Annotated in this window: 59 protein-coding genes (2 of these 59 running past the window's edge); 21 read left to right on the top strand and 38 right to left on the bottom strand. The window is 68.3% G+C overall.

Going from position 1 to position 54,386, the window contains the following annotated elements; translation table 11 throughout:
* Positions 1 to 440, bottom strand: the beginning of a protein-coding gene (locus tag IAI54_RS26460; protein WP_187970015.1) for a site-specific DNA-methyltransferase. It extends 694 nt beyond the left edge of the window; only the first 440 of its 1,134 coding nucleotides appear in the window; its start codon is at positions 438 to 440; its stop codon lies off the left edge, out of view.
* A 144-nt stretch (positions 441 to 584) separates the two neighbouring features.
* Between IAI54_RS26460 and IAI54_RS26455 the strand changes: the two genes are divergently transcribed.
* Positions 585 to 1,271, top strand: a complete 687-nt coding sequence (locus tag IAI54_RS26455) for an HAD family hydrolase (protein WP_187970014.1) — start codon at positions 585 to 587, stop codon at positions 1,269 to 1,271.
* 42 nt (positions 1,272 to 1,313) lie between these two features.
* Here the strand turns inward: IAI54_RS26455 and IAI54_RS26450 are convergent, their stop codons facing one another.
* Positions 1,314 to 1,892, bottom strand: a complete 579-nt coding sequence (locus IAI54_RS26450; protein ID WP_235679180.1) for a hypothetical protein — start codon at positions 1,890 to 1,892, stop codon at positions 1,314 to 1,316.
* Between the two features lie 117 nt (positions 1,893 to 2,009).
* Between IAI54_RS26450 and thrC the strand changes: the two genes are divergently transcribed.
* The 4 genes from thrC to IAI54_RS26430 are packed head-to-tail and all read left to right on the top strand — an operon-like array spanning position 2,010 to position 8,244.
* Positions 2,010 to 3,407, top strand: a complete 1,398-nt coding sequence (gene thrC / locus IAI54_RS26445) for a threonine synthase (RefSeq protein ID WP_187970013.1) — start codon at positions 2,010 to 2,012, stop codon at positions 3,405 to 3,407.
* A 23-nt stretch (positions 3,408 to 3,430) separates the two neighbouring features.
* A complete protein-coding gene (locus IAI54_RS26440) occupies positions 3,431 to 4,723 on the top strand; it encodes a M16 family metallopeptidase (RefSeq protein WP_187970012.1) in 1,293 nt (430 codons plus the stop codon).
* A gap of 16 nt (positions 4,724 to 4,739) precedes the next feature.
* Positions 4,740 to 5,351 (top strand): GNAT family N-acetyltransferase, encoded by a 612-nt coding sequence (locus tag IAI54_RS26435; RefSeq protein WP_187970011.1) that lies wholly within the window; start codon positions 4,740 to 4,742, stop codon positions 5,349 to 5,351.
* Positions 5,352 to 5,388: 37 nt separating this feature from the next.
* Positions 5,389 to 8,244, top strand: a complete 2,856-nt coding sequence (locus tag IAI54_RS26430) for an EAL domain-containing protein (protein WP_420838325.1) — start codon at positions 5,389 to 5,391, stop codon at positions 8,242 to 8,244.
* Here IAI54_RS26430 and IAI54_RS26425 read toward each other — a convergent pair.
* The gene (locus tag IAI54_RS26425; protein WP_187970009.1) at positions 8,235 to 8,843 is read right to left on the bottom strand and encodes a YqgE/AlgH family protein; all 609 of its coding nucleotides are present in this window, start codon (positions 8,841 to 8,843) and stop codon (positions 8,235 to 8,237) included. The genes IAI54_RS26430 and IAI54_RS26425 overlap by 10 nt on opposite strands.
* A 241-nt stretch (positions 8,844 to 9,084) precedes the next feature.
* On the opposite strand from IAI54_RS26425, the gene IAI54_RS26420 reads away from it, so the two are divergent.
* On the top strand, positions 9,085 to 9,903 hold the full coding sequence (locus tag IAI54_RS26420) for a protein-disulfide reductase DsbD domain-containing protein (RefSeq protein ID WP_187970008.1): 819 nt from the start codon (positions 9,085 to 9,087) through the stop codon (positions 9,901 to 9,903).
* Positions 9,904 to 9,986: 83 nt separating this feature from the next.
* Positions 9,987 to 10,472 (top strand): peroxiredoxin, encoded by a 486-nt coding sequence (locus IAI54_RS26415; protein WP_187970007.1) that lies wholly within the window; start codon positions 9,987 to 9,989, stop codon positions 10,470 to 10,472.
* Between the two features lie 75 nt (positions 10,473 to 10,547).
* Here IAI54_RS26415 and rnhA read toward each other — a convergent pair whose 3' ends face one another.
* From rnhA to coxB, 11 genes are all read right to left on the bottom strand, one after another.
* Positions 10,548 to 10,991 (bottom strand): ribonuclease HI, encoded by a 444-nt coding sequence (rnhA, locus tag IAI54_RS26410; protein ID WP_187970006.1) that lies wholly within the window; start codon positions 10,989 to 10,991, stop codon positions 10,548 to 10,550.
* Positions 10,988 to 11,956, bottom strand: a complete 969-nt coding sequence (locus IAI54_RS26405; protein ID WP_187970005.1) for a homoserine kinase — start codon at positions 11,954 to 11,956, stop codon at positions 10,988 to 10,990. Before IAI54_RS26405 ends, rnhA begins: the two co-directional genes overlap by 4 nt.
* 25 nt (positions 11,957 to 11,981) lie before the next feature.
* Entirely contained in the window at positions 11,982 to 12,983 is a 1,002-nt protein-coding gene (gene ispH, locus IAI54_RS26400; RefSeq protein ID WP_187970004.1) for a 4-hydroxy-3-methylbut-2-enyl diphosphate reductase, read from the bottom strand.
* Between the two features lie 76 nt (positions 12,984 to 13,059).
* The gene (locus IAI54_RS26395) at positions 13,060 to 13,809 is read right to left on the bottom strand and encodes an SURF1 family protein (protein WP_187970003.1); all 750 of its coding nucleotides are present in this window, start codon (positions 13,807 to 13,809) and stop codon (positions 13,060 to 13,062) included.
* On the bottom strand, positions 13,806 to 14,192 hold the full coding sequence (locus tag IAI54_RS26390) for a DUF983 domain-containing protein (RefSeq protein ID WP_187970002.1): 387 nt from the start codon (positions 14,190 to 14,192) through the stop codon (positions 13,806 to 13,808). Before IAI54_RS26390 ends, IAI54_RS26395 begins: the two co-directional genes overlap by 4 nt.
* A gap of 160 nt (positions 14,193 to 14,352) precedes the next feature.
* Positions 14,353 to 15,243 carry a cytochrome c oxidase subunit 3 gene (locus tag IAI54_RS26385; RefSeq protein ID WP_187970001.1) on the bottom strand — a complete coding sequence of 297 codons (891 nt, stop codon included), beginning with the start codon at positions 15,241 to 15,243 and terminating at the stop codon, positions 14,353 to 14,355.
* 1 nt (position 15,244) lies between these two features.
* The gene (locus tag IAI54_RS26380; RefSeq protein ID WP_187970000.1) at positions 15,245 to 15,880 is read right to left on the bottom strand and encodes a cytochrome c oxidase assembly protein; all 636 of its coding nucleotides are present in this window, start codon (positions 15,878 to 15,880) and stop codon (positions 15,245 to 15,247) included.
* An 8-nt stretch (positions 15,881 to 15,888) separates the two neighbouring features.
* Positions 15,889 to 16,050, bottom strand: a complete 162-nt coding sequence (locus IAI54_RS26375; protein ID WP_187969999.1) for a hypothetical protein — start codon at positions 16,048 to 16,050, stop codon at positions 15,889 to 15,891.
* A 5-nt stretch (positions 16,051 to 16,055) separates the two neighbouring features.
* Complete coding sequence (locus IAI54_RS26370; protein ID WP_187969998.1) at positions 16,056 to 16,991, bottom strand: heme o synthase; 936 nt, start codon at positions 16,989 to 16,991, stop codon at positions 16,056 to 16,058.
* 79 nt (positions 16,992 to 17,070) lie between these two features.
* On the bottom strand, positions 17,071 to 18,720 hold the full coding sequence (ctaD, locus tag IAI54_RS26365; protein WP_187969997.1) for a cytochrome c oxidase subunit I: 1,650 nt from the start codon (positions 18,718 to 18,720) through the stop codon (positions 17,071 to 17,073).
* Positions 18,721 to 18,760: 40 nt separating this feature from the next.
* On the bottom strand, positions 18,761 to 19,630 hold the full coding sequence (gene coxB, locus IAI54_RS26360; protein WP_420838251.1) for a cytochrome c oxidase subunit II: 870 nt from the start codon (positions 19,628 to 19,630) through the stop codon (positions 18,761 to 18,763).
* A 352-nt stretch (positions 19,631 to 19,982) separates the two neighbouring features.
* Here coxB and IAI54_RS26355 point away from each other — a divergent pair, with 352 nt between their 5' ends.
* Entirely contained in the window at positions 19,983 to 20,498 is a 516-nt protein-coding gene (locus IAI54_RS26355; RefSeq protein WP_187969996.1) for an invasion associated locus B family protein, read from the top strand.
* 86 nt (positions 20,499 to 20,584) lie between these two features.
* On the opposite strand, the gene IAI54_RS26350 is transcribed toward IAI54_RS26355, so the two are convergent.
* Both IAI54_RS26350 and IAI54_RS26345 read right to left on the bottom strand, forming a co-directional pair.
* The gene (locus IAI54_RS26350) at positions 20,585 to 20,827 is read right to left on the bottom strand and encodes a hypothetical protein (RefSeq protein ID WP_187969995.1); all 243 of its coding nucleotides are present in this window, start codon (positions 20,825 to 20,827) and stop codon (positions 20,585 to 20,587) included.
* Between the two features lie 146 nt (positions 20,828 to 20,973).
* Positions 20,974 to 22,458: a S8 family peptidase gene (locus IAI54_RS26345; RefSeq protein ID WP_187969994.1), complete on the bottom strand. Its 1,485-nt coding sequence runs from the start codon at positions 22,456 to 22,458 to the stop codon at positions 20,974 to 20,976.
* A 163-nt stretch (positions 22,459 to 22,621) separates the two neighbouring features.
* Between IAI54_RS26345 and tldD the strand changes: the two genes are divergently transcribed.
* From tldD to IAI54_RS26330, 3 genes are all read left to right on the top strand, one after another.
* Entirely contained in the window at positions 22,622 to 24,031 is a 1,410-nt protein-coding gene (tldD, locus tag IAI54_RS26340; protein WP_187969993.1) for a metalloprotease TldD, read from the top strand.
* 450 nt (positions 24,032 to 24,481) lie between these two features.
* On the top strand, positions 24,482 to 25,627 hold the full coding sequence (locus IAI54_RS26335; RefSeq protein WP_187969992.1) for a Fic family protein: 1,146 nt from the start codon (positions 24,482 to 24,484) through the stop codon (positions 25,625 to 25,627).
* Positions 25,624 to 26,331 (top strand): NAD-dependent deacylase, encoded by a 708-nt coding sequence (locus tag IAI54_RS26330; RefSeq protein WP_187969991.1) that lies wholly within the window; start codon positions 25,624 to 25,626, stop codon positions 26,329 to 26,331. The genes IAI54_RS26335 and IAI54_RS26330 overlap by 4 nt, the downstream gene beginning before the upstream one ends.
* 15 nt (positions 26,332 to 26,346) lie before the next feature.
* Here IAI54_RS26330 and IAI54_RS26325 read toward each other — a convergent pair whose 3' ends face one another.
* From IAI54_RS26325 to IAI54_RS26315, 3 genes are read right to left on the bottom strand one after another with little or no spacing between them, the layout of a single operon-like run.
* Positions 26,347 to 27,597 carry a class I SAM-dependent RNA methyltransferase gene (locus IAI54_RS26325; RefSeq protein ID WP_187969990.1) on the bottom strand — a complete coding sequence of 417 codons (1,251 nt, stop codon included), beginning with the start codon at positions 27,595 to 27,597 and terminating at the stop codon, positions 26,347 to 26,349.
* Complete coding sequence (locus IAI54_RS26320) at positions 27,594 to 28,358, bottom strand: TlyA family RNA methyltransferase (RefSeq protein WP_235679179.1); 765 nt, start codon at positions 28,356 to 28,358, stop codon at positions 27,594 to 27,596. Before IAI54_RS26320 ends, IAI54_RS26325 begins: the two co-directional genes overlap by 4 nt.
* A 47-nt stretch (positions 28,359 to 28,405) precedes the next feature.
* The gene (locus tag IAI54_RS26315) at positions 28,406 to 28,789 is read right to left on the bottom strand and encodes a hypothetical protein (protein ID WP_187969989.1); all 384 of its coding nucleotides are present in this window, start codon (positions 28,787 to 28,789) and stop codon (positions 28,406 to 28,408) included.
* A 426-nt stretch (positions 28,790 to 29,215) separates the two neighbouring features.
* Here IAI54_RS26315 and IAI54_RS26310 point away from each other — a divergent pair, with 426 nt between their 5' ends.
* Positions 29,216 to 29,395: a small membrane protein YohP gene (locus IAI54_RS26310; RefSeq protein WP_187969988.1), complete on the top strand. Its 180-nt coding sequence runs from the start codon at positions 29,216 to 29,218 to the stop codon at positions 29,393 to 29,395.
* 53 nt (positions 29,396 to 29,448) lie between these two features.
* Here IAI54_RS26310 and IAI54_RS26305 read toward each other — a convergent pair whose 3' ends face one another.
* Entirely contained in the window at positions 29,449 to 30,435 is a 987-nt protein-coding gene (locus IAI54_RS26305) for an NAD(P)H-binding protein (protein ID WP_187969987.1), read from the bottom strand.
* Between the two features lie 97 nt (positions 30,436 to 30,532).
* Between IAI54_RS26305 and IAI54_RS26300 the strand changes: the two genes are divergently transcribed.
* A complete protein-coding gene (locus IAI54_RS26300; RefSeq protein ID WP_187969986.1) occupies positions 30,533 to 31,426 on the top strand; it encodes a LysR family transcriptional regulator in 894 nt (297 codons plus the stop codon).
* A 109-nt stretch (positions 31,427 to 31,535) separates the two neighbouring features.
* Here the strand turns inward: IAI54_RS26300 and dxs are convergent, their stop codons facing one another.
* From dxs to ribB, 7 genes are all read right to left on the bottom strand, one after another.
* Positions 31,536 to 33,455, bottom strand: coding sequence for a 1-deoxy-D-xylulose-5-phosphate synthase (gene dxs / locus IAI54_RS26295; RefSeq protein WP_187969985.1), 1,920 nt, complete (start codon positions 33,453 to 33,455; stop codon positions 31,536 to 31,538).
* Between the two features lie 133 nt (positions 33,456 to 33,588).
* Positions 33,589 to 34,506: a pirin family protein gene (locus IAI54_RS26290; RefSeq protein ID WP_187969984.1), complete on the bottom strand. Its 918-nt coding sequence runs from the start codon at positions 34,504 to 34,506 to the stop codon at positions 33,589 to 33,591.
* Positions 34,507 to 34,518: 12 nt separating this feature from the next.
* On the bottom strand, positions 34,519 to 34,911 hold the full coding sequence (locus tag IAI54_RS26285) for a type II toxin-antitoxin system VapC family toxin (RefSeq protein ID WP_187969983.1): 393 nt from the start codon (positions 34,909 to 34,911) through the stop codon (positions 34,519 to 34,521).
* Positions 34,908 to 35,228, bottom strand: a complete 321-nt coding sequence (locus tag IAI54_RS26280; RefSeq protein WP_235679178.1) for a type II toxin-antitoxin system Phd/YefM family antitoxin — start codon at positions 35,226 to 35,228, stop codon at positions 34,908 to 34,910. Before IAI54_RS26280 ends, IAI54_RS26285 begins: the two co-directional genes overlap by 4 nt.
* 289 nt (positions 35,229 to 35,517) lie before the next feature.
* The gene (locus IAI54_RS26275) at positions 35,518 to 35,769 is read right to left on the bottom strand and encodes an exodeoxyribonuclease VII small subunit (protein WP_187969982.1); all 252 of its coding nucleotides are present in this window, start codon (positions 35,767 to 35,769) and stop codon (positions 35,518 to 35,520) included.
* A 6-nt stretch (positions 35,770 to 35,775) separates the two neighbouring features.
* On the bottom strand, positions 35,776 to 36,708 hold the full coding sequence (locus IAI54_RS26270; RefSeq protein ID WP_187969981.1) for a histone deacetylase family protein: 933 nt from the start codon (positions 36,706 to 36,708) through the stop codon (positions 35,776 to 35,778).
* A gap of 118 nt (positions 36,709 to 36,826) precedes the next feature.
* The gene (ribB, locus tag IAI54_RS26265; protein WP_187969980.1) at positions 36,827 to 37,936 is read right to left on the bottom strand and encodes a 3,4-dihydroxy-2-butanone-4-phosphate synthase; all 1,110 of its coding nucleotides are present in this window, start codon (positions 37,934 to 37,936) and stop codon (positions 36,827 to 36,829) included.
* A 206-nt stretch (positions 37,937 to 38,142) separates the two neighbouring features.
* On the opposite strand from ribB, the gene IAI54_RS26260 reads away from it, so the two are divergent.
* Positions 38,143 to 38,439, top strand: coding sequence for a type II toxin-antitoxin system Phd/YefM family antitoxin (locus tag IAI54_RS26260; protein ID WP_187969979.1), 297 nt, complete (start codon positions 38,143 to 38,145; stop codon positions 38,437 to 38,439).
* 29 nt (positions 38,440 to 38,468) lie between these two features.
* Positions 38,469 to 38,888 (top strand): growth inhibitor PemK, encoded by a 420-nt coding sequence (locus IAI54_RS26255; RefSeq protein ID WP_187969978.1) that lies wholly within the window; start codon positions 38,469 to 38,471, stop codon positions 38,886 to 38,888.
* Between the two features lie 38 nt (positions 38,889 to 38,926).
* Here IAI54_RS26255 and aroC read toward each other — a convergent pair whose 3' ends face one another.
* Positions 38,927 to 40,030, bottom strand: coding sequence for a chorismate synthase (gene aroC, locus IAI54_RS26250; RefSeq protein WP_187969977.1), 1,104 nt, complete (start codon positions 40,028 to 40,030; stop codon positions 38,927 to 38,929).
* A gap of 347 nt (positions 40,031 to 40,377) precedes the next feature.
* Between aroC and IAI54_RS26245 the strand changes: the two genes are divergently transcribed.
* Positions 40,378 to 40,626, top strand: coding sequence for a DUF1344 domain-containing protein (locus IAI54_RS26245; protein WP_187969976.1), 249 nt, complete (start codon positions 40,378 to 40,380; stop codon positions 40,624 to 40,626).
* 448 nt (positions 40,627 to 41,074) lie between these two features.
* Here the strand turns inward: IAI54_RS26245 and IAI54_RS26240 are convergent, their stop codons facing one another.
* From IAI54_RS26240 to IAI54_RS26225, 4 genes are all read right to left on the bottom strand, one after another.
* Complete coding sequence (locus IAI54_RS26240; RefSeq protein ID WP_187969975.1) at positions 41,075 to 41,662, bottom strand: histidine phosphatase family protein; 588 nt, start codon at positions 41,660 to 41,662, stop codon at positions 41,075 to 41,077.
* Between the two features lie 40 nt (positions 41,663 to 41,702).
* Positions 41,703 to 42,521: an enoyl-ACP reductase FabI gene (gene fabI, locus IAI54_RS26235; protein ID WP_187969974.1), complete on the bottom strand. Its 819-nt coding sequence runs from the start codon at positions 42,519 to 42,521 to the stop codon at positions 41,703 to 41,705.
* A 109-nt stretch (positions 42,522 to 42,630) separates the two neighbouring features.
* Positions 42,631 to 43,554 carry a DnaJ C-terminal domain-containing protein gene (locus IAI54_RS26230; RefSeq protein WP_187969973.1) on the bottom strand — a complete coding sequence of 308 codons (924 nt, stop codon included), beginning with the start codon at positions 43,552 to 43,554 and terminating at the stop codon, positions 42,631 to 42,633.
* A gap of 209 nt (positions 43,555 to 43,763) precedes the next feature.
* Entirely contained in the window at positions 43,764 to 44,354 is a 591-nt protein-coding gene (locus IAI54_RS26225; protein WP_187969972.1) for an RT0821/Lpp0805 family surface protein, read from the bottom strand.
* A gap of 71 nt (positions 44,355 to 44,425) precedes the next feature.
* Here IAI54_RS26225 and IAI54_RS26220 point away from each other — a divergent pair, with 71 nt between their 5' ends.
* The gene (locus tag IAI54_RS26220) at positions 44,426 to 45,124 is read left to right on the top strand and encodes an outer membrane protein (RefSeq protein ID WP_187969971.1); all 699 of its coding nucleotides are present in this window, start codon (positions 44,426 to 44,428) and stop codon (positions 45,122 to 45,124) included.
* Between the two features lie 178 nt (positions 45,125 to 45,302).
* Positions 45,303 to 45,920 carry a pyridoxamine 5'-phosphate oxidase gene (pdxH, locus tag IAI54_RS26215; RefSeq protein WP_187969970.1) on the top strand — a complete coding sequence of 206 codons (618 nt, stop codon included), beginning with the start codon at positions 45,303 to 45,305 and terminating at the stop codon, positions 45,918 to 45,920.
* On the opposite strand, the gene IAI54_RS26210 is transcribed toward pdxH, so the two are convergent.
* Both IAI54_RS26210 and IAI54_RS26205 read right to left on the bottom strand, forming a co-directional pair.
* Positions 45,911 to 46,762: an adenylate/guanylate cyclase domain-containing protein gene (locus tag IAI54_RS26210; protein WP_187969969.1), complete on the bottom strand. Its 852-nt coding sequence runs from the start codon at positions 46,760 to 46,762 to the stop codon at positions 45,911 to 45,913. The genes pdxH and IAI54_RS26210 overlap by 10 nt on opposite strands.
* A gap of 189 nt (positions 46,763 to 46,951) precedes the next feature.
* Positions 46,952 to 47,998 carry a helix-turn-helix domain-containing protein gene (locus IAI54_RS26205; protein WP_187969968.1) on the bottom strand — a complete coding sequence of 349 codons (1,047 nt, stop codon included), beginning with the start codon at positions 47,996 to 47,998 and terminating at the stop codon, positions 46,952 to 46,954.
* Positions 47,999 to 48,153: 155 nt separating this feature from the next.
* Here IAI54_RS26205 and IAI54_RS26200 point away from each other — a divergent pair, with 155 nt between their 5' ends.
* The 3 genes from IAI54_RS26200 (at position 48,154) to IAI54_RS26190 (ending at position 52,345) form a co-directional block, all read left to right on the top strand.
* Positions 48,154 to 50,961, top strand: coding sequence for a hypothetical protein (locus IAI54_RS26200; protein WP_187969967.1), 2,808 nt, complete (start codon positions 48,154 to 48,156; stop codon positions 50,959 to 50,961).
* Positions 50,962 to 51,506: 545 nt separating this feature from the next.
* Positions 51,507 to 51,647 (top strand): hypothetical protein, encoded by a 141-nt coding sequence (locus IAI54_RS26195; RefSeq protein ID WP_210321186.1) that lies wholly within the window; start codon positions 51,507 to 51,509, stop codon positions 51,645 to 51,647.
* Positions 51,647 to 52,345 carry a hypothetical protein gene (locus IAI54_RS26190; RefSeq protein ID WP_187969965.1) on the top strand — a complete coding sequence of 233 codons (699 nt, stop codon included), beginning with the start codon at positions 51,647 to 51,649 and terminating at the stop codon, positions 52,343 to 52,345. The genes IAI54_RS26195 and IAI54_RS26190 overlap by 1 nt, the downstream gene beginning before the upstream one ends.
* A gap of 87 nt (positions 52,346 to 52,432) precedes the next feature.
* Here the strand turns inward: IAI54_RS26190 and IAI54_RS26185 are convergent, their stop codons facing one another.
* The 4 genes from IAI54_RS26185 to IAI54_RS26170 form a co-directional block, all read right to left on the bottom strand.
* Positions 52,433 to 53,059, bottom strand: coding sequence for a hypothetical protein (locus IAI54_RS26185; RefSeq protein ID WP_187969964.1), 627 nt, complete (start codon positions 53,057 to 53,059; stop codon positions 52,433 to 52,435).
* Between the two features lie 422 nt (positions 53,060 to 53,481).
* The gene (locus IAI54_RS26180; RefSeq protein WP_187969963.1) at positions 53,482 to 53,916 is read right to left on the bottom strand and encodes a type II toxin-antitoxin system VapC family toxin; all 435 of its coding nucleotides are present in this window, start codon (positions 53,914 to 53,916) and stop codon (positions 53,482 to 53,484) included.
* A 2-nt stretch (positions 53,917 to 53,918) separates the two neighbouring features.
* A complete protein-coding gene (locus IAI54_RS26175; protein ID WP_187969962.1) occupies positions 53,919 to 54,128 on the bottom strand; it encodes a hypothetical protein in 210 nt (69 codons plus the stop codon).
* Between the two features lie 175 nt (positions 54,129 to 54,303).
* Positions 54,304 to 54,386, bottom strand: the final stretch of a protein-coding gene (locus tag IAI54_RS26170; RefSeq protein ID WP_187969961.1) for a crotonase/enoyl-CoA hydratase family protein. The gene runs 670 nt beyond the window's last position; only the last 83 of its 753 coding nucleotides appear in the window; the start codon falls outside the window, past its right edge; it ends in the stop codon at positions 54,304 to 54,306.

The raw sequence follows: 54,386 nt of genomic DNA, 5'->3' as shown, positions 1-54,386 counted from the left end.
TTCTGGAAGCGGCGGCCGCGGAAATTGGGCATCGGGTTGGTCTTGCGCCAGACGACGTCGTTGAGGATCCAGAAGCCGAGATCCTGCATGATGGCGCCGACGCGGAAGATGTTGTGGTAGGAGCCGATCACCCAGATGGTGCCGTTGGGCTTGAGCACGCGGCGCACGGCGAGCAGCCAGGCGCGGGTGAAGGCGTCGTAGGCGGCGAAGCTGTCGAACCGGTCCCAGGCGTCGTCGACGGCGTCGACCTTCGACTGGTCGGGGCGGTGCAGATCGCCCTCGAGCTGCAGATTGTAGGGCGGGTCGGCGAAGACGACGTCGACGGATCGTTCCGGAAGCCGGTCGAGCGCGGCGACGCAGTCTCCCTTGATGATGGTGTCCAGCCACCCGTCCCTGCCGGAGGACGGAGTGAGGTCTTCGACGAGACGGATGGCGGACATCGGCTACACCTGGCACGCTGGACACTGTTTACACGCCGTTATGGTTACCCATCAGCGTAAACATTCGGTGAAGCCGCGCCGTTTGCCTCGCAGGCACGGCTGCGCTATCGGAGCGCCTTCATCGTCCCTCCCCCGGAGCCTGCCATGCGACCCGACCTCATCATCTTCGACTGCGACGGCGTGCTGGTCGATTCCGAGATCATCGCGGCGCGGGTGGAGGCCGAGATGATCAGCGAGGCCGGCTTCCCGATCTCGGCCGAGGAGATGATGGAGCGCTTCGCGGGCCTGACGACGCGCGACATCCTGCTCAGGCTCGAAACCGTGTCGGAGGTGCCGTTCCAGGCGAGCCTGATCGACCGGATCAAGGGGGAGCTGGACAAGCGGCTGTCGCGGGACGTCCGGCCGGTGGACGGGGCGGCGGCGGCCGTGCGGGCCACCACGATCCCGTACTGCATCTGCTCCAACTCGCCGCAGGAGCGGATCGAGGCGATGCTCGACCGCGCCGGCATGGCCGGCCTGTTCGACCGGAACCGGATCTATTCGGCGCGGGCGATCCCGTCGGGCCGCACCAAGCCGGCGCCCGACGTCTTCCTGCATGCGTCGGCGCAGCTGTCGGCCGATCCGGCGAAGTGCTTCGTGGTGGAGGATTCCGTGCACGGCATCGTCGGCGCGCGGGCGGCCGGGATGCGGGTGATCGGCTTCACCGGGGCAAGCCACAGCTGGCCCGGCCATGCCGACGCGCTGACCGAAGCCGGCGCCGAGACGGTGATCAGCCGCTGGTCGGATTTTTCGCCCGTGGTGGCGGCGCTGTCGGAGTGGTCGGACGCCTGACGGCGAGGCTGACCCGCGCCGCCTGGCCCGCAGGGCGTTTCGTCAGCGCTTCTTCTGCGGCGTCTCGTCGAAGCCGACATAGATCTCGATGTTGCGGGCGGTCGGGACCGGGATCGAGACGGCCGGGTCCTTGAAGACGAACTGGGTGGCCGGCGAGAGCGCGGCGATCGCCGTCTGGTGCTGGTGCAGCCTGGAATAGAGCACCTCCTCGCCGCGCACGACGGCGATGCGGATCGGCATGGTGATGGTGCCGTCCTTCGCCACGGGGCCGGGAACGACGCGGCCGGCGGCGGCGACCTCCATGTTGAGCATGCCGCCGTCGTAGCGGCAGCTGCGCGTCACGTCGGTGATGGAGGCCTGGTAGACGATCCGGTTCCTGTCGCCGTCGCCGCCGCGCTCGTAGGTGCTGTAGAAGGCGGTGCCGGAGCGCAAGGTGACGCGCGGGCAATAAGCGCGCAGCTCGTCGGCGGTGATGGACTCGGCCGGCGGCGCGGCGGGCTCGGCCTTCTTGGTGCCCCAGCCGCCGAGGCCGAGATCGAGCGCGCCGCCGGACTGGCACCCGGCGAGCGCCATGAGAGCGGCGAGCGCGGCAAACCGCATTTTCCCTGCAACAAACGCCATCGACCGGACTTCCCCTTCACAAAGCGGACGTTCTATACCAACGCCGCAACCGGAATGCGACCGATCGAATGCGGTTTTTCGACGGCGGCTCCGCCGGAAGCGGGCTACAGGGACATCATGCGCTACATCAGCACCAGGGGCACGGCCCCGATCCTCGGCTTCGGCGACGTCCTCCTGGCGGGGCTCGCCCGCGACGGCGGGCTCTATCTGCCGGAGGCATGGCCGCAGTTCTCGGCCGCCGACATCCGCGCCATGCGCGGCCTGTCCTATCCCGATCTCGCGGTGCGCATCCTGACGCCCTATGTCGGCGGCGAGATCGAGGAGGCGACCTTCGCGCGCATCGTGCACGAGGCCTATGCGACGTTCCGGCACCCGGCGACCTGCCCGATCGTGCAGAGCGGGCCCAACGAGTTCATCCTGGAGCTCTTCCACGGGCCCACGCTCGCCTTCAAGGACGTGGCCATGCAGCTCCTGGCGCGGCTGATGGACCATGTGCTGGCCGAACGCGGCGAGCGGGCGACCATCGTCGGCGCGACGTCGGGAGACACCGGCGGGGCGGCGATCGACGCCTTCGCCGGGCGCGACCGCACCGACATGTTCATCCTGTTCCCGGAGGGCAAGGTGTCGCCGGTGCAGCAGCGCCAGATGACGACCTCCACGGCGGCCAACGTGCACGCGCTGGCGCTGAAGGGCAATTTCGACGACTGCCAGTCGATCGTGAAGGCGCTGTTCAACGACCACGGCTTCCGCGACCGGGTGCGGCTGTCGGGCGTCAACTCGATCAACTGGGCCCGCATCATGGCCCAGATCGTCTATTACTTCTCCTCGGCGATCAGCCTGGGCGCGCCGGACCGCCCCGTCTCCTTCACCGTGCCGACCGGCAATTTCGGCGACATCTTCGCGGGCTACGCCGCCAAGCGGATGGGACTGCCGGTCGAGCGGCTGGTGATCGCCACCAACGACAACGACATCCTGGCGCGCACGCTGTCGAGCGGGCGCTACGAGACGCGCGGCGTCGTGGCGACGACCTCGCCGTCGATGGACATCCAGGTGTCGTCCAACTTCGAGCGGCTGCTGTTCGAGGCCTCCGGCCGCGACGCGGCGGCCACCCTGGCCTCGATGGAGAGCCTGAAACAGTCGGGCGCGTTCACGGTGGCGGGCGGCACGCTCGAGGCGATCCGCGCCGAGTTCGCCGCCGGCCGCTCGACGATGGAGGAGACGGCGGCGGCCATCGCCGCCACGCTCGCGGCCAGCGGCTATCTCGCCGATCCGCACACGGCGACCGGCCTGCAGGTCGCCCGGGCGCAGCCGGCGGGCGGCGCGCCGATGATCGTGCTGGCGACGGCGCATCCGGCCAAGTTCCCGGATTCGGTCGAGGCGGCGGTCGGAATCCGGCCGAACTTGCCTTCATGGCTGTCGGGGCTTATGGAACGTCGCGAGACGTACAGCGTGCTTCCATCCGACGTCAAAATGGTGGAAGATCACATCGGCCGGCATGCCAGGGTGACCGGCTAGCGAGTTCGAGGAGTTCGCCGTCCATGGGTGTCGAGGTGAGCCGTCTGTCGAACGGCCTGACGGTTGCGACCGAAACCCTTCCCCACATCGAGACCGTCGCCATCGGAGTCTGGGTCAAGTCCGGATCGCGCAACGAGCGCGAGGACGAGCACGGCATCGCCCATCTGCTCGAGCACATGGCGTTCAAGGGCACGGGCAGCCGCTCGGCCTGGGACATCGCCTCGCAGATCGAGGACGTGGGCGGCGAGATCAACGCGGCGACGAGCGTGGAGACGACGTCGTTCTATGCCCGCGTGCTGCGCGACGACATGCCTCTGGCGATCGACCTGCTCTCCGACATCCTGACGGATTCGAAGTTCGACGCGGAGGAGCTCGAGCGCGAGCAGCACGTGATCATGCAGGAGATCGGTGCCGCGCACGACACGCCCGACGACATCGTCTTCGACCGGTTCACCGAAACCGCCTTCCGCCACCAGACGATCGGACGCTCGATCCTGGGCACCGCCGAGACGGTGAAATCGTTCTCGGCGCAGCAGATCCACGACTTCATGGCGCGGCAGTACGGCGCCGACCGCATGGTGGTGGTGGCCGCGGGTGCCGTGGCGCATGACGAGTTCGTGCGCGAGGTCGAGAAGCGGCTCGGCTCGTTCCGCCCGAAAGCGCCCGGCCTGCCGCCGGCGAGCGCCAACTATGTCGGCGGCGACTTCCGCGAGGACCGCGACCTGATGGACGCGCAGATCGTGCTCGGCTTCGAGGGCCGGGCCTATCACGTGCGCGACTTCTACGCCTCGCAGCTCCTGTCGATGATCCTCGGCGGCGGCATGTCGTCTCGCCTGTTCCAGGAAGTGCGGGAGAAGCGCGGGCTGTGCTACTCGGTCTACGCCTTCCACTGGGGCTTCTCGGACACCGGCGTGTTCGGCGTGCATGCGGCGACCGGGCGCGAGGACATCGCCGAGCTGGTGCCGGTGCTCCTGTCGGAACTCCAGAAGACGGGCGAGCACATCAAGATCGAGGAGCTGAACCGGGCGCGGGCGCAGTATCGGGCCGGCCTGATGATGTCGAGCGAGAGCGCGGCGAGCCGCGCCTCGCAGATCGCCCGCCAGATCATGCTGTTCGGGCGGCCGATCTCGAAGGAGGAGCTGATGGACCGGCTCGCCGGGATCACCATCGAGCGGCTGACCGACCTGTCGACGCGCCTGTTCTCCACCCGCCCGACGATCGCCGCGGTCGGCCCGGTCGGAACCCTCGCCCCCTTCGAGGACATCCACGGCCTGCTGGCGACGCCGCAGCCGCACGTCCGCAAGATGGCGGGCTGACGCTCGCACCGGGGCCATGCTGGGCCTGTCCTATTTCGGCAGGGACCGCCTCCGGCTGGCGGGACAGCGGGTGACGCTCCGCATTCCGGCGACCGGGGACTACGAGGAATGGGCGAGCCTGCGCAGGCGCAGCCGCGACTTCCTGGAGAAGTGGGAGCCGCGCTGGGCGAGCGACGAACTGGAGCGGGCGTCCTGGCGGCTGCGGGTGCGCCGCTACAGGGACGAATATGCGCGCGGCACGGGCATACCGTTCCTGATCGTGCTCAACGAGAGCGGTTCGATCGCGGGCGGGATTTCGGTGGGCAACATCCGCCGGGGTGTCGCCCAGAGCGGGCAGATCGGGTACTGGATGGGAGAGCCCTACGCGGGACGGGGGCTGATGGGCGAAGCGGTCGGGCTGCTGGCGCAATATTGTTTCGGTCCGCTGCGCCTGCATCGCCTGGAGGCGGCCTGCATCCCGGGCAACCGGCGTTCGATCCGCGTGCTTGAAAAAGCCGGATTTACCCGCGAAGGACTGCTCCGGTCGTACCTCAGGATCAATGGGGACTGGCAGGACCACTACCTTTACGCTCTCCTGGCCGGGGAGTATCACGATCAGGGTTCGCGGGGCGCAGCGGTTGACAGCTGAATCGATCTTCAAACGCAGGATTCACGGCTTCGCATGCCTGATCGCTGCGCTTTTCGTGGCTCTTTCCGCGCTCGCCACGACGGCGCAGGCGATCGAACCGATCAAGATCTCCCGCGACGACGTGGCGCTCGACCTGTCGGGCGCCGTCGAGATCTACCGCAACCGCGGATCCAACTTCCAGGTGTCCACCGCGCCCGGCATCGACGGCATCGTGCGGCGCATCGAGGTGGAGGCCAAGGACCAGCAGTCGACCGGCGACTGGGCGGTGTTCGCGCTCGCCAACACGACCGACCAGCAGATCGACCGGCTGATCGTCGCGCCGCATTACCGGCTGGTCGGCTCGGGCCTGATCTGGCCCGACCTCGGCTCGCGCCGGATCGCCGCCATCACGCCGAGCGAAGGCTTCGCGCTCGACCGGCAGGAGGCCCCGGACGCCGACGTGTTCCTCCTGACGCTGAATCCCGGCGTGGTGGTGACCTTCGTGGCCGACCTCGCCTCGCCGCGCGTGCCGCAGGTCTATCTGTGGGAGCCGGAGGCCTACAAGGACACGGTCAACTCCTACACGCTCTACCGCGGCATCGTCATCGGCATCGCCGGCCTGCTGGCGCTGTTCCTGACGATCCTGTTCGTGGTCAAGGGGACGTCGATGTTCCCGGCGACCGCGGCGCTCGCCTGGGCGGTACTGGCCTATATCTGCGTCGATTTCGGCTTCCTGACGAAGGTGATCGAGATCGCGCCGGGCAACGAGCAGTTCTGGCGCGCGAGCACGGAGATCGCGCTCGCGGGCACCTTCGTGGTGTTCCTGTTCGCCTATCTGAACCTCAACCGGTGGCACGGCCATTTCAGCTACGGCGCCATCGCCTGGATCCTGGGGCTCGGGCTGATCGCGGGCGTGGCGCTGATCGACCCGCCGGTGGCGGCGGGCATCGCGCGCATGTCGTTCGCGGCGACCGCGCTGATCGGCGTCGGACTGGTGATCTACCTCGGCATGCAGGGCTACGACCGCGCCATCATGCTCGTGCCGAGCTGGATCATGGTGCTGGTCTGGCTGTTCGCGGCCTGGATGACGATCACCGGCACGCTCGACAACGACATCGTGCAGCCGGCGCTGGGCGGCGGCCTGATCCTGATCATCCTCCTGATCGGCTTCACGGTGATGCAGCACGCCTTCTCGGGCGGGGCCCTGCACCAGGGGCTGTTCAGCGACATGGAACGCCAGGCGCTGGCCATCACCGGCGCGGGCGACATCGTGGTGGACTGGGACGTGATGCGCGACCGGATCGTGACGCGTCCGGACGTGGCCGAGATGATCGGGCTGCCGGCCAACAGCCTGCAGGGTCCCGCCCGCAGCTGGCTACCGGTGCTGCATGCCGACGACCGCGACAATTTCCGCACGACGCTCGACATCGTGCTGGAGCACCGGCGCGGCCGCATCTCGATCGACTTCCGCATGCGCGGCGCCGACGGGCACTATCGCTGGTTCATGATGCGGGCGCGGCCCGTGATCGGCTCCGACGGCGAGATCATCCGCTGCGTGGGCACGATGATCGATGTGACCGAGCAGAAGAAGGCCGAGGAGCGGCTGCTGCACGACGCCGTGCACGACAACCTGACCGGCCTGCCCAACCGCGGGCTGTTCCTCAACCGCCTGGACACGGTGATCGCCGTCGCCCAGATCCAGGAGACGGTCAGGCCGACGGTCTTCGTCATCGACATCGACCGGTTCAAGCAGGTGAACGAGGCGCTCGGCATGTCGGCCGGCGACACGATCCTGCTGACGGTGGCGCGGCGGCTCGCGCGGCTGATGAAGACGGGCGATTCCCTGTCGCGGCTGTCGGGCGACCAGTTCGGGCTGATCCTGCTGTCGGAGCCGAACCCGGCCCGGATCGCCGCCTTCGCGGACGCCATGCGGCAGGCGATCCGCTCGCCCATCAACTACGCCAAGCGCGACATCGTGCTGACCGCATCGGTGGGGCTCATCTCCTGGACCGCGCCGCAGACGTCCGCCGAGGAACTGGTCAAGGACGCCGAACTCGCCATGCAGCAGGCGAAGCGGTTCGGCGGCGACCGCATCGAGCCGTTCCGGCCGGCCTTCCGGTCGTTCGGAAGCGACCGGCTGCAGCTGGAATCGGACCTGCGGCGGGCGATGGAGCGCAACGAGTTCCGCCTCGCCTACCAGCCGATCATCCGGCTGGAGGACAATTCGGTGGCCGGCTTCGAGGCGCTGCTGCGCTGGGAGCATCCGCGCCGCGGGGTGATCGCGCCGTCGGAATTCATCCCGATCGCCGAAAGCTGCGACCTGATCGTGCAGCTCGGCCTCTATGCCATGCAGACGGCCGCAGAGGACCTGTCGTCCTGGCACAAGCAGATCGGCGAGACGCCGCTGTCGGTGTCGGTCAACCTGTCGAGCCGTCAGCTGCTCAGGCAGGATCTCGTGGCCGACGTGCGCTCGGCGCTGGCGCGGGCCAATCTCAACCCGCTGTACTTCCGTCTGGAAATGACGGAATCGCTGATCATGGAAAACCCGGAGCGGTCGGTCTACGTGCTCGACAGGCTGCGCGAGACCGGTATCGGCCTGTCGCTCGACGATTTCGGCACCGGCTACTCGTCGCTGTCCTACCTGACCCGCTTCCCCTTCGACACGATCAAGATCGACAAGAGCTTCATCGACGACCAGAGCCCCAAGAAGCCCATGCTGCTGAAATCGATGGTGGGCATGGCGCACGATCTGGGGCTGTCGGTGGTGGCCGAGGGCGTGTCGACCGAGGAGGACGCGCTGCAGCTCCGGCAGATGGGCTGCGAATTCGTTCAGAGCTTCATGTTCGGCCATCCGATGACGTCGGAGGCGGTGACCAAGATGCTGAAGGAACAGTTCCCGCTCACTCAGGCGTGACCGGCGGACTGGCTGAGATGCGCCATCCGGATGCCGAGGGAGGCGAGCAGCCGCTCGTACTTGCGGTCGATGTCGCCGTCGAACAGCATCTCCTGCGAGGCCTTGCAGGTGAGCCAGCCATTGTCGACGATCTCGCGCTCCAGCTGGCCGGCGCCCCAGCCGGCATAGCCGAGCGCCATCAGCGCGTGGCGCGGCCCGTTGCCCTTCGAAATCGCCCGCAGGATGTCGATCGTCGCCGTCAGGCAGATGTCCTCGGAGACCGGCAGCGAGGAGTCGACGATGAAATCGTCCGAGTGAAGCACGAAGCCGCGGCTGCGGTCGACCGGGCCGCCATTCCTCACCAGCAGGTCGCGGGCGGGCTGCGGCAGGCGGATGGCCTGCTTCTCGTCGACCACGCCGAGCTGGACGAGGAGATCGGGAAAGCGCAGCGGCTGCACCCGGTTGATGACGATGCCCATGGCGCCTTCCTCGGAATGGGCGCAGACGTAGATGACGGCACGCGCGAAGTTCTCGTCCTGCATGCCGGGCATGGCGATGAGGAACTGGTCGTCCAGAAAGCCGCTCTGCGACACGTCTCGTTTCTGGCGAAGGATGTCCATGCGGCGAAAGCTAGCGCGTTTTCCGCGGCGGCGGAAGACGGTTCGGCGTGCGGCGCGCGCCGGCCGCACCGCCCGTCACGCAGAAATGAAGCCGCCGCGAGCGCGGCACGCTTGCGTGGCCCGCGCCGCGGCGCCTAAAGCGGTTCGCGATGCTTCAGCTTCGCTCCGCATGCGTCAGGTCCACGTCCTGGCGCAGTTCCTCCACCCGACACCGGTGGCCGTCTTCGGGAGACATGCGTCGATGACCGCGTTGCGCCGCTTTTTCCGTGCAGCAGCCGCCGCCTCCCTGGTGTCGACGGCGGCGAGTGCCCATGCCTCGTCGAGCGATCCCCTGGTGACCGAGGGCGCAACGCTGCGCCTCGTCACAGCGGGGCTGGCCGACGGCACGGGGAAACTGCGCGGCGCGCTCGAAATCCGGCTCGACGCGGGCTGGAAGACCTACTGGAAGGAGCCCGGCGCGTCCGGCGTGCCGCCGCAGATCGACGTGACGGACAGCATCAACGTGTCGGCGGCGCAGTTCCACTTCCCCGCGCCGGAATGGCATGAGGATGCCTATGGCGCATGGGCCGGCTACGACGAGACGGTGGTGCTGCCGGTCACCTTCACCGTCGACGACCCGGAGCGCTTTTCGGCGGTCGAGGCCGATCTCTTCCTCGGCATATGCGAGACGATCTGCATTCCCGTGCAGGCGCGGCTGTCGGTCGAACCGGGCATGGCGCCGGACGATCCCGCCGACGCGGTCCTGGTCGAAAGCGCCTTCGCTTCGCTGCCGCGGACGCCGGACGCGGCGCTCGGCGTGACGGCGGCGACGCGCGAGGGCGACATGCTCCTGGTGACGGTTGCGACTCCGAAGGGCCAAGCAGACCCCGCGACGCTGTTTCTCGCGCCGGGCGGCGGCTACGTGCTCGGCGTGCCGAAACCGCACGAGGCGCCGGACGGCGCCACGATCTTCGAGGTGCCGGTGCTCGCCGCACCCTCCGGCGCGGCGGAGGGGACGGAGATGACCTACACGCTGACCCACGGAGACGCGGCCGTGAGCGGAACCTTCATCCTGCGCTGAAACCGGCGCTGGACAAATACGGCGCGCCCGCTATTGAAGGTCGTCTCGCTTCACGCGCAATTCCAATCTCTGGAGATGTTCAGATGTCGATTTCCGTTGGCGACAGGCTGCCCGCCGCGACGTTCAAGACCATGACCGAAGAGGGCGCGAAGGACGTGAGCGTCGCCGATCTCTTCGGCGGCAAGAAGGTGGTGCTGTTCGGCGTGCCGGGCGCCTTCACGCCGACCTGCAGCAACAACCACCTGCCGGGCTATCTCGAGAACCACGACGCGATCCTGGCGAAGGGCGTCGACACGATCGCCGTCGTCGCCGTGAACGACCACCACGTGATGAGCGCGTGGGCGCGCTTCACCGGCGGCGAAGGCCGGATCGTCTATCTGGCCGACGGCAACGGCGCCTTCACCAAGGCCGCCGGGCTGGAGATGGACCTGTCGATGGGCGGCCTCGGCATGCGCAGCAAGCGCTATTCGATGATCGTCGAGGACGGGGTGGTGACGACGCTCAACATCGAGGATTCGCCCGGCAAGGCAATCGATTCCGGCGCGGCGAAGATTCTCGAGCAGCTCTGAAACCGAAGGCTGCCGCTGCCGCTCCGACCACGCGTCAGCCGCCTCCGGGCGGCTGATTTCGTTACGGGGAGACGATCAGGGGCGACGCTTGAAGGGCGCCATGCCCATGCGGGCGAGTTCGTCGGCGCGTTCGTTCTCCGGATGGCCGGCATGGCCCTTGACCCAGTGCCACTCGACCTTGTGGCGCAGGCGCGCCTGATCGAGCGCCTGCCAGAGCTCGACGTTCTTGACCGGCTGCTTCGAGGCCGTCTTCCAGCCGTTCCTCTTCCAGCCGTCGATCCAGCTCGAGATGCCGTCGCGGACGTAGTTGGAATCGGTGGTCAGGACGACGTGGCAGGATTCCTTCAGCGCATTCAGCGCCTCGATCGCCGCCATCAGTTCCATGCGGTTGTTGGTGGTGTCGGCCTCGCCGCCGGAGAGTTCCTTGACCTTGCCCTTGAAGCGCATGTAGGCGCCCCAGCCGCCGGGGCCGGGATTGCCCGAGCAGGCCCCGTCGGTGAACACTTCGACCGTCTTCATGCGTCTGCCAGACCGTATTCGGCCGCCGAACCGATATGCCGATGGAAGCGCAGGCGGCGGATGAATTCCATCGGGTCGCGTTTCTGGACCAGCGCGCCGTCCGGGATGGTCAGCCAGTCGTAGAGACGCGTGAGCAGGAAGCGCAGAGCCGAGCCGCGCGCCAGAAGCGGCAGGGCGAGGCGCTCGGCCTCCTGGAGCGGCCGCACGGTCTGGTAGCCCGAGAGCAGCGCCCGCGCCTTGGTCTGGTTGAAGGAATTGTCCTTCTCGAAGCACCAGGCATTGAGACAGGTCGCCAGATCGTAGGCCAGGAGATCGTTGCAGGCGAAGTAGAAGTCGATCAGGCCCGACAGGCGGCTGCCCAGGAAGAAGACGTTGTCGGGAAAGAGATCGGCGTGGATGATGCCCTTCGGCAGGTCGGACGGCCAGTTGCGCTCGAAGGCGGCGAACTCGGCGTCGATCTCGGCCACGAGGCCGCGCTCGTAGGACTCCGCCATCGGCCGGGCCTTCGCCCAGAGGTCGCGCCAGCCGTCGACCGAGAGCCGGTTCTGCCGGCGCATGGGGAAATCCGCGCCCGCCACGTGCATCTCGGCCAGCGCGCGTCCGACCTCGCGGCAGTGCGTGGCCGTGGGACGGCGCGTCCAGACCCCTTCGAGGAAGGTGATGATGGCCGCAGGCCGACCGGCCAGTTCGCCGATCAGCTCCCCGTCGCGGCGCATCACGGGCAGCGGGCAGCTGATGTCCTTGCGGGCGAGATGCTGCATCAGGCCCAGGAAGAAGGGCAGCTCGGCCCGATCCACACGCTTCTCGTAGAGCGTCAGGATGAAGGTGCCCTGGCTGGTGTGGAGCAGGAAGTTGGAGTTCTCGGAACCTTCCGCGATGCCCTTGTAGGACAGGGCTGCGCCGATGGCGTAGCCCTGCAGGAAGACTGCGAGTTCCTCCTCCGAGATGTCCGTGTAGACCGCCATCGTCCCCGCCCGTCAGTCCCGTCGATCAGCCATTGACGAAGGCCATGTCGGCCCGGGTGAGTTCCACGTCGCGCAGGTCGCGCATGACGGGAAACTCCTCGGTTTCGGTCGCCGTCACCGCAAGCTCCACGCGGACGTCGAAGCGCGTCCTGAAGGCCTCGATGATCTCCTCGACGATGATCTCGGGCGCCGACGCGCCGGCCGACAGGCCGAGCGTGCGGATGCCGCCGACCGTCTCCCAGGGAATTTCCGACGCCCGCTGGACGAGGAGCGCGCGGGCCGCACCCGCCCGCTCCGCGACCTCGACCAGACGGCGCGAATTGGAGGAGTTCGGCGCACCGACGATCAGATAGAGGTCGGCGCCGTCGGCGGTTTCCTTGACCGCGTCCTGGCGGTTGGTGGTGGCGTAGCAGATCGAATCGGCCGCCGGCGCCTGGAGGTTCGGAAAGCGCTGGCGCAGCCGCGCGATCACGCCCGCGGTGTCTTCGACCGAGAGCGTCGTCTGGGTGACGAAGCCGAGATTGTCGGGATCGGCGGGGACGTAGCGATCGGCGTCCTCGACGGTCTCGACCAGCGACACGGCGCCGTCCGGCAGCTGGCCCATGGTGCCGATGACCTCGGGATGGCCGGCATGGCCGATCAGGATGACGTGGCGGCCGAGGCGCTGGTGGCGCATCGCCTGCTTGTGGACCTTGGAGACCAGCGGGCAGGTGGCGTCGAGATAGAAGAGCTCGCGCGCCTTCGCGTCGGCCGGCACGGATTTCGGCACGCCATGGGCGGAAAAGACGACCGGCTGGCCGCGGTGCTCCGGCGGGATCTCGTCGAGCTCCTCCACGAAGACGGCGCCCTTGGCCTCGAGCCCTTCCACCACGTAGCGGTTGTGGACGATCTCGTGGCGGACATAGACGGGGGCGCCGTATTTCTTGAGCGCGAGCACGACGATCTGGATCGCGCGGTCCACCCCCGCGCAGAAGCCGCGCGGCTGGCAGAGGCGGATCGTCAGGAGCGGCTTGGGGGTCTCGTTCATGTCGGGGCTATCCTTGGCGGGGACATGATGTCGACCACCCTGCCCTGTCAAGGCCGGGCGGATCGACGCGATCCGCTTATCGCCGGAAATTGCGCCAGAACCATGCGCCGAGGACGGCGGCGAGCGCTGCGGCAAGGCCGTACCAGGTGACGACATACTGGAGATGGTTGTTGGGCAGATCGACGATGGTGACGCCGCCGACCGGCAGCCCGCCGTCGTTCGGCGTATCGTCGGCATCGACGAAGACGCCGAGGATGGAGGCATCGGCGGGCAGGCCCGCGGACGCGGCCATGGCGCGGATGTCCTTCCAGTAGAACAGGTTCCTGCCCGGATCGTTGTCGGGAAGGATCGCCGACGGCTTCTCGACCAGAGGGGCCCGCAGGAGGCCTTCGATCGCGACCGGCCCCTCGACGAGGCTCTGCGGTCGCCGGGCGGCATCCTTGAGGTCGTAGGGAACGAAGCCGCGGTTGACGAAGACGTAGTCGCCCTGCGGCCGCAGCAGCGGCGTGTAGACGAAGAAGCCCGAGGCGCCGTTCCAGGTGGCGAAGAAATGGCGCTCGGCGGCATGGACGAACGTCCCTTGCAGCGTGACCGGCGTGTATTCGAGGTCGGCGACGGCCGGTCCGGACGAAAGGACTGAGTCGAGCGGCTTCGGCTCGGCATGGATGCGGGCGTCGATGGTGGCGATGAGCCCTTCCTTCCAGTGCATGCGCTGCACCTGCCAAGTGCCGAGCCCGATCAGGATCGCGAACGCGACGAGGCCGGCGCCGAGGGCGAGCGCGAGAGAAAGCCGGCTGCTGCGCGGCTCGGCCTGGCCGGCGCTCATTGCGGGCCTTCCAGCCGGCCTTCGCGGGCCTTGTTGGCGTATTGCAGCGTGAGCAGCACGCCCTTGATGAGCCGCAGCGCCGTCAGCGACAGGACCAGCGTCAGCGGCGTCCACAAGAGGAACTGCAGCCACAGCGGCGGCCCGTAGGTGATCTCCATCCACAGCGCCAGCCCCACCACGACGAAGCCGATGATGAGAATGACGAAGACGGCCGGGCCGTCGCCGGCATCGGCGAAGCCGTAGTCGAGGCCGCAATTGGAGCAGCGGTCGCCGACCGCCAGGAAGCCCCTGAAGAGGCGTCCCTCGCCGCAGCGCGGGCAGCGGCCCTTCAGACCGGCCTGGACCGGATCGACGGGCGGGTAGAAGGCGCTGTCCTCGCTCATGTCGCCGGTCCTTTCCCGTGGCTGGTCACGGGTGGGGTATAGAGCAACGGCGGCGGCAGGTCGACACCGCCCGATGCCGCATGCCGATACAGGCGCTCCAACGGCAAACGGCCGCCTCGCGGCGGCCGTTCCGATGGCGATCGTCATGACGACGATGGCGTCAGTGGATCTCGGCGATGGTCGCGCCGGCCGACGCCCAGACGTAGATGGCGGCGAAGAGGAAGAGCCAGACCACGTCGACGAAATGCCAGTACCAGGCCGCCGCCTCGAAGCCGAAATGCTGCTTGGGCGTGAAGCCGCCGGCCATGGCGCGGAACAGGCAGACCAGCAGGAAGATGGTTCCGACGAAGACGTGGAAGCCGTGGAAGCCGGTCGCCATGAAGAAGGTGGCACCGTAGATCGAATCGCTGAAGGCGAAGGGCGCGTGCATGTACTCGTAGACCTGCACGAAGGAGAACAGGATGCCGAGGGCGACGGTCATCACGAGGCCCCAGACGAGGCCCTTGCGGTCGTCGTGCAGCAGCGCGTGGTGCGCCCAGGTGACCGTGGTGCCGGAGAGCAGCAGGATGATGGTGTTGTAGAGCGGCAGGTGGAAGGGATCGAGGACCTCGATGCCCGCGGGGGGCCACTGGCCGCCGGTGTAGTCGCTGCGCAGGACCTGCGATGCCTCGCCGGGGAAGAGCGCGGCGTCGAAGAAGGCCCAGAACCAGGCCACGAAGAACATCACCTCCGAGGCGATGAACATGATCATGCCGTAGCGCAGGTGCAGCGACACGACGCGGGTGTGGTGGCCCTCGTTGCCTTCCTTGATCGTGTCCGACCACCAAGCGTACATCGTGTAGAGCACGATCGCCAGGCCGATGACGAAAATCCAGTAGTTCGCGGCCGAAAAGTCGAGGCCGAAAAGGTGGAGCGAGCCGCTCTTCATGGCCTGCATCCAGGCGACGCCGCCCAGCGCCATGACGAGCGCGCCGACGGAGGCGAGGAACGGCCAGGGGCTCGGGTCGATGATGTGGTAGTCGTGTTGCGGTTTGGCGTGCGCGTCAGCCATGTCAGCCCCCAAAGTTGCTGGTCGAGGTCCCGGATTCGACGGGGACGCTTCCCTTGACGGAGGCGGACTCGGCCGGCTCCTCGTCGATGCCGAAGAAGGTATAGGACAAAGTGATCGTCGTCATGTGCCGCAGTTCGGGCACTTCGTCGATCGCCGGATCGACGAAGAAGACCACTGGCATCTCGAGCGTCTCGCCAGGCTTCAGCTCGGTGTCGGTGAAGCAGAAGCACTGGACCTTGTTGAAATAGGCGCCGGCCATCGCCGGCGAGACGTTGAAGCTCGCGCGGCCGCGGGTCGGACGGTCGAAGGGGTTGGTCGCGCGGTAGCTGACCTGGACGGTCTCGCCCATCTTCATCGTGACCGACCGCTGCTCGGGACCGAATTCCCACGGCAGGCCGGATGCGACGTTGGCGTCGAAGCGCACCGTCACCGGGCGGTCGATCACCGTATCGGAATACTGCTCGACGCGCTGGGTGGTGCCGCCATAGCCGGTGACCTGGCAGAACAGCTGGTAGAGCGGAACGGCCGCATAGGCCATGCCGATCATGCCGAGGAAGGTGGCCGCGCAGGCGCCCGCGACCAGAGTGTTGGACGGAGCCTTGGCCGGGGGGGCGGGGGTGTCGACGTCGTTGCTCATCGCGTGCCTCACAATGGCCGGTTCAGGATTGCCGGACCGAACTTGGCAATCGTCGCGACGTAGAAGATCACCACCAGCAGCGCCAGACCGATCGCGATCGCGACGTTGCGCGACCGGCGGGCCTTCTTCTGGGCAGGCGTGAGCCTGATGCCGTCTTCCTCCTCACCCATGGCCGTCATCCTGCCAACGCCCGCCCGACGACCGTGTCGACGAGATAGGCGGCGAAGATGGCGAAGAGGTAGAGGATCGAATAGGCGAACAGCGCCTTGGCCGGCTTCATGTCGCGGTCGTCGTCGCGCATGCGCAGCACCTTGAGCGCGTACCAGACGAAGCCGGCGCCGAGGGCGGCGGCGCAGGCGCCGTAGCCGAAGCTCGCATAGCCGAGCAGGGTCGGCAGCACGCCGACCGGCGCGATGACGACGGAATAGGCGAAGATCTGGCGGCGGGTGGAGGCGAGACCGGCGACGTTGGGCATCATCGGCACGCCCGCCCGGCCGTAATCGGCCGCCTTGAACAAGGCGAGCGCCCAGAAGTGCGGCGGCGTCCACAGGAAGATGATGGCGAAGAGGATGACGCTCTCGAGGCTGACGGTGCCGGTGGCCGCCGCCCAGCCGATGATCGGCGGGAAGGCGCCGGCGGCACCGCCGATGACGATGTTCTGCGGCGTCCAGCGCTTCAGCCACATGGTGTAGACCACGGCGTAGAAGAAGATCGTGAAGGCGAGCAGCGAGGCAGCCAGCCAGTTGACCAGCACGCCGAGCGTCATCACCGACAGGGCAGACAGGACGAGCCCGAAGGCGAGCGCCTCGCCCGGCAGCACGCGGCCGCTCGGGACGGGGCGCGTGGCGGTGCGCGACATCACGGCGTCGATGTCGGCATCGTACCACATGTTGAGCGCACCGGATGCGCCCGCGCCGACGGCGATCGACAGGATGGCGATCAGCGCGATGAAGGGGTTCAGCGCCACGGGTGCGGCGACGAGACCGACGACGGCGGTGAAGACGACGAGCGCCATCACACGCGGCTTGAGCAGCGTGAAGTAATCGCCTGGCGTCGCCTCGGAGAGGTGAACCCCGGCGTCGATCTCGCGGTCGGTGGTGGCCAAAGCCATGCCTTACGTTTCCAGGTTCTTGTTGTTCTTGGTGCGAGGCCGCCGACGGATCGGCGGCCTCGAAATCTGCGGTCAGCGCCTACTTGATCTTCGGCAGCTGCTCCCACTGGTGGAAGGGCGGCGGCGAAGGCAGCTGCCACTCGAGCGTGGTGGCACCCTCGCCCCAGGGATTGGCACCCGCCTCGCGCTTCTTCGAGAAGGCCTCGAAGACGCCGTAGAGGAAGATCAAGACGCCGATGGCCGACAGGTAGGAGCCGTAGGAGGAGACCATGTTCCAGCCGGCATAGGCATCCGGATAGTCGATGTAGCGGCGCGGCATGCCGGCCAGGCCGAGGAAGTGCTGCGGGAAGAACACCAGGTTCACGCCGATGAAGGTGACCCAGAAATGGGTGCGGGCGATCAGCGGCGAGTACATGTAGCCGGTCATCTTCGGGAACCAGTAGTACCAGGCCGCGAAGATGGCGAAGACGGCGCCGAGCGACAGAACGTAGTGGAAGTGGGCGACCACGTAGTAGGTGTCGTGCATGGCGCGGTCGAGACCGGCATTGGCGAGCTGCACGCCCGTCACGCCGCCGACGGTGAAGAGGAAGATGAAGCCGATCGCCCACAGCATGGGCGTGCGCATGGAGATGGAACCGCCCCACATGGTGGCGATCCAGGAGAAGATCTTCACGCCCGTCGGCACCGCGATGACCATCGTGGCGAAGACGAAGTAGCGCTGCGTCTCCAGCGACAGGCCGGTGGTGTACATGTGGTGCGCCCACACGACGAAGCCGACGACGCCGATCGCGACCATGGCATAGGCCATGCCGAGATAGCCGAAGACGGGCTTGCGCGAGAAGGTGGACACGATGTGGCTGACGATGCCGAAGCCCGGCAGGATCAGGATGTAGACTTCCGGGTGACCGAAGAACCAGAACAGGTGCTGGAACAGGATCGGGTCGCCGCCGCCCTCGGGCGCGAAGAAGGCCGTGCCGAAGTTGCGGTCGGTCAGCAGCATGGTGATGCCGCCGGCGAGCACCGGGAGCGACAGCAGGAGCAGGAAGGCGGTGATCAGCACCGACCAGGCGAACAGCGGCATCTTGTGCAGCGTCATGCCCGGCGCGCGCATGTTGAAGATGGTGGTGATGAAGTTGATGGCGCCGAGGATCGACGAGGCGCCCGCGATGTGCAGCGACAGGATTGCCAGATCCATCGCCGGCCCGGGCTGGCCGGAGGTCGAGAGCGGCGGGTAGATGGTCCAGCCGCCGCCGACGCCGTAGGCGCCCGGCCCCGCGGGCACGAAGGCCGAGAGGATGAGCAGGATGAAGGCCGGCGGAAGCAGCCAGAAGGAGATGTTGTTCATGCGCGGGAAGGCCATGTCCGGCGCGCCGATCATGATCGGCACCATCCAGTTGGCGAAGCCGCCGATCAGCGCCGGCATGACCATGAAGAAGATCATGACGAGGCCGTGCGCCGTGGTGAAGGCGTTGTACATGTGCTTGCCGGCATCGATGGCGGCATCGCCCTCGACCCCGTAGACCATGGACGCCAGCCCGTGGAAGATCTGGATGCCCGGCTCTGCGAGCTCCCAGCGCATCATGACGGACAGGAAGCCGCCCACGATGCCCGCCGTGATGGCGAAGATCAGGTACAGCGTGCCGATGTCCTTGTGGTTCGTCGAATAGACCCAGCGCGTCCAGCCATAGGGCTTGTGGTCGTGATGGTCGTGGGCTGCAGCGCCTGCCATGTTCACCGCTCCATTGTCATTCTTGTTCGGTTCGCCGGCCTTACTCGGCGGCGGACGCCATCTTCGACTTCGATTCGACCGCAGCCATCAGCGCGCGGTTCGCGCCCGGCAGGTCGGAACCCGCCGCCGCGACCCACTGCTGGTAGAGCTCGGGGCTGACGACGCGGATCGCGATCGGCATGAAGGCGTGGTCCTTGCCGCACAGTTCCGAGCACTGGCCGTAGTAGAGACCCTCGCGGGTCGCCTTGAACCAGGTCTCGTTGATGCGGCCCGGCACCGCATCGACCTTGAGGCCGAAGGCGGGCATGGCGAAGGCATGGATCACGTCGCTCGCGGTGACGAGGACACGCACGGTCGCGTCCACGGGCACGACGATCTCGTTGTCGACCGCCAGGAGACGCGGATAGGCCGCGACGTCCTCCTTGCCGAGGTCGGCGCGCTGGCCCTCCTGCAGCATGGCCGCATTGAAGGAGAAGGGCTCCTCGATCTGGTACTCGTAGTCCCAGTTCCACTGGTTGCCGGTCGCCTTGATGGTGAGCGAGGGCTCCTCGGTGGGCGTGTACTGCGCCGTGAGCAGCTGGAAGGAGGGAATGGCCAGGAACAGGAGCACCACGACGGGTCCGACGGTCCAGATCACCTCGATCAGCGTGTTGTGGCTGGTGCGGGACGGGACCGGATTGGCGCTGGCGCGGTAGCGGATGATGACCCAGGCCAGGAGGAACAGCACGAGCAGCGTGATGGGCACGATGAACCACAGCGTATACTGCTCGAACCAGCGGATCGCCTCCATGATGGGCGTGGCGGCCGCCTGCATGCCGACCTGCCATTCGACGGGCTTGTCGGCCCAGGCCGGTCCTGCGGCCATAAGCGCAATCGTACCGGACAGCATCGTCAGGAACTTCTTGGTCACGCTCGGATTCTCCTCGATCGACGCGCGCGGGACCGCCTGGTCCCACGCCCTCTCCTCCGGGAGAGACTCCCCGGACGGCATTCGGGCCGTTAAAACCATATCCCGGCCCCGACCGCAACAAACGCCCTGGACGAATTCATGCGGCATTTTTGCGCGAGATCAAAATGCGCGGGTGCTCCTGGACCGATACTCGCCCACCCCGTGGCCCGGAGCCGTGCAGGCGCGGGCCGCAATTCGGGCCAATTCGCGGGGCAGTGGTCCCGGTGGACCGCGGTCGGTGGTCGATCTGGCCGCATGTCTTTGAAAGCGCAGGCCGCCACGCTAGATTGAAGTGATTCGCAACGGAGTCCCCATGATCGCGATCCCCGCACGCTTCCTCGCCGCTGCGCTCGCCGGAGCACTCGCCACGATCGCCGGGCTTCCTGCCGGCGCGCAGCCCAGCGGAACCGTGCGCGGCACCCATGGCGCATGGTCGGTGATCTGCGACGTTCCGGCCGGCGCGTCGGGCGAGCAGTGCGCCCTGATGCAGAACGTGGTCGCGGAAGACAGGCCGGAGGTCGGGCTCTCGGTCGTGGTGCTGCGCACGGCCGACAACAAGGCGGAGATCCTGCGCGTGCTGGCGCCGCTCGGCGTGCTCCTGCCGAACGGGCTCGGCCTGAACGTCGACGGCAAGGACATCGGCCGGGCCTATTTCGTGCGCTGCTTCCAGGACGGCTGCTATGCCGAGGTGATCCTCGAGCCGTCGCTGCTGGACACGTTCAAGACCGGCAAGTCGGCGACCTTCATCGTCTTCCAGACGCCGGAGGAAGGCATCGGCATTCCGGTCGACCTGACGGGATTTTCCGACGGCTTCGCCGCGCTGCCGTGACGGATGGAAGGCGGACGGCAGCGCAGCGCGATGCCGTCCGACCCGATGCGGCGCATCGCCCGGTCCGGGCGGCCCCGCAGGGTCCGTCAGAATGCCCGGAAAGGTGACATCGGTTCCATCAGCTGAACTTCCGGCGTCGCTTCGACCGACAGCCCGTTGCGCAGCGCGAAGGCACGCAAGCGTGCGCCGGACTGGGGCTTTGTGACCTCGACGTCGATGAAGGACGGCGAAACGGACGTGACCGCTATGCCGGGCATGCTGCCGATCGCCTGAACAAGAGGCGCCTCTTCCGACAGAGGCTCTTCGGAGATGATTACCAGCCGTTCCATGTCGATGATCCTGTTTCGGTGGAGGTTGGAGAATAGGGCGAAGGGCGCGCCGGTTCAAGACTGACGCGCATTGGCGCCCGATTGCACGCTTTACGCGAAACGCGCGCGAAAACCGGTTCCGCGATTGAAGAGCGCAGTACAGGCGGTCACGAAACCATGCCCTGCCCTTCGAACGCGACGGCAAAGCCGACGGGCGCGAGAGCGGCGATCGCCGCCGCCCGCATCGCCTGCATGCGCGTCCTGTCGGGCGGCATGGCGAGGATGGCGGGCTGGCGCGACAGGACCCGGGCGATCGCCCCCGTGGCGGCCGGACAGGCCATCGACGTGCCGCTCATCGGCGCATAGCCGTCGCCCGGGACGGTCGACACGACACCGGCGCCCGGCGCCGTCAGGTCGACCTTCGTGCCGTCGATGCCCTGGTTGGAGAAATTCGCGAAGAAGACGTCGGGTTTTCCCCTGGCCCGGTCCTGCGAGACGGTCCAGCGATCGTAGGCCCTGGACGGCAGGGCGGCTTCATCGCCGAAGGCCGACACGGAGAGCACGTCGGGATGGCGTGCCGGAAACGAGACGAAGCGCCGGAAGTCGTTTCCGGCCGCGGCGATCGCGAGAACCCCTCGGTCGGCGGCGTCCCTGATCGCCCGCGAGATGACCTTGTCGTCGTGATGGGGATCCAGCAGCCGCTCGCTCTTCAGGCTGAGGTTGATCAGGTGGCAGCCGTCGGACGCGGCCCGTTCGATGGCCTTGTGGATCTCGTAGTTCGGCGCGAGCCCGGTGGTGCGGTCGGGGAAGACGCGGTAGCTCCTGATCTCGGCGTCGGGCGCGATACCGGCATTGGACGCGGCGCCGCGACCGGCGATGATGCCGGCGACATGGGTGCCGTGGCCGTCGCTGGTATCATGGTCGCCGACTGCCTGGGGCAGATCGCGATGCGGGCCGACGCCGGTGTCGATGACGCCGATCCGCACGCCGGCGCCGTCACCCGTCCGGCCGGGCGTCAGCGCCTTGCGCAGGACGTCCGGCGCGAGAGGGAGGTCGATGGCATCCAGGGTGACGACGTCGCCGCTGTCGAGATCGGCGGCCGCGTCCATGTAGCCCCAGTGCTGCTGGAAGCCCGGCTCGACGAGAAGCATCGCCCCGCGCACGCCCGGCGCGCGCATCCCGAAGACGGCGTTGCCCTGTGCGTCGGACGAGGCGGACAGCTGGATCGTACTGCCCTTCAGCCGGAGATGGACGACGGCTCCGGAGACGGGAGCGCCGCTGTCCGAAAGGCGCAGCTGCAGCGCAAAGAGAGCTCCTCCCGCCGGACCGAGGGTGCGCGGCAGCTTCGTCCGGCCGGCGCGGGGCGCGGCGATGGCCGTCTGGTAGTTCAGGACCGGATAGTACGTGCCGCCGGGCGGCGCGGCGGCCGGGACTGCAGCCTGCGCCGACGCCTCGACGAGTGCGATGCCGGTCGGCTCGAAGACGTCGATGATCCTGACCGGCGGCTTGCCGCGGCGACGGCCGGCGGACGGGGCGGATGCCGCCGAGGCGGCAGCGAAGATCTGCGGTTCGGGCGCCGCCAGCGCGCTCGCGAGCTGGGCGACGGCAAGCCGGTCGGCACCGTCGTCCGGCATGAAGACGTATCGTGTCATTGATGTTCCCCTCGAAGTGGTGCCCCGAGGCAAGGATACTCTTATTGATTGCATACATCAATATACTGCAACTTAGGATAATTCGATCGGACGGCGCGCGGCGAACGCCGTTGCGGGCAAAGCCGGGACGCCCTACATCGGAGCCACAGCAAGGAGCCTCCCGATGGACCTGATTTCCCGCTTCGACATCGACGACAGCACCGTCCGGCGCCTGGTTGCGGATGCCATCGGCGGCGCCGACGACGGAGAGCTGTTCCTCGAATACAGCGAGGGCGAAGCGCTGATGTTCGACAATGGCCGGCTGAAGACGGCGAGCTTCAACACCGACCAGGGCTTCGGCCTGCGCGCGGTGGCCGGCGAGGCGACCGGCTTCGCCCATGCCAGCGAGATGTCGGGAGCGGCGCTGCGCCGCGCCGCCGACGCGGTGGCGGCGGTGAAGGCCGGCTATTCCGGCACGCTGGCTGCAGCGCCGGCGGGAACGAACGTGAAGCTCTACGACGACGTCAACCCGATCGCCTCGCCCGGCTTCGCCGAGAAGGCCGCGCTGCTGCAGGAGATCGACGGCTGGGTGCGGGCGCGCGATCCCCGCGTGCGGCAGGTGACGGCGGCGCTGACGGCCTCGTGGCAGCAGGTGGAGATCCTGCGCGCCGACGGGCACCTTGTGCGCGACATCCGCCCGCTGGTGCGGATGAACGTGTCGGTGGTCGTCGGCGAGGGCGACCGGCAGGAGAGCGGCTCCTACGGCATGGGCGGCCGCAAGGCGTTCGGCGAGTTCATTGCCGAGCAGAGCTGGAAGCACGCCGCCGAGGAGGCGCTGCGCCAGGCGCTGGTCAATCTGGAGGCGGTGCCGGCGCCGGCCGGCACGTTCGACATCGTGCTGTCCTCCGGCTGGCCGGGCGTGATGCTGCACGAGGCGGTGGGGCACGGGCTGGAAGGCGACTTCAACCGCAAGAAGACCTCGGCCTTTTCCGGCCTGCTGGGGCAGCAGGTGGCGGCCAAAGGCGTCACAGTCGTCGACGACGGCACCATCGCCGAGCGGCGCGGCTCGCTGACGATCGACGACGAGGGCACGCCCAGCGCGCGCAACGTGCTGATCGAGGACGGGAAGCTCGTCGGCTACATGCAGGACCGGCAGAACGCCCGGCTGATGGGCATGCGCGCCACCGGCAACGGCCGGCGCGAGGGCTATGCGCACCAGCCGATGCCGCGCATGACCAACACCTTCATGACCGGCGGCGACAGGGAGCCGGCCGAGATCATCGCCTCGGTGAAGAAGGGCATCTACGCCGTCTCCTTCGGCGGCGGCCAGGTGGACATCACGTCGGGCAAGTTCGTGTTCGGCTGCACCGAGGCCTACATGATCGAGGACGGCAAGGTGACGCAGCCGATCAAGGGCGCGATGCTGATCGGCAACGGGCCGGACGCCATGCACCGGGTCTCGATGATCGGCAACGACATGAAGCTCGACACCGGCATCGGCATGTGCGGCAAGGCCGGCCAGGGCGTGCCGGTGGGCGTCGGCCAACCGCATCTGAGGATGGACCAGATGACGGTGGGCGGCACGCGGGCGTGATACCTTAGCGGCGATCAGGTATCAAAGAGGCGTGGACATGATACCTAACTAGCAGCAATCGCGAAGGATGGTACTCAATCGCCGATCAGGTATCATTCGCCATGGACCCTCGTAGTTTCAACAGCGGATCCCCCGGGAAACTCATCGACACGAGTTTGAGTGTCAAGGCGTTTTCCCCCGACCCGCTCCCCCCGAAAATCGATCTCGCGGCGGTATTTCTCGCCTGTGGCGAGTCGATGGCGGCGATCGGTGCTCTGAACGCCAGAATCGCGCAGTTGCGCAATTCCCACATCATCCTTCGACCACTCCAGCGACGTGAGGCACTCCTGTCTGCGGCACGCAGACGTGATACCTAAACGGCGGTTATGTATCAAAGAGGCGTAGACATGATACCTAACTAGCGGTAATCGCGAAGGATGGTACTCAATCGCCCATAAGGTATCACTCGCCATGGACCCTCGTAGTTTCAACAGCGGATCCCCCGGAAAACTCATCGACACGAGTTTGGGTGTCAAAGCGTTTTCCCCCGACCCGCTCCCCCCGAAAATCGATCTCGCGGCGGTATTTCTCGCCTTTGGCGAGTCAATGGCGGCGATCGGTGCTCTGAACGCCAAAATCGCTCAGTTGCGCAATCCCCACATCATCCTTCGACCACTCCAGCGACGTGAGGCACTCCTGTCATCGGCGATGGAAGGGACATTCACGACGACAGATGAACTGGCTTTGCTGGAAGCGGGAGCCGAGGAAGGAGCAAGAGCGGACACACGCGAAGTATTGAACTACGCACGCGCGCTAACCCACGCGCTGAACATGATGGAGCAGTTGCCGATATGCCATAGGATGATCAGGGAAGTTCACGAAAAGCTCCTGGCGGGTCTGCCGCGCGGAAGAGGCGGAGACAAGCGGCCAGGCGAATACAAGCGCGACCAGAACTGGATCGGAGGCATTTCCCCCCAATCCGCCCGGTTCGTCCCTCCCCCTCCCAAGGAAGCGGCCGCTGCGATGGATCAACTCGAAGCCTTCATCAATCGGGACGACCCGCAATCGATTCCCGCCCTGCTCGAAGCTGCAATCGTCCACTACCAGTTCGAAACGATCCATCCTTTCGCCGACGGCAACGGACGTGTCGGGCGAATTCTGATCCCGCTCATCCTCCAATCGAGAGGGCTGATCACGGCACCGGTGTTCTATCCGAGCGCCAGCCTCGAAGCCCGCAAGGATGAATACATCGACCTGATGTTCGACGTCTCTTCGAAGGGACGCTGGACCCAATGGCTGCACTTCTTCCTCTCCGTCTGCACCGATACATGCGTCACCTCGAACCGGCTGATAGACGGCCTCATCTCTCTCCAGAACGAGTACCGCGAGCTGGCGATGTCGAAATTCCGATCCAACAACGTCGTCATCGTCATCGACCACCTCTTCTCCAGTCCGGTGGTTTCGACGCCCATCGTGAAGAAGCTCCTCGGCGTGACGCATCGCGCTGCCCGGCTGACGATCGCCAATCTCGAGGAGATCGGCGTCCTGGAAAAGGTGCAGGGTCCGTCCATGCCGGAATACTTCGCCGCACGCGCCATCCTCAGAGCTTCGGCATGAAACGCCCCTCCTCCATCGTCATCCTCACCGGCGCGGGCATCTCGGCCGAATCGGGCGTCGACACGTTCCGCGACGCGGGCGGGATCTGGTCGAAGGTGGATTATCGCGACGTGGCGACGCCGCAGGGTTTCGCGCGCAATCCGCGGCTGGTGCACGACTTCTACAACCAGCGCCGGCGCGGCATGGCGGGGGTGGCGCCGAACGCGGCGCATGTGGCGCTGGCGCGGCTGGAGCACGCGTTTTCCGGCGCGTTCCTGCTGGTGACGCAGAACATCGACGACCTGCACGAGCGGGCCGGTTCGTCGCGGCTGATCCACATGCATGGCGAGATCGGCCAGGCGCTGTGCAGCAATTGCGGCAACCGGCTGCACTGGCCGGGCGACATGGACGTCGACACGCTGTGTCCGGCCTGCCACTCGATGGGGACGCTCCGGCCCGACGTCGTGTGGTTCGGCGAGATGCCCTACCACTTGGGGCGGATCGAGCGGGCGCTGGAGGCCTGCGACCTGTTCGTGTCGATCGGCACGAGCGGCAGCGTCTACCCGGCCGCCGGCTTCGTCGAGGAGGCGCGGCGGCACGGGGCGCATACGGTCGAGCTCAATCTCGAGCCGTCGGACGGGTTCTCGCTGTTTGCCGAAGCCGAGCACGGCAAGGCGACCGAGATCGTGCCGGCCTTCGTCGAGCGGCTGCTCGCCGGGGAATGACCCGGCCGGCGGCGGTCAGCGCCGCTTCTTCGGCTTGTCCAGCAGGGCCACGGCCTCGACATGCGGCGACCAGAGGAACTGGTCGACCGGCACCACGCGCGTCAGCGCGTAGCCGCCTTCCACGAGAATCGCGACGTCGCGGGCGAAGGTGACGGGATTGCAGGAGACGGCCACGACCTTCGGCACGTCGCTGCGGGCGATCTGCCGCGCCTGATCCTCGGCGCCGGCGCGGGGCGGATCGAAGATCACGCCGCCGAAGGCGTTGAGCTCCTTGAAGGTCAGCGGCCGGCGGAAGAGGTCGCGCCGTTCGAGCGTCACGCGCTTCAGGCCGGCGGCGAAGCGGAAGGCGCGGTCGAGCGCGCCCAGCGCCGCGGCCTCCGCCTCGACCGCATGCACCTCGGCGTGGCGGGCGAGGCGGAGCGCGAAGGCGCCGGCGCCGGAGAACAGGTCGGCGACCTTCTTCGACTTGCCGAGATGGCCGACGGCGAGCGCGGCCATGGCGTCCTCCGCCGAGGCGACCGCCTGGAGGAAGCCGCCCGGCTGCGGCTCGAGCGCGACGCCGCCGGCCATGACCATGGGCTTCCTCGGCTCGATGACGATCTCGCCGTCGACCGAGAGCCGGGCGAAGCCGGCCTTGAGCACATAGCGGCCGGCGGCGTGGCGGGCATGGTCGGACAGCGCACCGGATTCGAAGGCGGCGACGTCGAGACCGTGATTGGTGGCGGTGACCAGGAGGCGGAAGGGCTGGCCGGTGGCGGCGACGATGCCGGCGAGATCGCGCAGCGCCGGCAGCGCGGCGACGATCTCGGGCACCAGGATCGGGCATTCCTCGATGTCGACGAGCCGGTTCGACTGGGCCTCGTTGTAGCCGAGCTCGATGCCGCGGTCCGTGCGCCTTGCGGTGAAGGCGGCGCGGCGGCGGCTCTCCGGCGCGCAGGCGACCAGCGGATCGACCGCGACGTCGAGGCCGCGCCCGGCCAGCGCCTGCACCAGCTTGTCGTGCTTCCAGGCGTGATAGGCGGAGGGCTCGAGGTGCTGCAGGACGCAGCCGCCGCAGGTGCCGAAATGCCGGCAGGGCGGCTCGACGCGCTCGGGCGCGCGCTCGATCAGCGCCATCAGGGTGCCGCGCTCGCCGACGACGGCGGCGGTGACCGTCTCGCCCGGCAGCGCGAAGGGGACGTAGGCATGGCCGCGCGCGGTGCGGGCGATGCCGTCGCCCTGGGCGCCGAGGCGCTCGATGAGGAGGCGGGTCGATTCGGCGCTCATGCGTCCTTCACTCCGGCCAGCAGGAACTCGCGGTTGCCGTCGCCGCCGGCAATGGGCGACGGCAGGAGGCCGAGCGTGCGCCAGCCCGGCTGCCGGCCGAGCCAGCCGGCGAGGTCGTCCGCGACGCGGGGACCGTCGGCGGGATCGCGCAGGAGGCCGCCCTTGCCGATCGCCGCGCGGCCGGCCTCGAACTGCGGCTTGACCAGGAAGACGCCGGGCGCGCCGGGGGCGGCGAGGTCCAGCGCCGGCGGCAGGGCGAGCTTCAGCGAGATGAAGGAGACGTCGGAGACGAGCATGTCGGGGCGGTGGCCGGCAAGATCGGAGACGGTCAGGTCGCGGGCGTTGAGGCCCTCGCGCACGGTGACGCGCGGGTCGGCGCGCAGGCTCTCGTGCAGCTGGCCGTGGCCGACGTCGAGGGCGACGACATGCCCTGCCCCGCGTTCGAGCAGCACCTGGGTGAAGCCGCCGGTGGAGGCGCCGACGTCGAGCGCCGTGCAGCCGGCGGGGTCGAGGCCGAAGCCGTCGAGCGCGGCGACGAGCTTCAGCGCCGCGCGCGAGACGTAGCGCTGCGCCGGATCGGCGACCGCGATGGCCGCCGTCGCCGGAACCGCCAGAGCGGGCTTCGTCTCGCCGCGGCCGTCGACGGTGACCGTGCCGCGCAGGATGGCGTCGCGGGCCCGCGAGCGCGAGGAAAACAGGCCGCGCGCCACCAGCGCCTCGTCGAGGCGCATCGTTCCGGAACTGGGATGGTCGGGCCGCATCCGCCCCTCATTGGCGAATGCGGGGCGCGAGCGCAAGCCGCGATGGCTCAGAGATCGGCCAGCAGGCGCCCGGCGAGCGGGTCGCTCGCCCGCGCGAGACCGTCGATCCAGACGCCGTGCCGGGAGGGCGCCGGTGCCGCGCGCGTGGTGCTGGCGGTGGTCTCGGCGCTGACCGAGCGCACGAAGGACGGTTCGACGCCGGGGGCGAAGCCGCCGCGAAGGTTGCCGATCCGCCCGGCGAGGATGCGCGCCGCCGCCCGGTCGATCGAGCGGTCGACCTGCGGGACCACGACGTCGATCCGCCCGGTCGGACCGCCCGGAGAGCGTGTCGCAGGTCCCCTCCCCGCGCCGCCGGGTTCGGCCCGGACGTCGGCCAAAGCGATGCCGTTCAGCCCGGCGACGAGCGCCGCGGCCGCGAGAAACGTCTTCATGATGCGTGCTCCCAGTCCCGCGACCGGTGTAGCGCAGCGATCCTAAGATCGGGCCAAGAGACAGGGTAAGCGGGAGGCAAAGCAGGAGCGTAAACCGGAGGTTACAGGGGGATGGCCGGGGCGGCGGGCGCGCCGGGCGCGCGGTCGCGCTAGCGCGACCGGTGATACTGCAATTGACGCCGCCGTGCTGTCCGAGCAGCGCGCCGCGCGGGATGCGAGGGGACGCCGAGCTCTGTCGCGCCCCCCTCTGCCTGCCGGCATCTCCCCCACACGGGGGGAGATCAGGCGCGTCACCGGATCCGCCGGTTGTCATCGGCGTCGAAGGAGCGCCGCCGCCCGAACCGCCGATCTCCCCCCGTGTGGGGGAGATGCCGGCAGGCAGAGGGGGGCGCGAAGGAGCGCGACGTTGGAAAACTCGATGCCGGCGTGCTCCCTCGCCGCAGCCAGCGACGGCGCTTCGCGAAACCATCCGGCCTTCCGCGCGTTCGGCACCGACAGCAACAATCGGCGAGACGCGACATGCTCAAGTTCATCGGCGGCACGATCGGAATCATCTTCCTCATCGGCCTGCTGGTCGTCATCGGTATCCTGATGCTGATCTTCTGACGGCGGCGAAGGCAGCGGCAGCTCGCGGAAGGCATCGGCTTCCGCGAGCGGGTTCAGGCGACCTGCGGGTCGAGCAGGCGGGCCGGCCGATCCAGGCAGCCGAGCGACGCGAGCGTCTCGGTGACGGCGATATCGAGCGGCGTCCGCGGCTCCTCACCCAGCAGGTCGACGAGACGGGCATTGTCGAGCCGGACCGGGTGGCGCCAGTAGGGGGCGATTTCGGCCGCCTCGCGCGGGAAGCCGCCGAAGAGGCCGGCGGCCCGGATCAGCCACCACGGGAAGGCGAAGACGCGCAGCCGGCGGCCGGTGGCCCGGCGGATCGCCTCCACCATCTGCCGGCCGTCATGGTCGCAGACGCCCTCGAACTGCAGCATCTCGAAGGGACGCAGGCGCTCCGGCGCGTCGAGCAGGCGCGCGAAGGTTTCGGCGAGGTCGGGGAGATAGGCCCAGCTGTGGCCCGGGCTGCGCGCGGGATCGACGATGCGGCGCAAAGGCCTGCCCGGCGCGACCATGACCTGCGCGAACCAGCTGGAACGGGCGCCCGGGCCGAAATAGTCGCCGGCGCGCAGGATGAGCGCGGGGACCTCGGGCGCGGCCTGCCGCAGGCGCTCCTCCACCGCGACGCGGATCAGGCCCTTGCGGCTCTTCGGCCGCTGGGCGCTGTCGGTGCCGATGACGGGCGTCGCCGCAGGGTCGAAATTGTAGATGGTGCCGGGCAGCACGATGCGCGCGCCGACGGCGCGCGCCGCGGCGATGGTGTTGTCGATCATCGGCAGGACGAGCGTGTCCCAGTTGCGGTAGCCCGGCGGGTTGACCGCATGCACGATGACCGAGGCGCCCTGCGCGGCCCGGACGACGTCGTCGCGCCGCATGGCGTCGCCGGTGATCCATTCGATGCCGGCTTGGCTCGCGGGCGTGAGTTTGGCCGCGTCGCGGACCATGCCGCGCACCCGCCAGCCATGGCGCAGCAGCGCGGCCGCGATGCCGCCGCCGATGCCGCCCGTCGCGCCGAGCACCAGCGCCGTCCTGTTCCGTTCCATCCAGCTCTCCTGTCCGGCCGTTTCGATGCGCAGAAGGTGGCGCGTGCGAGGCTGAAAAGGAATTGCAAACAATCCGACAGCTGGTAGTCATGTTTTTATGAACTCCGCCGTCGCATGGGACGATCAGCGCATTTTTCTGGCCGTGCTCGAAGAGGGCAGCCTGTCGGCCGCCGCGCGGCGGCTCGGCCTGTCGCATCCCACCGTGCGCAGCCGGATCGAGGCGCTGGAGAGCGCGCTGGGGACGGTGCTGTTCACGCGGTCGGTGAACGGGCTCGCGCCGACCGAGACCGCCGAGGCGCTGCGCGGCGCAGCCCGCGCCATGGCGATGGCCTCGGACCTGTTCGTGCGGCAGGCTTCGTCGGCCGGCGACGCGGTGGCGGGAACGGTGCGGGTGAGCGTGCCCGAGTTCATGGGGATCGAGGTGATGCCGGCCATGCTGGCGCGGCTGCGCGCGGCGCATCCGGGCGTGCGGATCGAGCTGTCGCTGAGCAACGCGCCCGCCGACCTGCTGGCGCAGGAGGTGGACGTGGCGGTGCGGACGGTGACGCCGAAGCAGGCGGCGCTGGTGGCGCGCAAGGTGGCGGCGATCCCGCTCGGGCTGTTCGCCGCGCGCAGCTACGTGGCGCGGCGCGGCGCGCCGGACAGTCTCGCGGCGCTGGCCGACCATGACGTGATCGGGCCGGACCGCAACCGCATCGACCTCGCCTTCGCCGCGCAGATCGGCGGCGGCTTCCTGCGCGAGCGCCTCGTGCTGCGCACCGACAGCCATCCGGCGCAGCTCGCCGCCGCGCGGGCCGGCGTCGGCATCGCGGTGGCGCAGGTTCCGGTGGGCGACGCCGACCCGCGGCTCGTCCGTCTCCTGCCGGAGATCGACGTCGCCGTGCTGGAGACGTGGATCGTGACGCACGAGAACCTGGCGAAGGTGCCGCGCGTGCGGGCGGTGTTCGATTCGCTGGTGGATTCGTTCGGGGCGATGCCGCGCGGGCGGTGACGGCTGAAGGCGCGTCGCGATCGTTCGGACGCGCTCCGCGCGATTCAGGTCTCCTGCTTTCGCGCCTGTCTTTGGCCCGGAACCGGTGCCTGCTTCCGGAAGACCTGCTTCAGGCCCGCGCCGCCCGTGCGCCCGTGCCGAGCGCCGCGAAGACGGTGCGGACGATGCCGGCGGTGTCGAGGCCGGCGATCTCGATCATCCTTTCGGGCTTGGCGTGGTCGGTGAAGACGTCGGGGAAGACCAGCGGGCGGATTCGGGCGCCCGATTCGAGCAGGCCGGCGCCGGCGAGGAAATGCAGGACCTGCGTACCGAAGCCGCCGATCGAGCCTTCCTCGACGGTGACCAATACCTCGTGCTCGCGCGCCAGGCGGGCGACGAGGTCGCCGTCGAGCGGCTTGGCGAAGCGCGCGTCGGCGACCGTGGTGGAGAGGCCGGCGGCGTCGAGTTCCTCGGCCGCGGCGAGGCAGTCGGCGAGCCGCGTGCCAAAGGAGAGCAGCGCGACCTTGGTGCCTTCGCGCAGCACGCGGCCCTTGCCGATGGGCAGCGCCACGCCGCGCTCGGGCATGTCGACGCCGACGCCGTTGCCGCGCGGGTAGCGGAAGGCGATCGGGCCGCCGTCATGCTCGACGGCGGTGCGGATCATGTGGCGCAGCTCCGCCTCGTCGGCGGCGGCCATGACGGTGAAGCCCGGCAGCATGGCGAGATAGCCGACGTCGAAGGCGCCGCAATGGGTGGCGCCGTCTGCGCCGACATAGCCGGCACGGTCGATCGCGAAGCGGACGGGCAGGCCCTGCAGGGCCACGTCGTGGACCACCTGGTCGTAGGCGCGCTGCAGGAAGGTGGAATAGATGGCGCAGAAGGGCCGAAAGCCCTCGGTGGCGAGGCCGGCGGCGAAGGTGACGGCGTGCTGCTCGGCGATGCCGACGTCGAAGGTGCGCGACGGGAATGCCTCGCCGAAGAGATCGAGCCCGGTGCCGGAGGGCATGGCCGCGGTGATGGCGACGATGCGGTCGTCGTCCCGCGCTTCCTGGACGAGGGTCTCGGCGAAGACCCTGGTGTAGGCGGGCGCATTGGCCGGCGCCTTGGCCTGGGCGCCGGTGATGACGTCGAACTTGTTGACGCCGTGATACTTGTCGGACGCCGCCTCGGCGGGCGCGTAGCCCTTGCCCTTCTGGGTGACGACGTGGATGAGGATCGGGCCGGCGCCGTTGTCGCGGACGTTCTTCAGCACCGGGATCAGGTGCTCGAGATTGTGGCCGTCGATCGGGCCGATGTGGAAGAAGCCCAGTTCCTCGAACAGCGTGCCGCCGGTGACGTAGCCGCGCGCATGCTCGACGGCGCGGGTGATGGCGCGGTCGACCGTCTTGCCGAGATAGGAAGTGAGCTTCTTGCCGAAATCGCGGAAGCCCTGGTAGGTGCGGCCCGAGGCGAGGCGCGCCAGATAGGCGCTCATGGCGCCCGACGGCGGGGCGATCGACATGTCGTTGTCGTTGAGGATGACGATCAGCCGGGCATCGAGCGCGCCGGCATTGTTCAACGCCTCGTAGGCCATGCCGGCCGACATGGCGCCGTCGCCGATGACGGCGATGACGTTGTTCTTCGCGCCCTTGAGGTCGCGGCCGACGGCCATGCCGAGGCCGGCCGAGATCGAAGTGGAGGAATGCGCCGCGCCGAAGGGATCGTAGGGGCTCTCGTCGCGCTTGGTGAAGCCCGACAGGCCGCCTTCCTGGCGCAGGGTGCGGATGCGGTCGCGCCGGCCGGTGAGGATCTTGTGCGGATAGGCCTGGTGGCCGACGTCCCAGATCAGCCGGTCGGCCGGCGTGTCGAAGACGTAGTGCAGCGCCACGGTCAGCTCGACCACGCCGAGACCGGCGCCGAGATGGCCGCCGGTCTGCGAGACGGCGTCGATCATCTCCGCGCGCAGCTCGGCGGCGAGCTGCGGAAGCTCTGCTTCGGACAGCTTCTTCAGGTCGGCGGGGATGGTGACGCGGTCGAGAAGCGGGGTCGCGGGCGGCGATTTGACGGTCATTCAACTGTTTCGCATTGGCCGATCATCGGGAGATAGGCGCTGGGCCGATGAAAGTAAACGCGCGAGATGGCCAAGGGTGGCAGGAGAAGCCGGCGAAAAACACATCGCCGTACCCGCCCGGCCGACCAGTGCGTCACTCGGGCAGGGGGATGAACTCCGCGGCGTCGCCCGGCACGATGTCGAAGCGGCCGGTGCGCCACTCCTCCTTGGCCTGCTCGATGCGCTCCTTCGACGAGGAGACGAAGTTCCACCAGATGTAGCGCGGCGAACCCATGGAGGCGCCGCCGAAGAGCATCAGATGGGCGCCCTCCTCCGAGGCCACGACGATCTCGTCGCCGGGGCGGAAGACGAGCAGGCGGTCGGGCGAGAAGCCGTCGCCGGCGATGGTAACGCGGCCGTCGAGCAGGTAGACGGCGCGCTCCTCGGCCGCGGCGGGGATGCGGACGCGGCCGCCGGGCGCGATCCGGATGTCGACGTAGAGCGTGTCGGACTGGGTGCGGACGGGCGAGCGGACGCCCTCGAAATCGCCGATGACGACGCGGCCCGAGGCGCCGTCGCCGGCAAACAGCGGCAGTGCGGCGGCGGCGGTGTTCTCGAACAGGGGATCGATCTCCTCCCGGTGGTCGGGCAGCGCGATCCAGGTCTGCAGGCCCGAGATCGACATCGGCGCGCCGCGCAGCTCTTCCGGCGTGCGCTCGGAATGGACGATGCCGCGGCCGGCCGTCATCAGGTTCACGTCGCCCGGCGCGATCACCATTTCGGTGCCGAGCGAATCGCGATGGCGGATTTTTCCGTCGAAGAGATAGGTGACGGTGGCGAGCCCGATATGCGGATGCGGGCGCACGTCCATGGCCGTGCCGGGGCGCAGGATGGCCGGGCCCATGCGGTCGAAGAAGATGAAGGGCCCGACGAGCCGGCGCTTCGCCGTCGGCAGCGCGCGGCGGACCTCGAAGCCGCCGATGTCCTTGGCGTTGGGGATCACCATCAGCTCGATGGCATCGCAGGCGAAGGCATCGCCGGGCTCGGGGTCGTGGCCGGGGAAGAAGCTCATCGGGGGGGCTCCTCAGGTCCAACTCAGGACGGGCGCACCATAGCGCGAGAGGTGGCGATCGTATGTGACGAACCGCATCTCCTCGACGATCGCCTGGGCGAGCATGAGCCGGTCGAACGGGTCGCCGTGCAGGGCGGGGAGCCGCTCGACGAAGGCGGCGTGGGCGGCGTTGACGTTCAGGATGCCGAAGCCGGCGGCATCGAACTCTGCGATGGCCTGCGGCGCCGTCATCGGCGGCGCGTCGCGACGACCGCGGCCATGTTTGATTGCGATCTCCCATACGGCGACCGCCGAAACCATCACCGTGCCACCCCCGACGCCGAACAGCCTGTGAATACGGACCGGGATGCGCTCCGGGGTGCTGGTCGCCCAGATCGCAACATGCGTATCGAGGAGAAGCCTCACTCCTCCTCGCCGAGGAACATCTTCCCGATCTCGGCATCCATGGCCTGGAAGGCTTCGAAGTTCATCGGCGGATACTTGCCGGCGGCAAGGCCCAGCCGGATTTTCCGCGGCTCTTCGGCCGGCGGCTCGACCGGGACCAGCCGCGCGGCGGGCTTGCCGTCGCGCTCGATGACGATCTCTGTTTCGGTGCCGTTCGCGACCGCCTCGACGAGGGTCGCGAGGTCAATCTCCGCATCGGTGAGTTTCACGACGCCCATGGCCGGGCTCCCGTTGGCAGTGGTTGCGACGAAGATACGCCGTGCGGCGGTGCGGCGCAACGCGGGGCGCTGCGGGAGGCAATGCCCGAGCGGGCGAGGAGATCTTGAAGGAAGCGCCTCCTCCATCACCCTGAAGCCGGCGCCGAGTTCTGCGGCACCCCCCTCTGTCCTGCCGGACGGGGCGAGCCACCGGTCTCGCCCATCCTTCGGCCCCGCCTCAAAGGGGGGGAAATCCGGCGCTCCGCCGTCGCGCCCGGCTGACGTCGTGCCTGTGTTTCACCCGATACCCCTTTCGGGCCGATCAAGCGCCCACGGGGGAAGCAGGATAGGAAGGGAGTTCTGCGCCCCGTCAGCCCGGATCGAGCGGCTCGACGCCCGTCGGCTGGCCGTCGCGGGAGAGGCGGATCTTCTCGACCTTGGCTTCGGCGGATTTCAGCAGGGTGTCGCAATGGCGCTTGAGGGCTTCGCCACGCTCGTAGATGGCGATCGACTTCTCGAGCGGGACGTCGCCCTTCTCGAGGTCGTCGACGATGCGTTCCAGCGCTTCCAGCGCCTGCTCGAAGCTCATGGCGCGGACGTCGTCGTTGGGCTTGTCGGTCATGGATCGCTATCCCTTCATCAGCCGCCGGACATGCACCGCCACCGACATGGCCAGGCCCTGGAGGTCGTAGCCGCCCTCCAGCAGGCTGACGAGCCGGTTGGAACAATGGCGGCCGGCGCGGTCCATCAGTTCGGCGGTCGCCCAGTCGAAGTCGGCCTCGTCGAGATTGATCTCGGCCAGCGGGTCGCGGTGATGGGCGTCGAAGCCGGCCGAGATGATGATCAGGTCCGGCCGGAAATCGTCGAGCGCCGGCAGGACGCGCGAGCGGAAGGCGTCGCGGAAGACGGCGGAGCCGGAATGCGGCGGCAGCGGCGCGTTGACGATGGTGCCGGCGCCCGTCTCGTCCTTCGCGCCGGTGCCGGGATAGAGCGGCATCTGGTGGGTCGAGCAGTAGAGGACGGAGCGGTCGTCCCAGAAGATGTCCTGCGTGCCGTTGCCGTGGTGGACGTCCCAGTCGACGATGGCGACGCGCTCGGCGCCATGCGCCTTCTGGGCGTGGCGGGCGGCGATGGCGGCGTTGTTGAACAGACAGAAGCCCATGGCCGTCGCCCGCTCGGCATGGTGGCCGGGCGGCCGGGCGGCGACGAAGACGTTGTCGGCGCGGCCGACGAAGACGTCGTCGACGGCCGCATTGGCCGCACCGACGGCGGTGAGCGCCGCCTGCCAGGTCTTCGGGCTTGCCGAGGTGTCGGCGTCGATGCGCACGAGGCCCTGCCCTTCTTCGGGCATGGCGAGACGGACCCGCTCCAGATAGTCCTGCGGATGGGCGAGCAGGACGGCTTCGGGATCGGCCTGCGGCGATTCCACCCGGTCGAGATCGTCGAAGCTCTCGTGTTCGAGAGCCCGGCCGATGGCGCGCAGCCTGTCCGGCCGCTCGGGATGGCCGGACGGCGTCAGGTGCTCGAGATAGATCGGATGCGTGTAGAGGCGCGTGGTCATGGCTGGAACTTAGGCGCTGAGCGGCCGCTTTGCCACCTCGACGGCCGCCACGGAACCGGCCGTCAACAGGGTTCTCGCCGAACGAGCCCGCCGCGGGTGGTGCGGAGCGCCGGGCGGATCAATCCTTGTCCATGATGACGGTCCGGGCGATGCGGATGCCGAAGCCTTCCAGGCCGACATAATGGCGCTCGCGCGAGGTGACGAGTTCGATGGAGGAGATGCCGAGATCGCGCAGGATCTGGGCGCCGAGACCGATCTCGCGCCACTCGTTCTCGCGGCGCAGCGCCTCGTCATGGCGCTCGTCGGTGCCCGGCGCCGGGCGCGCGCGGCGCTGGTGGGCGACGCCGACGGAGCCTTCGCGCAGGTAGACGATGACGCCGCGCTGCTTCTCGCCCATGTCGCGCATGATGCGGCGCAGGCGGTCCGAGGTGCCGAACATGTCGGTGACCACGTCCTCTGGATGCAGGCGCACCGGAATCTCCTCGCCGTCGCGGATGTCGCCGAAGACGATGGCGAGATGGTGCATCGGGTCCCAGGGCAGCGTGTAGGTGTGGGCGCGCGCCTTTCCGCCGGGGGTGTCGACGTCGAAGCTGTCGATGCGCTCGACCAGCGTCTCCTGGCGCTGGCGGTAGGCGATCAGGTCGGCGACCGAGACCTGCTTCAGGCCGTGGGTGTCGGCGAAGCTCGACACCTGCGGGCCGCGCATGACGGTGCCGTCGTCGTTGACGAGCTCGCAGATGACGCCGACCGGCGGCAGGCCCGACAGCTTGCACAGGTCGACGGCGGCCTCGGTGTGGCCGGAGCGCATGAGCACGCCGCCCTCGCGCGCGACCAGCGGGAAGATGTGGCCGGGGCGGACGAAATCGGAGGCGCCGACATTGCCGTTGGCGAGGTTGCGGACGGTGAGCGTGCGGTCGTCGGCCGAGATGCCGGTGGTGGTGCCGTGCCTGAAGTCGACGCTGACGGTGAAGGCGGTGGCATGCGGGGCGTCGTTCTCGGCCACCATGGGCGCGAGGTTCAGGCGGCGGGCCTCCTCGCGCGGCATCGGCGCGCAGACGATGCCGGAGGTGTGGCGCACGATGAAGGCCATCTTCTCGGGCGTGCAGTGGACGGCCGCGACGATCAGGTCGCCCTCGTTCTCGCGTCCGTCGTCGTCCATGACGACCACGATCTCGCCGCGCTCGAAGGCGCGCAGGGCTTCGACGATCTTCTTCTGGTCGTAGGGCATGGCACTCGCTTCGCTCGGAGGGCAGTCGGCAGTCGGCAGTCGGCAGTCGGGGAATAAACCCGTTGCCGCAGAACGCAAGAGGATTTGGTGGCGGGAGGTGAGGCGCGATTCGAGACGGGCGGCTGGGGCGCGAGCGTCGTTGGTGGGCGAGCGCTTGCCCAACCACACACATTCACGTATCTTACGGAAGTTGCGGAGAAGGTGATATGGCCAGCGTTCCAGCATCCCAGTTTCAGAAGAACTTCGGCGAGTGGCACGACAGAGTACATCAGGGGCCGGTCGAGATCACGCGCTACGGGAGGCCGACGGCCTATCTGGTCTCGGCCGATCTCTTTCAGCAGCTCTGGGAGCGCTTCCGGATCGCGGTGCCTGTCGAGGACCTGCTGCCGGGTGACATCGACCTGATCATGCAGAGCGCGGTCGCGACCGATCAACCCTACACGCTCGACGACATCCCGGAGAGCGACGACGAAACGGCGGTGCTGCCCCGGGCTCGCGGTTGAAGATCCCGTCCCATCCGCCGATCGGGCACGTGGTCGCTTACGAGTATCTCTGGGCGAGCAAGGCCGGCCGGCGCGAGGACGGAGAGAAGACCTACCCGGTTGCGCTGATCCTCGCCCGGAAGGACGATTTCGGCTTCGTGCTCACCTATGCGCTGGGAATCTCCCACATGCGGCCTCGCGAGGAACGGCGCGCGCTGGAGGTGCCGCCGAAGTTGCGACGCCATATCGGTCTCGATGCCGAGCCCCAATGGATCTATACCGACGAGGCCAACGTCTTCGCCTGGCCAGGCCCTGATCTGCGACCGGCGCGGTGGATTTCGCAGCGCCCTCTCGCGACCGACGGCTGTGTCCTCGGTGCATTGCCCGTCGACTGGTTCGAGGACGTCAAGCGTCACTTCGCGGAAAGCTACCGGCTGCGCCACCTGCAGATCACCAAGCGAACCACCTGACGGGCAGTTGCCGGCCAGCGCCTGGCCGCCGCCTCGCCTCAGCCCCGCCCGGTCTGGCCGCGGTGGCGCAGATAGTGGTCGGCGATGGCGCAGGCGACCATGGCTTGCCCGATGGGGACGGCGCGGATGCCGACGCAGGGATCGTGGCGGCCCCTGGTGCGGACCTGGACGTTGTTGCCGTCGAGGTCGATCGACTGGCGCTCGGTCAAGATGGACGAGGTGGGCTTGACGGCGAAGCGCGCCACGACCGGCTGGCCGGTGGAGATGCCGCCGAGGATGCCGCCGGCGTTGTTGGACAAAAACAGCGGTGCGCCGTCGTTGCCCATGCGCATCTCGTCGGCATTCTCCTCGCCGGTGATGCGCGCGGCCTCGAAGCCGTTGCCGATCTCGACGCCCTTGACGGCGTTGATGGACATCAGGAGCGAGGCGATGTCCTGGTCGAGCTTGCCGTAGATCGGCGCGCCGAGGCCCGCCGGCACGCCTTCGGCGACGATCTCGATCACCGCGCCGACGGAGGAGCCGGCCTTGCGGATGCCGTCGAGATAGTCGGCGAAGACCGGAACCGAGGCGCGGTCGGGCGTGAAGAAGGGGTTGTCGGCGTCGTCGACGAAATCCCAGTCCCAGTTGGCGCGGTCGATCGCCTTCGTTCCCATCGAGACGAGCGCGCCGCGCACGACGAGGCCGGGGACGACGCGGCGGGCGAGCGCACCGGCCGCGACGCGCGCCGCCGTCTCGCGTGCCGAGGAGCGGCCGCCGCCGCGGTGGTCGCGAATGCCGTACTTCGTCTGGTAGGTGTAGTCGGCATGGCCCGGCCGGAACTGCCGGACGATCTCGCCATAGTCCTTCGAGCGCTGGTCGACGTTCTCGATCAACATCGAGACCGGGGTGCCGGTGGTGACCAGCGTTTCCGGGTCGGCCTCGTCGGGCAGGACGCCGGACAGGATCTTCACCGCATCGGGCTCCTGGCGCTGGGTGACGAAGCGCGACTGGCCCGGACGGCGGCGGTCGAGATCGGCCTGGATGTCGGCCAGGCGGAAGCGGATGCCCGGCGGACAGCCGTCGACGACGCAGCCGAGGGCCGGTCCGTGGCTCTCGCCCCAGGTCGTGACGCGGAAGAGATGGCCGAAGGTGTTGTGCGACATGGACCCTTGCGACGGGCTGGCCGGCGGGCGCTGCCCCGCAGGCTTGGTGGACACGCCGCCTTGTATTGGCGTTTGGAGGACCGGTCAAACGGGCGCGCGGACGGGACGAGGCCGGCGCGGGAGCGAGCGGCGGCGGCCTCTGCGGACGGTCGGTCCCACTGCCGGAAACGCTTTGACACATTCCCTCCGTTTTGGTGTCCTAGAGCACGGCGGCGACGGGAGGAACCCGCCGGCCGAACACGCCTCGCGCGGTCGAAGCTTCATCGCCGACACCGGCCGGACGGTTATCGAGATCGACCAACTTTCAAGGTCCGGCGGAGAGCGGACCGCAACCCGAAGGACATTCCATGCGTATTGCCGTATCCGCGCTCAGCCTCGTCCTCTTCGCCTCGATGCCCGCGCTCGCGGGCCAGACGGAGGGCCGCATCAAGAGCGTCGACGAGGAGAAGCTGACGATCACGCTCGACGACGGGAAGTCGTACAAGCTGCCGGGCGAAGTGGACATGGCCGGGATCGAGCCCGGCGCCGAGATCGTCATCAATTTCGACAAGGTCGGCGACGTGAACCAGATCACCGACATGGCGGTGTACGAGTAGAGCGGTCCGTTCATGCCCGCGGTTCCGGCGGCCGATCGTCGGTGACTCGCTCGCGTCGTGACGCCGAGACGGTCTCGCCAGCGCGCGGGCGGGGGAGAAGCGCCCATCGCGCGGGCATCGGCAGATCCTGGGGACAGGCCCCAGGATGACGAGGGCGGGGTTGCGTCCTGCTGAAGCGGAGGCGGTCCGCGCGGCGGCCGCCAGCCCGCGTCATTCCGGAAGACGAACCGCGCGGAGCGCGGGGCGGCTGGCCGGAATCCATTCCGTTGCGCCGACGATCTCCAGCCTTGCGGCCGACGTCACGGAATGGATTCCGGATCCGGATGCCTCCGCTGCGCTCGGCCTCCGGTCCGGAATGACCCGGCAGGGGTGAGGCGCCGACCGCGTGACTGCCGACTGTCGAAAGCCAGAGGAGACGGGACCGGCGGGGCTTCGGAGCCTGCCGGTATCAGAGCCAGTCGAGGCGCCCGTCGCGCCAGCGCAGGATGCGGTCCTGGGGGACGTCCATCGCCGCCGCCTCGGCGCGGCCGGCCGTGCCGGTGAGCACGAAGATCGAGCGGATGACACCGCCATGCGTGACGCAGACGGTGTCGCGCTCCAGCGCCGACAGCCAGGGCTCGATGCGTGCCGAGAGGAGGTCGTAGCTCTCGGCGCCGGCGCCGGGCGGCAGGAACGACCACTTGTCGGCCTCGCGTTCGGCGGCGACGCCCGGGAAGGCGGTCTCGACCTCGTCCACCGTCCTGCCCTGCCAGTCGCCGAAATGAACTTCCACGAGGCGCGGTTCGAGCCGGTAGCCATCGCGCGGCAGACCGATCCCGGCGCGGAGGATCTCCATCGTCTCGCGCGTGCGGCGCAACGGGCTCGCCACGAAATCGAAGCGGTGCGGATCGTCGAGGAGTTCGGCGAGGCGCAGGGCGTTGCGGTGCGCCTGGCGCCGGCCGGTCTCGTTGACGTCGACGTCGCGCTGTCCCTGGAAGCGCAGCGCCGCGTTCCAGTCGGTCTGCCCATGCCGGACGAAATAGACGAGCGGGGTCATTGCCTTCTGCGCGCTGGCGGGAGGTGGAGGGGCGGCGCCCCTACTCCCTGACGGTCGAGATGTCGGGCGCGTCGACCGATTTCATGCCGACGACGTGGTAGCCCGAATCGACGTGATGGATCTCGCCGGTGACGCCGCGCGACAGGTCGGAGAGGAAATAGAGGCCCGAATCGCCGACCTCGTCGATCGACACCGTGCGCTTGAGCGGGGCGTTGTACTCGTTCCACTTCAGGATGTAGCGGAAATCGCCGATGCCGGAGGCCGCGAGCGTCTTGATCGGGCCGGCCGAGATGGCGTTGACGCGGATGCCGCTGCCGCCGAGATCGACCGCGAGATAGCGCACGCTCGCCTCCAGCGCCGCCTTGGCGACGCCCATGACGTTGTAGTGCGGCATGACCTTCTCGGCACCGTAATAGGTGAGCGTCAGGATCGAGCCGCCGTCGGTCATCAGCGGCTCGGCGCGCTTGGCCACCGCGGTGAGCGAATAGGCGGAAATGTCCATGGTGCGCAGGAAGTTGTCGCGCGTGGTGTCGACGTAGCGGCCGTCGAGTTCCTCCTTGTCGGAGAAGGCGATGGCGTGGACCACGAAGTCGAGCTTGCCCCAGCGCTCCTTCAGCGCGTCGAAGACGGCGTCGAGGGTGGCCATGTCGGTGACGTCGCAATGGCCGGCGAGATGGGCGCCGAGTTCCTCGGCGAGCGGCGCGACGCGCTTGCGGAAGGCGTCGCCCTGGTAGGTGAGCGCGAGTTCGGCGCCCTGCGCCACGCAGGACTTCGCGATGCCCCAGGCGATGGACCTGTTGTTGGCGATGCCCATGATGAGGCCGCGCTTGCCGGCCATCAGGCCATTCTTGTCCGCCATCTCGTCCTCTCCTGCACCGACTTGCGACGGATTGCCCTATCGCATAGCCGCCTGCCCCCGACAAGCGCCGAAGGACCCCGCGGGCGGCACGGCATGGGCGGCGGACGCATCAGTGCGCGGCGCGGCGCATCAGCGCTTCGAGTTCCTCGCGGCCGTCCTGCGGCAGCATGATGCGGACGTGGACGTAGAGATCGCCCGCGCCGCCCTCCTTCAGCGGCAGGCCGCGTTCCTTGAGCCGCAGCACCTTGTCGGAGCCGGACCAGGGCGGCACCGTGACGGCGATGCGGCCCTTCACGGTCTCGACCGGGAGCTTGGCGCCGAGGACGGCGTCCTTCAGGTCGACGAAGAGATCGAGATGCAGGTCGCGCCCCTCGGCGCGATAGCGCGGATGCGGGCGGATGCGCAGCTTGACCAGCGCATCGCCGCCGTTCTCGCCCTGGCCCTTGAGACGGATCGTCTGGCCGTCCTCGACATAGGCGGGAAGCTTGACGGCGAGCTTGCGGCCGTTGGGGAAGGCGACCGAGACGTGCGCGGCGGTCGCCGCCTCCTCGATGGTGACGTCGAGATTGGCCGCCGTGTCGGCCGCGCGACCGCCCCGGGCCGCTCCGGCAGCACCTGCCGCTCCGCCGCGCGAAAAGGCCTGGCCGAACAGGTCGCTGAAGATGTCGTCCGCGCCGAAGCCCGCGCCGTCGGGACCGCCCGCGCGGAACTCGAACCGCTGGCCGCGGGCGCCCGCACCGCCCGCCCCCGCACCGCGGCGGAAGGCGGCGAAGGGATCGCCCTGGGCGCCCTCGAAGCCCTGGTAGCGCGGCTTGCCCTCCGCGTCGATCTCGCCCCGGTCGAAGGCAGCGCGCTTCGTCTCGTCGCCCACGATCTCGTAGGCCTGGTTGGCCGCGTTGAAGCGGTCCTTCGCCTGCGGGTCGTCGGGGTTCTGGTCCGGATGGTACTTCTTGGCGAGCTTGCGGAACGCGGACTTGATGTCCTTGGCACTCGCGGTCCTGGCCACGCCCAATGTCTCGTAGGGGTCACGCATTCGACTGTCCGTGGTGAGAGAGGAATCTCCTGTTCACGCAGATATGAGCGCTCCTAGGAAGAAATTCCAGACCGATAGGCCGGCATCGTGGCGCAAATGGCGCGGGCGTCAGAGTGTGTGAATCAATCGAGGATGCGCAAGAATGCCCACTGAAATCCTCGAGATTTTTGGCGCAAGCTGCGCGGAAACGGGCATTCTTTCACATCCTCTCAGGCCGCTTCGAAGGTGCGGACCCACCATTCGCCGGCCATCGACATGCAGACCTCGCCACGGAAGAGCGAAACGCCCTGGAAGCTCTCGCGCGACACCCTGAACCGGCGGCACAGACGGGTTTCGTCCATGTACTGCGTGACGCCGAAGATCTCGCCCCGCGAACCGGTCTGCGAATTCGCCCAGGCGAGCGGGGCGCCGGGAGCCTCGTCGAGATTGGCGGAGGAAACGGCGTTGCGGATGGTGGTCTCGTCGGACATGCGTTCGGCATCCGGCGCGACGGCCCTGCCGCCGGAGATGGAACCGGTCTTGATCTGATCGAAGCCGAGGCTGTCGAGGCTGGGCGCGCGGGAGGTGCAGCCCGAAGCGATGAGGACGAGGGCCAGCACCGACGCACGGGCGGTCCCGCCGGCCCACGGCCCACGCACGTCCTGACTGTCTTTCCGATGCGACCGCGTCACCCGGCATACTCCCGTCGAGTGAATCCGAACCTCCGAAGTCTGGACGGGAACGGTTAACAGGTGGTTTTCGAAGCATGAAAAGACGGCGCGTTCGAATTGCGGCATTTTCTCGTTTTTTTCCGGGAACAAGCGCGGCCTCCGGCGGTTCGGCAAAGTCGGACCGTGTTCTTGCGTTCCGACGGTTTCGAAGGAGGTCAGTCTTGAAACTGCTTATTGCGACACTCGTCTCATCCGTAGCCCTGGTCGGGGCGGCCCGCGCGGCCGACGCGATCGTCTATGACGTTCCGGCACCCGCCGCGCCGGTCGTGCCGGAGAACTACAACTGGACCGGCTGGTACGTCGGCGTCTTCGGCGGCCTGGGTGCCGGCGATTCCGAGTTCGCGCTGGACGACGGCGACGACTTCGACGGCACGGTCGACGTCTCCGCGAGGGGCGGCTTCGGCGGCGCCCAGATCGGCGCGGACTGGCAGACCGGCAACTGGGTGTTCGGCGCCGTGGCCGACATCGCGGCGACCAACTATGGCGCCGAGATCAGCAGCGGCGGCGGGATCGGCGACAATTCGCTCGAGTCGAGCCTCGACTATCTCGGCACGGTGCGCGCGCGCGCCGGCTATGCGTTCGACCGCACGCTGTTCTACGCGCATGGCGGCTGGGCCTATGGCCAGATGAGCCAGACGGTGGTGCTGGACGGCACGACGGTGTTCGACGACGACGTCGGCAAGAGCGGCTATACGGTGGGCGCGGGCGTGGAGCACGCCTTCACCGACCGGCTGTCGTTCCAGACCGAGTATTCCTATGTCGATCTCGGCAGGGACGACGTGTTCTCCGACGGGGCGACGAGCCTTCGCGAGGACAACAGCTTCCACATGATCAAGGCGGCGATCAACTTCCGCTTCTGACCGGCGACGCCCGGACCGGCGCCCCGCTCCAGGCGGGGGGCCGGCACCCTTCCCCGCCCCGCTGGCCGCGTGGTTTCGTCCGCGTGACCCTTTCCGCCGCCGGTGCCCGCCTATATCAGGTCTGCGGCGGGCGGATCTCGTCACGCCGCGCAGCCATGCCAGGACGGGACGGACGATCGTGAACACCGAGACGACGCAGCAGCAGAGCGACTTCACCGAGAGCGCGGAGCCCTTCCGGCTGTTCGCCGAGTGGCTGGCGGACGCCGAGAAGAGCGAGATCAACGATCCCAACGCGGTGGCGCTGGCGACCGTCGACCCCGGCGGCCTGCCCGACGTGCGCATGGTGCTGCTGAAGGGCTTCGACGATCAGGGCTTCGTCTTCTACACCAATTTCGACAGCGCCAAGGGGCAGCAGATCCTGTCGTCGATGAAGGCTGCGATGTGCTTCCACTGGAAGTCGCTGCGAAGGCAGGTGCGCGTGCGCGGGCCGGTGGAGGTGGTGAGCGACGCGGAGGCCGACGCCTATTACGCCTCGCGGCCGCGCGGCAGCCGCATCGGCGCCTGGGCTTCCAAGCAGTCGCGGCCGCTGGAGAGCCGCTTCGCGCTCGAGAAGGCGGTGGCCGAGTATACCGCGCGCCACGCGGTCGGCGAGATTCCCCGGCCGCCGCACTGGTCGGGCTTCCGCATCCGGCCGCAGCAGATGGAGTTCTGGCACGACCGCCCCTTCCGCCTGCACGACCGCTTGCGGTTCGACCGGGCGGGAGAGGCCTGGGAGAAGACGCGGCTTTATCCCTGAGGGTCGCCCCGGCCGCGACGCCGGCCCGGACGGCCACCGATGAGCAGCCTCATCCCGATGACGACGGCGATGGCCAGCAGCGGCCATTTGGCCCAGAACGTGCCGCTCCAGGTGAAGACGTTGATGATGGTGACGACGGCGGCGGCGCCGACGAGACCGCGGATTTCCGGAGGCACGGCCAGAAGGCCGCGGCCCGGCAGCCGATCTGGCGCGGCCGGCGCGGGCATGCGGGTCGGCGAGGCCGGCGGCGCCTCGCGGCCCCAGGCGGGACTATCGGCCGGATGTGTGGCCGGCGCGCGGGCCGGCCCCGGATGCGCGACATCGCCGATGCGCACGGCATAGCTCGGCACCGGCTCGTCGATGTTCTTGGCGACGAGTTCGCCGCGGAAGTCGAACGACACGGCGACCTTGTTGCGGACCTGGTCGAAGACGGTATTGGAGATCAGGATGCCGCCGGGCTCGGCCTCCGACTGCAGGCGGGCGGCGATGTTGACGCCGTCGCCGTAGATGTCGTCGCCCTCGACGATGACGTCGCCGAGATTGATGCCCATGCGAAACTGCATGCGCCTGCCCGGCTGCAGGCCGGCATTGCGCTCGGCGAGATCGCCCTGCACCTCGACGGCCGCGCGGACGGCCTCCACCACGCTCGGGAATTCGGCGATGACGGCGTCGCCCCAGGTGTTGACGATGCGCCCGCCATGCGCGTCGACCACCCGGGACATGACGTCGCGATACTGCTTGAGGGTGGCGAGCGTGCCCTCCTCGTCGTGCTCCATCAGCCGCGAATAGCCCTGCACGTCGGCCGCGAGGACCGTGGTGAGCTTGCGGGCGGGAGCGGCCATGGCGGAGACCTCGTGGGGACGAGAGAGGGTGTAGCCGGAAGCGGACGAAGGGGGAAGGCCCGGGCCCTGCGATCGACGCGCGACCGGCGACGGGCGATCGGCGCGAACCGGATGCGCGGCCTTCAGATGCGCCGAACCGGCGGCAGGCTCCGGCTTCGCCGGATCCGGCCCGCGCCCGGAGGCTTTCGATCAATCGCCGCCGATGCGGCGGAGATACTGCATCGGCTCGGACGAGACCAGAAGCTGGACGTCGCGCTCGCGCGAATGGCGGGCCAGCGCCTGGACGGCCTTGGGCGACAGGCCGAAGGTCTCGCCGAAGGCGCGGGTGAAGGCGGACGGATGGCTGAAACCGAGTTCCGTCGCGAGCCTCGAGATCCGCACGCGCGGCTGACGCGTGTCGGAGAGCAGCCGGAAGGCGTGGTGGAGCCTGCGCTGCGCGATGTAGGCCGTCACCCCGCCCATGGGCTCGAACAGCCGGTAGAGCGTGGAGCGGGTCGTGCCGAAGGCCTCGATCAGCGCCTGCGGACCCAGCGCCGGATCGAGGAGATGCCGCTCGACGAACGCCTTGACCGCGACCAGGGAGACGCTGTGGCGCCCGGTCGCGGCCGAGCGGCCCGCCAGCGGCTCGAGACAGGCCGCCACCAGCCGCAGCATGGCATCGGCGATGCCGCGGGCATCGACCACCGAGATGGACGGGCCGAGCGCGACGACGTCCTCCATCATGCCGCGCAGCATCCTCGACGGCGCATCCACCGGCCGGACGAAGCCGTTGGCGCCGTCGAGGAAGGGCACCATCGCCTCGAGCCTGCGGCGCGAAATGGCGAGGCTGAGATTGTCGACGCCCGGCGCCTCGATGGCGATCTCCTGCGACAGGTCCATGAAGGCCAGTTCGCCCGCCGCGACCCGCGTCGTCCGCCCTGCGGCCGTCATGTCGAACCAGCCGTCGCGGTAGCAGACGACCAGGATCTGGTCGGTGCCGCGGGCGGCGATGGTGCGCGTGGTGCGGCTGAAGCGGCTTGCCGTGCCCCTGGACCAGGACACGGTGACGTCGGGCAGGAAGAACAGTCGAGTGCTGGCGGCGAAGGCTTCCGGAGCGGCGGCCGGGATTTCGAAATCGAACACGGCCATGACGAAGCGGGCATAGGCGGCGGCATCGTCGCGCTCGCCCGCGCCGAACCGGGCCGTGTAGCATTCGATCAGACCCGCAGGATCGACGTCGGGCGGCGTGACGGTCATCGCGACTCCGGACCTGCCGGGTCGGCGGCTTTCCCCGGCGTCCCAATTCCTTAACCGCCGGTTCCACGCGCCACTCTGCGCTTGAAACCGCCACTGCCCGGCTCGACAAGCGAGCTTAGGGCAGGGCTGGGAACGAGTAAACGGCGGGTGGAGCGATGTCTGACGGTCTGCAGAGCGCACCGGCGATCCGCGGCGGCCTGCGCCGCGGCGCCCCGCTGCCGTCGGTCGGCCTGATGCTCGCGCTGTGCCTGGCGTCACCGGCCGGGGCCGCCTCGATCCTGGGGGCGGACGGCGCCGACGGGACCGACGGCAGCGGCACCGTGGTCGGTGCGGGCGGCGACGGCGCCGGCAATCCCGGCAGCGGCGGCGCGCCGATGACGAACGCCGCGCCGGCCGGTGCCGGCGCCAGCGGGACGGCCGGCACCGGCGGCGGTGGCGGCGGCGGCGGCCGGGACCTGATCTTCGTATCGCCGACGATCGTGCCGGCCAACGGCGCGGCCGGCGGCAACGGCGAGTTCGGCAGCGGCGGCGCGGGCGGCACCATCACCGCGGCGGCGGGCGGCGGCGGCGCGGAGGCCGGCGGCGGCGGCGGCTTCGGCGCCTCCTCGTCAGGCTCGGCGGGCGGCGGCGGCGGCGGGGGCGGCGGCCGCGGGCTGACGATCCTCGGCACGGACGGGGTGGTCGCGATCGGCGACACGGTGACCGGCGGCAGCGGCGGCGACGGCGGCAGCGGCAGCACCGGCCTCTATGCCGATGGCGGCGCGGGCGGCGGCGGCGGCATCGGCGTGGTGTTCGGCGGCGACGGCGTGTTCCTGGTCGAGGGGAGCATCGCGGGCGGCGACGGCGGCGATGGCGGCGACGGCGGCTATGCCGGATCGGGCGGCGCCGGCGGCACCGGCCTGCGCGTGAGCCAGGGCGGCGTCACGGTGCAGGTCGACGGGACGGTCTCGGGCGGAGCCGGCGGCACCCGCGGCGCCAGCAGCTATGTGCCGACCAAGTCGGTCGACGGTCCCGGCGGCGCCGGCATCGTCGGCGCCGACCTGACGATCGTGCTCGGCCCCGACGGCAGCATCAGCGGCGGCCTTGGCGGCGACGGCCTCACCCGCGCCGACGCCGTGACCTTCACCGGCGGCGCCAACGGCTTCGAGCTGCAGGCGCAGACGTCGAGCGTCGTCGGCACCGTCGCCGCAAACGGCACAGACGACGTGTTCCGGCTCGGCGGTACCGGCACCCGCAGCTTCGACGCCGCGCTCATCGGCACGCAATACGGCGGCTTCGAGCGCTTCGAGAAGGTCGGCGGCGGCACGTGGACGCTGACTGGCACGCCGGGCGTCGCGACCGCCTGGTCGGTCACGGACGGCACGCTGGCGCTGCCCGGCGAAATGGCCGCCGACATCGCCACCACCGGGCCGGGCACCTTCGCGCTGCAGGGCGGCACGCTCGACGGCACGCTCGACAATGGCGGCACGACATTCGGCCATGGCGAAATCACCGGCGCGACCGGCAACGCCGGGACCTTCCACCTCGACGGCGATCTCGTGGCCGGCGGCCTCATCACCAATGACGGGCTGTTCACCGCGGCCGGTTCGGGCGCGGCCGGCAGCTTCTCGGTGCGCGGCGGCGCGGGCTTCGTCCATGGCGGGACGATCTCGCTCAGCCAGGCCGGCGGCATCGCCGGCGACGTGCTCGACCTGACGGGCGCCGGGCTCTTCCAGGGCGGCGCGGACAGCGAACTCGTCCTCGACATCGACCTTTCCAGCAGCGCCGCCGCCTCCGACCAGCTGCTGCTCGGCGACAGCAGCGGCCAGCTCGCGCTGCGTTTCGACCCCGATCCCGCCCGCTACGGCGCGCTGACCGCCGGCCTGCGCGTGGTGCAGACGGCCGACGGCGCCCTGCAGGCGACCGCGACCGGCCTCCAGGATCGCGGCCTCGTCTCCTACGCCCTCGAGCAGATCGGCACGGACTGGTACGTGACCAGCCGCCTCGACGCCGCGCCGCTCGGCGGCATCGTCGCGGGCCTGCAGAGCGTGCAGCGCCTCACCGACGCCGCGTTCGGCGCGATGACGTCCGGGTCCGCCGGCGCCTGCGCGGCCGGCATTTATGGCAGCGTCCACGGCGGCACGCAGGCGGTTGCGGCCGCGACCTCGGCGGGCGATGGCGGGGACGCGCGGTCGGACGTGACGGTGAACCATGGCGGCGCCCGGTTCGACGTCTCGTCCGGCTGCCTCGACATCGGGCGGGGCGACGCCACGATCCGTTTCGGTCTCGTCGGCGGCCTCGACACCGGCACGGCCCGCTACCGGCAGGCGCTGGCCGGCGACACGACGCTGACGTCGACCACCGGCTTCACGACCGGCTATCTCGGCCTCCAGGCCCGGCTGCGCGCGGGCGGCCTCGTCGCCGACGGCCGGTTCGGCTACGACGCGACCGGCTTCGACGTCACGGCCGGCATCGCCGGCGGGCCGGGCGCCGTCATCGACGGGCAGGAGACCCGCGCGCAGCGCCTCACCGCCGCCGGCTCGGTCGGCTACGTGTTCCGGTTCGCGGACGTGACATTGACGCCGTCCGCGGGGCTCAGCCTGTCGCACGCCTGGACCGGCCCGATCCGGCTCGCCAACCTCGGCGGCCGCCTCGATTTCGCCGACCGCGATGCCGCGACGGTCTTCGGCGGGGTGGAACTGGCGGCGACGGCAGCGCTCGGCGACGGTCGCGGCACGCTCCGCGCCTTCGCCGCGGCGATGCTCTCCGAGGATTTCGGCGGCGCCCACTCCTACACCTACGGCGACGACGTCGGCGGCGCGACCACGCTCAAAACCGCCATCGGCAGCACGAGCGCCACCCTGAGCGCGGGGGTGGTTTATGCGGGGACCGGCGGGGCGTCGGTGGGGATTCGGGGCGAACTGAGCTTTTCGGGCGGCGAGACGGGCGCGGGGGTGGCGCTGAGGGCGGAGGTGGGGTTCTGAGGGGGGTGCGGGGGGCGGTCATCAGCGGCGGCGTGGGGAGCCGGATCGTGTTGGAGCGTCGAGGTACGGCAGGTTGCGACGCCATTGTCGTCGTTCTGGTAGCTCCGATCTCTGCCCGAAACCTGCTGTTCATTCCGCTGCCCTGAAACGGCAAAGCCTGGTCGACTGCGTACTGTCCGGTTCGGGTTGAGGACCGAGAAAGTCGACGTCTAGCTAACGACTCCAGACAAGCTATGCTACGATACGCCACATGATGATCGACACTCAGGTTCTCTCTTGATGGACGTGGTCGCAGTCCTCGTCTGTGACGACATGATCCGCTAGCGATACGCGCATCCGAAGAGCTGCTCAGTGCATGGGCGCTCGTTCGTGAACTGTTTTGGGTGATTTCCTGAACTCCCTTTTTGCCTTGAAGGCATTGGTATTATTGGGGTAAACGACCGGATCGGTGATCAATTGCTATAAACTGTCTCTAGAGATGGATTGGCCCTCTGCCTAATTTCGCACCATGATCGCGAAACCGATCGAAGTTCATGGAGCAGAAAATGCAGGAAATTGTAGAACTCACGAAGAGCCTCACCGAGATGCCGATTGGTGGCTTGAGCGCATTTATCATTCTGGGCGCGTTCGGATTGGCCGCGTTCGCGATCTACGCGGTTTTGACCGTAGCAAAGGGCAAGCAGTGATGACGCTGCCAAAATGGGTGCGGCTGCCTTCTCAATGGATCGAGGAAAGCGGCCTCAAGGAGTTCCGATGGGGCGCTGGCATTGGCTCGAACAATCTCGCTGCGTTGATGACGCTTGCGGTCATTGCGCACCATTCTGATGCCGAAACGGGGCTCGCAAGAATTACCTACGACGCCTTGGAAAAGGCGACCAGCCTTAGCCGCTCCAAGGTGGCAGGTGGACTTGCTGTGCTCGCCGATCGTGGGATCATCACGCGCATGCCAGAAGGACGCAGCAGCTATGCGCTGAATGGCTTCGATCGCGCCGGCGGCTGGTGCATGCTGCCGGCGAAGCGGCTTTATTCCGGTGGGCGTGTTGAAGCTTTCAAGGATTTCCGGTTGCGAAGCGCGACCGAACTGAACGCGCTGAAGCTTTATTTCCTTTTCGCAGCCCGGAGGGGTCGAGATACCAACATGGCGAACATCAGCTTCGACAAGATCACCGAATACACCGGTGTACCACGTGAGCGGATCAAGGCAGCGACTAGTCTCTTGGCGACTACGTCTCTGGCCTACATCGAACGCACACCTAGCAAGAGAAATGACTATGGTGTTGCGAATGCATACCGTCTTGCAGGTCTCGATTCACACAATCACATGGGAACCAAAGGCCGCAGCTTCGATGCTGTCGAATTCGATTGGAAAGCCCCAATCGAATAAAGGCGTCATGCACTTTGATTTTCGTTTTATCCTATTAATATTGCATCCGTCCCATTTAAAGGCTGACCGACGCAGTTGCGAAGTTGCTCAACCTTGCAAGGCTCCTATTGAGACAATCGATATTGTCGCAGATTTTCTCTGCGATTTGCTTCTGGCGCTCAATCGGCGCTCCTTCAGATTCCAGAAGCGACTGGATGTCGCAACGAATGGTCGATTTGCCGAATGAACTGAAATCGGCCTCCTGCATGATGTCCATGAACTCTCGATTTCGCACGTCATAGCGCATGGGAGACGAGCTGCGTCCAATCCCTCCAGCAGATCATCGACATCTGCCGCAGTCTGATCAAGCTTGGCGCGGAGTACGGCTGCCAGCGATGCAGACATCCCGTCCCTAGCGATTGCCTCTAGAGTTGTGACCATCCCACCACATACAAACGAAAGATTTTGCGCGGTGTCTGCGCGCTGGCTGTTAGCTTTGATCCGAAGAAAGGCACTGATAACTGCTTTCAGCGCCTCATCGTGATCGTTCGAGCGTCGGCTAATGTCATGCTCCCAGCGCTGCCGCTCGCGCTCCTCGATCGGCGGATGTGTCACGGCCAAAATGTTGGTTACAAGGCTCGCGCCTGAAATGATCTCGACTGTTCCCTCAGCGATGCTGCGCGCCAAAGCGCGTTTCGGATGGGCTTGTAGCGGGGCTATGGGCTCATTGGACATGGCAACATCCTACCAATGATCAATGATGTTTTTATAGATGCAGGTACACGCCACCGAGGGTTGGTAGTGGGGACAGCTTCCTAAATGGCCACTTCTCCAAATCCGGCACCCATGAGCCGCCTTTCCGCTTCCACCCCTTTGTCGCCCACTATCCCTTGGCCCGACCGCCGTCACATTGTCTACGTTTTCGAACCGGCTTAACGATCCGGGGTCAATGCACGAAACCCCGCCCTCCTCCCCTACCCCTTCTTCCGTCCCACTAACGCCTCCCGCGCCTCGTCGGATTTCAGCCGCGCGCGGAAGTGGTGGCCTTGTTCCTCGATGCGGGCGACGAGGGTTTCGTCCGTCGCCGAGGCTGGAGAAAGCGCGGCGGATTGCGGGTGCGCTGCCGGGTGGCTTTCGGCGAGCGTCCGGGCGGGCGATCAGCACAGGATGAGGTCGAGATAGCCGGGATTCTCGGCTGCCAGCTTCCGAATTACGGCGTCCCGCGTGATGATCGGGATCTGCCGGATCCGCGCGGTCGCGATCAGGTAACAATCGCCTGGATCCTTGTGGCCTGTCGCATTCGGCACTTCGGCGGCCTCGATGGCGATCGTCCGGTTGATCGGCAGGACCCTCGACGACGTCGCCCGAATGGCCGCCCTGAACCAGTTCGAGATCGTGGCATCGAGATGGGGAGGGTCTCTGTGCGGTGGCTTCTGTGCCGCGATGGCCAGTTCCCACGCGGTTATCGGAGACAGGTAGAGCGTTCCGGTCGCCTGGTTTTCGCCGATTGCGACCAGAGCTTCGTCTCTCAGCGGCACCGCTCCGCTCACCAGCCAGTACAGGGCGTGCGTATCGAGCAGGACGCCCGGCAAGACTATCCGGCCTTGCGCTTGTCTGACGGCTGGAAGAGCGCCTGCTCGGCGATGGGCTCGGTCAGGCTGAGGCCCTTCCTGATCGTCAGGTCGCGGTCCTTCAGCGCGCCGACGCCCTTCACGGCGACGAACCGACCCGTTTTCGGGCTGCGCACGAGCTTGACCGTCGCTTCACCGCCCTTGGCGGTGAACTTGCCGGTCCCTGCTTTCATGGTCTTCGCCATGGTTCGACCATAGCGCAACTGCGTCACCGTTGCGAGGGCTTGCCATGGCTTGCGGGAGCCAGAGGACACATGGCGCGCCCTGTCGATGTATTCCCTGCCGGGAAACGCTTTCGGTTCCCGGCGACCAAGGCAGACTGAACCGCAGACGCGCGACGCCCCGCCCCTACCCCTTCTTCCTTCCCATGAACGCCATGAAGGCTTCCCGCGCCTCGTCCGACTTCAGCCGCGCGCGGAAGTGGCGGCCTT

It is taken from the genome of Aquibium microcysteis, from assembly GCF_014495845.1.
GTDB classification, from domain to species: Bacteria; Pseudomonadota; Alphaproteobacteria; order Rhizobiales; family Rhizobiaceae; genus Aquibium; species Aquibium microcysteis.
Note: the sequence above shows the minus strand (reverse complement) of the source record. Positions and strands in the feature narration are given on the sequence as shown.

Bases quoted from the DNA above. Each gene is read 5' to 3' on its own strand.
- IAI54_RS26185 (WP_187969964.1), bottom strand. From the start codon at position 53,059: ATGTCCAATGAGCCCATAGCCCCGCTACAAGCCCATCCGAAACGCGCT.
- IAI54_RS26395 (WP_187970003.1), bottom strand. From the start codon at position 13,809: ATGAGCGCCGGCCAGGCCGAGCCGCGCAGCAGCCGGCTTTCTCTCGCG.
- IAI54_RS26350 (WP_187969995.1), bottom strand. From the start codon at position 20,827: ATGGAACGGCTGGTAATCATCTCCGAAGAGCCTCTGTCGGAAGAGGCG.
- rnhA (WP_187970006.1), bottom strand. From the start codon at position 10,991: ATGAAGACGGTCGAAGTGTTCACCGACGGGGCCTGCTCGGGCAATCCC.
- thrC (WP_187970013.1), top strand. From the start codon at position 2,010: ATGCGCTACATCAGCACCAGGGGCACGGCCCCGATCCTCGGCTTCGGC.
- IAI54_RS26275 (WP_187969982.1), bottom strand. From the start codon at position 35,769: ATGACCGACAAGCCCAACGACGACGTCCGCGCCATGAGCTTCGAGCAG.
- IAI54_RS26375 (WP_187969999.1), bottom strand. From the start codon at position 16,050: ATGGGTGAGGAGGAAGACGGCATCAGGCTCACGCCTGCCCAGAAGAAG.
- IAI54_RS26290 (WP_187969984.1), bottom strand. From the start codon at position 34,506: ATGAGCTTCTTCCCCGGCCACGACCCCGAGCCCGGCGATGCCTTCGCC.
- IAI54_RS26405 (WP_187970005.1), bottom strand. From the start codon at position 11,956: ATGGCGGTCTACACGGACATCTCGGAGGAGGAACTCGCAGTCTTCCTG.
- IAI54_RS26415 (WP_187970007.1), top strand. From the start codon at position 9,987: ATGTCGATTTCCGTTGGCGACAGGCTGCCCGCCGCGACGTTCAAGACC.
- IAI54_RS26200 (WP_187969967.1), top strand. From the start codon at position 48,154: ATGTCTGACGGTCTGCAGAGCGCACCGGCGATCCGCGGCGGCCTGCGC.
- IAI54_RS26355 (WP_187969996.1), top strand. From the start codon at position 19,983: ATGATCGCGATCCCCGCACGCTTCCTCGCCGCTGCGCTCGCCGGAGCA.
- tldD (WP_187969993.1), top strand. From the start codon at position 22,622: ATGGACCTGATTTCCCGCTTCGACATCGACGACAGCACCGTCCGGCGC.
- aroC (WP_187969977.1), bottom strand. From the start codon at position 40,030: ATGTCGCACAACACCTTCGGCCATCTCTTCCGCGTCACGACCTGGGGC.
- ctaD (WP_187969997.1), bottom strand. From the start codon at position 18,720: ATGGCAGGCGCTGCAGCCCACGACCATCACGACCACAAGCCCTATGGC.
- ribB (WP_187969980.1), bottom strand. From the start codon at position 37,936: ATGCCCTACGACCAGAAGAAGATCGTCGAAGCCCTGCGCGCCTTCGAG.
- IAI54_RS26325 (WP_187969990.1), bottom strand. From the start codon at position 27,597: ATGAGCGCCGAATCGACCCGCCTCCTCATCGAGCGCCTCGGCGCCCAG.
- IAI54_RS26455 (WP_187970014.1), top strand. From the start codon at position 585: ATGCGACCCGACCTCATCATCTTCGACTGCGACGGCGTGCTGGTCGAT.
- IAI54_RS26230 (WP_187969973.1), bottom strand. From the start codon at position 43,554: ATGCGTGACCCCTACGAGACATTGGGCGTGGCCAGGACCGCGAGTGCC.
- ispH (WP_187970004.1), bottom strand. From the start codon at position 12,983: ATGAACGAGACCCCCAAGCCGCTCCTGACGATCCGCCTCTGCCAGCCG.
- IAI54_RS26300 (WP_187969986.1), top strand. From the start codon at position 30,533: ATGAACTCCGCCGTCGCATGGGACGATCAGCGCATTTTTCTGGCCGTG.
- IAI54_RS26305 (WP_187969987.1), bottom strand. From the start codon at position 30,435: ATGGAACGGAACAGGACGGCGCTGGTGCTCGGCGCGACGGGCGGCATC.
- IAI54_RS26335 (WP_187969992.1), top strand. From the start codon at position 24,482: ATGGACCCTCGTAGTTTCAACAGCGGATCCCCCGGAAAACTCATCGAC.
- IAI54_RS26245 (WP_187969976.1), top strand. From the start codon at position 40,378: ATGCGTATTGCCGTATCCGCGCTCAGCCTCGTCCTCTTCGCCTCGATG.
- IAI54_RS26205 (WP_187969968.1), bottom strand. From the start codon at position 47,998: ATGACCGTCACGCCGCCCGACGTCGATCCTGCGGGTCTGATCGAATGC.
- IAI54_RS26195 (WP_210321186.1), top strand. From the start codon at position 51,507: ATGCAGGAAATTGTAGAACTCACGAAGAGCCTCACCGAGATGCCGATT.
- IAI54_RS26450 (WP_235679180.1), bottom strand. From the start codon at position 1,892: ATGGCGTTTGTTGCAGGGAAAATGCGGTTTGCCGCGCTCGCCGCTCTC.
- IAI54_RS26435 (WP_187970011.1), top strand. From the start codon at position 4,740: ATGCTGGGCCTGTCCTATTTCGGCAGGGACCGCCTCCGGCTGGCGGGA.
- IAI54_RS26420 (WP_187970008.1), top strand. From the start codon at position 9,085: ATGACCGCGTTGCGCCGCTTTTTCCGTGCAGCAGCCGCCGCCTCCCTG.
- IAI54_RS26320 (WP_235679179.1), bottom strand. From the start codon at position 28,358: ATGCGGCCCGACCATCCCAGTTCCGGAACGATGCGCCTCGACGAGGCG.
- IAI54_RS26315 (WP_187969989.1), bottom strand. From the start codon at position 28,789: ATGAAGACGTTTCTCGCGGCCGCGGCGCTCGTCGCCGGGCTGAACGGC.
- fabI (WP_187969974.1), bottom strand. From the start codon at position 42,521: ATGGCGGACAAGAATGGCCTGATGGCCGGCAAGCGCGGCCTCATCATG.
- IAI54_RS26240 (WP_187969975.1), bottom strand. From the start codon at position 41,662: ATGACCCCGCTCGTCTATTTCGTCCGGCATGGGCAGACCGACTGGAAC.
- IAI54_RS26390 (WP_187970002.1), bottom strand. From the start codon at position 14,192: ATGAGCGAGGACAGCGCCTTCTACCCGCCCGTCGATCCGGTCCAGGCC.
- dxs (WP_187969985.1), bottom strand. From the start codon at position 33,455: ATGACCGTCAAATCGCCGCCCGCGACCCCGCTTCTCGACCGCGTCACC.
- IAI54_RS26380 (WP_187970000.1), bottom strand. From the start codon at position 15,880: ATGAGCAACGACGTCGACACCCCCGCCCCCCCGGCCAAGGCTCCGTCC.
- IAI54_RS26210 (WP_187969969.1), bottom strand. From the start codon at position 46,762: ATGGCCGCTCCCGCCCGCAAGCTCACCACGGTCCTCGCGGCCGACGTG.
- IAI54_RS26260 (WP_187969979.1), top strand. From the start codon at position 38,143: ATGGCCAGCGTTCCAGCATCCCAGTTTCAGAAGAACTTCGGCGAGTGG.
- IAI54_RS26385 (WP_187970001.1), bottom strand. From the start codon at position 15,243: ATGGCTGACGCGCACGCCAAACCGCAACACGACTACCACATCATCGAC.
- IAI54_RS26175 (WP_187969962.1), bottom strand. From the start codon at position 54,128: ATGAAAGCAGGGACCGGCAAGTTCACCGCCAAGGGCGGTGAAGCGACG.
- IAI54_RS26345 (WP_187969994.1), bottom strand. From the start codon at position 22,458: ATGACACGATACGTCTTCATGCCGGACGACGGTGCCGACCGGCTTGCC.
- IAI54_RS26330 (WP_187969991.1), top strand. From the start codon at position 25,624: ATGAAACGCCCCTCCTCCATCGTCATCCTCACCGGCGCGGGCATCTCG.
- IAI54_RS26425 (WP_187970009.1), bottom strand. From the start codon at position 8,843: ATGGACATCCTTCGCCAGAAACGAGACGTGTCGCAGAGCGGCTTTCTG.
- IAI54_RS26440 (WP_187970012.1), top strand. From the start codon at position 3,431: ATGGGTGTCGAGGTGAGCCGTCTGTCGAACGGCCTGACGGTTGCGACC.
- IAI54_RS26190 (WP_187969965.1), top strand. From the start codon at position 51,647: ATGACGCTGCCAAAATGGGTGCGGCTGCCTTCTCAATGGATCGAGGAA.
- IAI54_RS26370 (WP_187969998.1), bottom strand. From the start codon at position 16,991: ATGGCTTTGGCCACCACCGACCGCGAGATCGACGCCGGGGTTCACCTC.
- IAI54_RS26270 (WP_187969981.1), bottom strand. From the start codon at position 36,708: ATGACCACGCGCCTCTACACGCATCCGATCTATCTCGAGCACCTGACG.